We start from the raw sequence: 57,671 nt of genomic DNA, 5'->3' as shown, positions 1-57,671 counted from the left end.
TATTGCACAATAGCGATGGCTTCAACAGTGTGCTCAGTATCGGCTCGGCCAGTGCAGCAGATGCGGTGCTGATGCCGTCCACTTCGGTGAATGCGCAAGATATTTTGCAGGCGTGGCGCGAGTTTGAGGCGAGCTTTTTTGCGGGTGCCTTGCTGTGCCCGAAAGTGCCATTTCGGCAACTGCTTGACCGTCATGGTTACGAGGTCAACGTGCATGAGCGGGCGCAGGTATCGCCTTCGGTGGCAATGCGCCGTATGACGGTGGTGTCGCCTTATCCTCATTGGCACTATTTTGATGCCTACGCGCCGGGCAAATTGAAAGCGGTATATCGTGGCAATGGCATTCCCCTGCCGTGGGGTAATATGCGCACGGTAGCCGACCCTTGTCAGCATTGGTCGGTGTTTCGCATGTTGACTGAGCCACAAAGCGGCAGCGCGGCGCAAATTTCACTGCTGGATACTGCGCAACAAACCCGCATCTATTGCTGTGAGTCGGTCAGCGTGCAAGATCTGGCCGGTAATCAGCGCGTGTTATGTGCCGGGATTGATCTTAATCCTGCTATAGAAGCGCAGGGGGAAGATGCGGCAGAACTCGCTGCGGCGCTGAAACAGGTGTGTGTCGCCAATGGCGGGGAGGTAGCGATTCCGGCGCCGATCAAACGTAAGCTGCACACCATTGCCCGTATTCTCAACATCCATTGGTTGGAGCGCGGCTTAAATCAGCAAGCTCGGCTGATCTGCGCCCGTGGCGGCGTATGTCCGCGGTCACCCAGTTGTTACGCTGAGTGCCACGGAACCTCTGACCGTTAGTGCTGACCTAAACGCGGAACTGCTGCACCAATTGGCTCAGGGATGATGCCAGTTTATTGAGGTGTTCGCTGGCCTGTGCCCCTTCGGCAGCACGGCTTTCGCTGCGGGCGGTGACGTCGCTGATATCGGTCAGGTGATGGTTGATTTCATTCACCACGCTGGACTGCTCTTCGGTGGCGGCGGCCACTTGAATGTTCATCTCAGTGATCACCGAAATCCGCGCAATAATCTGTTCTAATGCTGCGGCGGCTTCATCCGCCGCTTGCACCCCTTGCTCGGAACGTTGTTGGCTGCGTTGCATGGCATTCACTGCGTTACTTGCTTCGGTCTGCAACTTGTTGATCATCTGCTGCACTTCATCGGTTGAGTTGGCGGTGCGTGCCGCCAGATTGCGTACTTCGTCAGCGACCACCGAAAAACCTCGGCCAGCTTCGCCCGCGCGGGCAGCCTCAATCGCCGCATTCAATGCCAGCAAATTGGTTTGTTCGGAGATGCTGCGGATCACGTCCAAAATTGAGCCAATGGCATCGGTATTCTGTGACAAGTTAGCGATGATGGTGGCCATATCGCTGATGTCATTAGAGAGATCACTAATGGTTGCTTTGGCTCGAGAGACGACCACTTGGCCATTGGCCGCATCATCATCTGCTTCTTTGGCGGAATCGGCCGCTTGGGCAGCATTGGCCGCAATCTCATTTACGGTGGCACCCATCTGGTTGACCGCAGTGGCTACGGTCATGGCATGGCCGTGTTGGGTTTCGCTGTCTTGCGCGGTTTGGCGAGCATGGCTCGCAGCTGCTTGCGCCGATTCGGTCAGCGTATGGCTGGTGCTGGCAACGGCCTGCATCGACTGCTGGATTTTATCGACAAAACGATTGAAGCCTTTGGCTAGACGGCCGAGCTCGTCGGCACTATCTTCCGGTAAGCGTTTACGCAGATCACCATCGCCTTGGCCAAGCTCTTCAAACATGGCCGCGGCAGCGCTAATCGGACGGCTGATAGACCCGCCACCGATAACTGCCATAATGATGAAGCTGGCACAGATCACCAGTGTCCACAGCAAAATCTGCCATGTGGCACTATCTAAGGCGGCAAACACTTCGCTTTGTGGCACTTCGGCCACGAGGTACCAGCCGATATCAGGCATGTAGCTACTAGCTAACAGTAAGGTGCCTTTTGGTGTATCAACGCTGGTCAACGCCATCTCTTGCTGTTGCAGCAGTTGCTGCAGATCAATGTTGCCATACATCTGCTGTAATTTGGCTTTACCTGCTAAGGCTTTGTTGCGGTGGATTTCCACCGTACCTGCGGCATCCACCAAATAAACTTGCCCTGTCTGCTCCACTTTAAAACTGCTGACCAGCTGTGCCATGTCATTCAGGCTTTTGCCTAAGCCTACCAAGGCGCGGCCATTCACTTGTTGATAGTTGATAAACAGCTGCACTTCACCGGTATCTTTGGCGGTGTATAGCTTGAGCATTTTTTGGTTGCCGCTATCGCGATAAGCAAAAAACCACGGGTCTTGCTCGCGGGTCAACACCCGCAATAAACCACGTTGCGTGTAATATGCCGCCGTTTGGCGATCTGCATACGAGGCTTGGCTGAGCGAATATTGATCGTACAGCGCTTGTAGACGTTGTTCGACCAGTGGCTCTTGAGCATCAGGGCGGCCGCGTTGTAACCAATCGTTGAGGATTGGATCTTCGCCGAGCTGCTGAGCGGCATCGGCTAGGCCGCCGATTTCACGCTCCAGACGATAGCGGATCTGCAGTAACAGGTTAGGGAGTTCATTGCCGAGCATGCGCTGACTGATCACTTCACGAGCACTGCGCTGGCCTAGGATACCGACCACGAGGCTAGGAATTAGTACGGCAAAAATCATGGTTAAGATAAATTTTTGTTTTATGGAGAGCTTATTCAGCATAGTTACATCAACTTCTAATGTTACTCAGGCGACATGCCTATCAAATGGCGGGCGAAATTATCCACACACCAGCTCGGAGTGCAATGTGTCACATCATGGTAAATGGTAAATGTTACATGCCCGAGTAATTGGGCCCGCTACCACCTTCAGGGGTTATCCAACGAATATTCTGCGCTGGGTCCTTGATATCACAGGTTTTACAGTGGATGCAGTTTTGCGCATTTATCACGAACTTAGGTTTATCGGCCGCGTTGACGATTTCATAAACCCCTGCCGGACAATAACGTTGTGCCGGCTCATCAAACAGCGGTAGGTTGCTGGTGATGGGGATCTGCTGATCGCGCAGCAATAGGTGGCAAGGTTGGTCTTCTTCGTGAGCGATATTACACAAATAGATAGATGATAAACGGTCAAATGTGAGCTTGCCGTCAGGGGCGGGATAATCGATTTTTGGGAAATCTGCCGCTTTGCCTAAGCTACGATAATCCGCCTTATCATCGCGCAACGTCATCGGGAAATGACCGTTAAACCAGTTTTGCTCGATGTAGTTAAACATGCCGCCAACCACAGTACCAAAGCGATGCAGCGCTGGGCCAAAATTGCGGGCGCTGTGCAGCTCATCGTGCAGCCAACTTTGCTCCATGCGGGTGGCAAAGCAGTCGAGATCTTTACCAGCATCGACGCCTTTCATAAACGCTTCTGCGAGGGTTTCTGCGGCCAACATACCGCTCTTCATCGCGGTATGAATGCCTTTAATCTTGGCAAAGTTGAGGGTGCCAGCATCACAGCCGATCAGCAGACCACCGGGAAAACTCATCTTCGGCAGTGAGTTAAAACCGCCTTTGCTGATGGCGCGAGCACCGTAGGCGACACGTTCGCCATCTGTGAGTAACGCCGCCAAGAGTGGATGCGTTTTGTAGCGTTGGAATTCATCAAACGGACTTAGGTGCGGATTACGATAGTTAAGGTCAACAATCAGCCCTACCGCGACTAATTGGTTATCCATATGGTAGATAAAACCGCCGCCAGAGGCTTCGGTAAGTGGCCAACCGCCAGTATGCACGACTTTACCTAGCTGATGTTGTGCCGCGGGAACGCGCCATACCTCCTTGAAACCAAGACCGTAATGTTGCGGGCTTTTACCGTTATCCAGATGGTAATGTTTGACCAGCTTTTTACCTAAGTGGCCGCGACAGCCCTCAGCAAAAATGGTGTATTTGCCGCGTAATTCCATGCCAGGGACAAAGCCGTCTTTTTTGGTGCCATCTTTATCGCGTCCCATGTCACCAATCAAAATGCCAGTGATCGTATTCAACTCTTCGTCAATGAGCAGCTCTTTGGCAGCAAAGCCAGGGAAGATGTCGGCACCGAGCGCCTCGGCTTGCTGCGCCAGCCAACGGCACAGATTGCCAGCGCTGACCATAAAGTTGCCTTCATTCGCCATCGACTTAGGCACGAATCGGTGGGGAATAGTTTTGGCGGCGTCAGCACTGAGCCAATGAAACTCGTCATGGGTGACGGCGGCATCTAGCGGTACGTCCATGTTTTTCCAGTCAGGAAAAAGCTCATCTAAGGCAGTGGTTTCTAATAGGGCGCCAGAGAGAATATGGCTACCAACATCAGCGCCTTTCTCTACCACGCAAACAGAGAGTGGTTGCTCGGTATCGTTAGCAATTTGCATTAAACGACAAGCTGCCGCTAACCCCGCGGGGCCAGCGCCAACGATCACCACATCAAAATCCATTGATTCGCGTTCCATGTTGTTACCTTTGTCGGGGTTAATGTGGGCGATGTAATTATAGTATTCGCGCTGTTCACATTAACTGCAGTTGGTGACTACGCACATTTTTACGACGACAGTGCATGGTGAAACAAGATATTGATAATAGTCACAGAATGCACTTTAAGAAGTAAATAGTGAAGATAAAACAATCTGCTTAGGGGTTTTGTTGCGCTGGGTTTACACCTATAATGAAGGCCTGACGGTTCTCCGAGCTATGATCCCTACGTCATTGAAGATACGGGGTGATAGCCGTGGCAATAACGCCACCGGGGTGAGGGAAGAAATGACCTCACCTCCCGTATTTGGAAAGGTGATCATGTCCCAACTGCAAGACAATTTTGGTCGCAGGTTTCACTATCTGCGCATGTCGGTTACCGACGTATGTAATTTCAAATGTGGCTACTGTTTGCCTGACGGTTATCGTCCAAACGGTAAGCAGTCTTTTATGACGCTCAGCGAAATTGAGCAACTCGTCGGTGCTTTCGCCGAAGTGGGCACGCAAAAAATCCGTATTACTGGTGGCGAACCTACGCTGCGTAAAGATTTTACTGATATCGTCCGTGCTGTTGCCGCTAACGAGCAAGTCAAAACTATTGCCACAACCACCAACGGCTATCGCCTCCAGCAAAATGCGCAAGAGTGGTATGACGCAGGTTTGCGTCGCATTAACGTTTCGGTTGATAGCCTCGACCCGCGTATGTTTTACCAAATCACTGGTGAAAATAAGTTTGATTCAGTGATGCGTGGAATTGATGCGGCGTTAGAGGCTGGCTTTGAGCGCGTGAAGATCAACGCGGTACTGCTCAAAGATCTTAACGACAAAGATCTGCCACGCTTTCTGCATTGGATCAAATCCACACCTATTGATCTGCGTTTTATTGAGCTGATGCAAACCGGTTTGGGCGAAGAATATTTTAATACGCATCACCTCGCCGGTGCCGATATTCAAGCGCGTTTGCAGGCGGAAGGTTGGCAATTGGATCAGTCCGATGTGGATGATGGCCCAGCGCGCAACTTTAGCCATCCGGATTATCAAGGACGCATCGGTTTGATCATGCCGTACTCACCTAATTTCTGCTCGACTTGCAACCGCTTGCGCGTGTCGGCTAACGGTAAATTGCACCTGTGTTTGTTTACTGAACAAGGGCTAGATTTACGTGATTTATTGCAATCACCAGCACAACGTCCAGAGTTGGTTGAACGTTTGCACGCCCAGCTACGCCTGAAAAAGGAAACCCATTTCCTGCATCAAGGCTTTACCGGCGTGACGCAACATCTGGCCTCTATTGGTGGTTAAACGCTGGCGCATCAATGTGCCAGCGCTGGTGTTTTTGTCTTTTTCCCATTTTTATTCGACATAGGTTAACGATATGTCTGACAGTTTTACCCATATCAATGCTGATGGTAATGCACACATGGTGGACGTGACTGAAAAGTTGGTCACCGAACGTGAAGCGCGCGCCGAAGCCTTTATCGAAATGGCCCCCGCCACATTGGAAATGATTATCAGCGGCAGTCATCACAAAGGTGATGTATTCGCTACAGCGCGTATCGCTGGCATTATGGCGGCTAAAAACACCTCGGCGTTAATCCCTTTGTGTCACCCATTGATGTTGACAAAAGTGGAAGTGGATCTGGAAGCCCAACCCGAGCACAACCGTGTGCGTATCACCAGTTTGTGTAAACTGAGTGGTAAAACTGGGGTAGAGATGGAAGCACTGACCGCTGCATCAGTTGCGGCTCTGACCATTTACGATATGTGTAAAGCGGTACAAAAAGATATGCACATTACTGGCGTACGTTTGTTAGAAAAACGTGGCGGTAAGTCTGGCCACTTTAAGGTATAACCCAATGATTAACGTCTTATTTTTTGCACAAGTACGCGAACTGTTAGGTACGGCCTCAATCCAAGTGGCAGCGGATAATATCGCCACTGCGGCTGAGCTGCGTGCGCATCTAGCGGGCCAAAATGACAAATGGGCGCAAGTGCTGGACTCAGACAAACTGCTGGTGGCTATCAACCAAACCATGAGCCAATGGCAAGCTGCTGTAAGCGACGGTGATGAAGTGGCCTTTTTCCCACCGGTAACCGGAGGCTAACCATGCAAGCGGATCGCATCGTCGTGCAGAGTGAGGATTTCCACGTACCGGCTGAGTATCAGCGTATTGCTGGCGACAACAGTGACGGTGCGCTGGTGACCTTTGTTGGTAAAGTGCGTGATTTTAATGATGGCAGTGTCGTGACCGACCTGACCCTAGAACACTATCCCGGCATGACCGAGGCGGTATTGCATAAGATTGTGGCCGAAGCGCGCGAGCGTTGGCCGCTGAACTTTGTCACTATCATTCACCGAGTTGGCACTATGCATCTGGGTGAGCAGATCGTGTTTATTGGCGTTAGCAGCGCGCACCGCAAAGCGGCGTTTGCCGCCTGTGAATTCTTGATCGATTTCCTGAAAACCAAAGCACCGTTCTGGAAATTAGAAGCCAGTCCCGATGGCAAACATTGGGTGGAAGCGCGCGACTCTGATGAGCAAGCCGCGCAAGCTTGGAATAACGGAGAAGATTGATGTGCTACTGGCTATGGTTGTTTAGCTTACTTTTTTGTAGTGCAACCATGGCCGCGCCGTTGCCCAAGGTAGCTGCGGCGGCAAATATCAAGTTTGCCATGGAACAGCTGGTCAGCCAGTATCGCAGCGACACGGGTCGCCAAGTGCAGTTGTCCTATGGTTCTTCCGGTAATTTTGTTACCCAACTCAGCCACGGCGCGCCCTTTGAACTGTTTTTATCTGCTGATGAAAAGTATGTCGAGGCGTTGGTTGATAAGGGCTTAACCCTTGATGCAGGGGTGGTGTATGCCTATGGCAAGCTGGCTTTAGCGGTACCGAATAACTCGCCTATCCAGTTGGATGATCAACTGAACTCCCTCAAGCAGCTCGTGGCTAATAACAAAATCACACGCTTTGCCATCGCCAATCCTGTCCATGCACCGTATGGTGATCGCGCGCGAGAACTGCTGCAACATCACGGCCTATGGCAAGCGCTGCAAGGCAACTTAGTTTATGGCGAAAACGTCTCGCAAGCCGCGCAGTTTGCGCTGAGTGGCTCCACCGATGGCGGTATCGTGGCGTTATCACTGGTGTTGGCACCGCAGTTTCGTCAACGCGGGCGTTATATCGCTCTCGATCACGGTTATACGCCGTTGGCTCAGCGGATGGTGCTAATGAAATCTGCCAGCGCAGAGGCCCAACAGTTTTATCAGTATCTGCAATCCACCAAAGCACAGGCGGTGTTTACTGAGTTTGGCTTTGGTTTGCCGGATAGTCGTTAATGGATTGGGTGGCGCTGTGGCTGTCGGGCAAACTGGCGCTAGTGAGCGTCCTGATTTTATTGCCGTTAGCGTTGTGGCTGGGGCGCACACTCGCTTATCGGCAACTGTTCGGTAAAGCTTGGCTTGAAGCGCTGATCATGATCCCGCTGGTGTTGCCGCCGACTGTCGTTGGCTATTACCTGTTGGTGGGGCTGGGGCGAGAAAGTTGGCTTGGCGCAATGCTTGAGCGCTACCTCGATATCCAATTGGTGTTTCATTTCTCCGGCCTCGTTATCGCCTCCATTATTATCAATATTCCCTTTGCGGTGCAGCCCATTCAACGGGCGTTTGAAGCGATTCCGGCGGAGCTCCGTGATGCCGCTGCTTGCTGTGGCATGAGTCGCTGGCGCATCTTTTGGCGCTTGGAATTACCGCTGGCGTGGCCTGGCATTCTTACGGCGTTTGTGTTGAGTTTCTCCCACGTGTTGGGTGAGTTCGGCGTGGTATTGATGATGGGCGGTGCCATCGCTGGCGAAACAAAAACCCTATCAATTGCCATCTACGACCGAGTACAGGATCTTGATTATGATGCCGCGGGCGTGATGTCGATGCTGCTGGTGTTGTTTGCCATGGTGACCTTAGCTATTACCTCGGCCATGTCGCGGCGGGTGGTGCGCCAATGACAAGCTCAATAGCGCTTCAGCAAGCTGGCGCGTTGCAAGTTCGCATCAATCAACAGCAGGGCATCGCGTTGCAGGCGGAGTTTCACTGCGCTGCGGGAGAACTCTTAGCCGTGGTGGGACCATCTGGTGGTGGCAAAACGACCTTGCTACGAATGATTGCGGGTTTGAGCCAACCGGAGCAGGGCGAAATTCGCTGTGGTGAGCAGGTTTGGGTTAATGAACGGTTATGTTTGACGCCACAACAGCGCCACCTTGGCTATGTGCCGCAGCATTTTGGGCTATTTCCTCATCTGAATGCCGAAGCGAATGTGATGGCGGCGTTAGATCATCTGCCGAAAGCGCAACGGCACCAACAAGCACAGGATTGGTTACGGCGGGTGAATCTACAAGGTTTTCCTGAACGCTTGCCGCACCAACTTTCCGGTGGGCAGAAACAGCGGGTAGCACTGGCGCGTGCTTTAGCGCGTAATCCACAAGTGCTATTGCTCGATGAACCGTTCTCGGCGGTTGATCGGGGGACTCGCGAACGGTTATACATCGAGTTAGCGCAACTGAAACGGCAACTGAATATTCCGGTCATCATGGTTACCCACGACATCAACGAAGCGATATTGTTGGCCGACAAAGTGGCGTTAATCAGCCAAGGCAAGTTGCTACAGCAAGGCGCACCGCTAGCGGTGATGGCTAAACCAAACAATGAAGTGGTGGCGCGCCATATGGGGCTGCGTAATATCTTCAGTGCGGAAGTGGTTGCCTTGGAAAACCAGCAGCAACTGGCGTGGCTACAGTTTGGTGAGCAGCGCATTGCCTGTATCAATCCCGGGCAGTTGCAGTTGGGCATGACGGTGCGTTGGGTGATCCCCAACCAAGGCGTACGGTTTAACTCGATTAGCCAAGGACGTTTACCTCGTAGTTTCAATAAACTATCGGTCACCATCGCATCCATGTTAGTGATGGGCGACTTAGTGCGCGTAGTGTGCTCGGTGGCGGGCGTATCGCAGCAACTGCAAGCGGAAGTGACCGTAAACCTCGCCGACAAGCTCGGTTTTCATGAAGGCATGGTCACGGAGGTTGCCCTTAAATCTGAGATGATCCATCTGTTTGATAGCATCGACGGATAGCCCCATAGCTCACACAAACTTAGATGATCAAAACTTAATCTAGCTTCCATGCTGCTTTAAAGTGGAGTTCGTTATACTGCCGTTAAATAAGTAAATCACGCGATAGCGTCAATACTTAACAACGGAGCCACTGGCCGTTACAAGGTTGAGGCGGTTCGCCAATAGTGGGAGGCTGCATGAGGTTGATTTTAGTCGCGCTGAGTTTGATATCAACGACAGCGCTGGCGACTCCATCCTATTGGCAAGGCTTGAATAATGGTGAATTACTGGCACCACGGCGGCTCATCGCAAAGGTTGAACAGCAATTTCCCGGCGTGGTGACCCAGTTCAGCATCAGCACCAAACAGCAGCAAGTGCAATATGATATCCAACTGATTGAACCAATCACCAAGACCAGCCATCTATTGTTATTAAATGCCCATGACGGCGTGTTGCTCAAACAGCAAGACCAGCGGTTAGACAGTGAAGATACATTGTTACGCGTGGTGCAACACCTGCAGCAACAACAGCTGCAATTCAGTCAAATTCTGAATCAAGCGCTGGCGCATAAACAGGGCAAACTGATCGCCGCTAAACTCGACCGTGGTTTAGGGATCAGTTATGTCGAACTTAAACTGCTAAACGCCGACGGTAGTGAGCGCTTAGCTTATGATATTGACCATCAGCGGCAACTGCCGCTGTTGAAATGGGACTGATGGATGAAAATCTTACTTGTAGAAGACGACAGCACCACCCTTGATTATATCGCCAAAGGCTTTGTTGAGCAGGGCTATGGCATTGAAACCGCTAGCGATGGCCAACACGGCTTAGTGTTAGCGACCAGCGGTAGTTTCGATCTGATTATTTTAGACCGCATGTTGCCGCAACTTGATGGCTTAAAACTGCTCGCGGCGCTGCGTGCCACTGGTAATCAAACACCCGTACTAATTCTTTCGGCGCTGAGCCATGTTGATGAACGGGTCAAAGGGCTACGAGCCGGTGGCGATGACTACATGACCAAGCCATTTGCGTTCTCTGAGCTACTGGTTCGTGCCGAAAAATTGATGCAACGCGGCGGTGGGGCTCCGGCCAAAACCGATATGCAAGTGGGGCCGCTCAGCATGGAACTGCTGACCCGTTCGGTCAAACTTGATGGGCAAGAGTTGTTGCTACAACCTAAAGAGTTTCTGTTACTGAAATACTTGATGGAACATGCCAATCAAGTGGTCAGCCGCACCCTGCTGTTTGAAGCGGTGTGGGACTATCATTTTGATCCACGTACTAACGTTATCGACGTACATATTGCTAAACTGCGGCGTAAGTTTGAAGAGTTAGGTCATGGTGATCTGATTGAGACCGTCCGAGGAGCAGGTTATCGCCTCCGCAAAGGCAATTAAGCCGCACCAAAGCAGTGTGTGGCGCATTGCTATTATCTTTTCGCTACTGGTAACGCTCATTATCGGTAGCTTGTTGTATGTGGTGTACCGTCAGCTGGTGGCCGAGCAAAAACTGCAGGTAGAGCAGCATCTGATTTCAGAAGCGCAACGTTACCAACAACTGGCTCTCACGGTTGATCGGCGAGCGTTTGCGGCGCAGATCCGCACCGCAGATTCACGTACGGCCTTGATTGCGTGGCAAGCGGGGCTAGAGCTGCTCGGCTCACTCAGCATCATGCCTGAAGATATGCCGTTGCTGCCAGACACCAAAGAGTTTCCTATTCTGGTTGGCAGTAGTGAGAAAATTCATATTCTCACAGGGGGCATTGTCATTACTCGCTACGGGCCAGTGCTGATAGCTACGCGTACTGACCAACTCGCCGCGCTGATCACTAAATTTGTTAACGTGGCACTGACGGCAATGGCGCTGACCATTTTGCTCACCTTTGCCATGGGGTATCTGTTTTCCAAAGGCTTACTGCGACGTTTGCTGCACTACAACCGCTTGAGCGAACGGATTGAGCAAGGCTACTACAACACCCGCTTGCCAGTGGGGAAACGCAATGACGAGTTTGATATGTTGGCGGCGCAGTTTAATCGGGTGCTTGACACGCTCGAACACAACTTGCATGCCGTACGCGGGGTGACAGACAACATCGCCCACGATATGCGCACACCGTTGTCGCATTTGCGTATTGGTGTTGAGCAACTGCCTTACTATCCGCCAGAAAAATTAGCCGAACGCTGCGGTGAGTTGACCGATGAGCTCGATCACTGCCTCGCGACCTTTAACGCCATGTTGGCTTTGACGCGTATCGAAGAAGGGCAGCAAGATCTCGAGTTAACCCCTGTGCGGCTCCAAGAGTTGTGTGATGATTTGTTAGAGATGGCAGAAGCATTAGCGGAAGAGCAACAGCAACAACTGGCTTTAACAACCGATGAAGATTGTGTGATTTCTGGCGATAAGCACCTGTTATTTCAAGCGCTGTTTAACTTAGTCGACAATGCCATTAAATATGCCGGGGCAGGGGCGCACATCAGTATTCGCCAGCATTACAACGTGATAACGATTGCTGATAATGGCCCAGGAATTCCGGTCGATGCCCGTGAGCGAGTGTTTGAGCGCTTGGTGCGACTCGATCCTAGCCGTCATGAACAAGGCAATGGTCTTGGGCTTTCGATGGTAAAAGCGATATTATCGCGCCACCATGCCACGATTGAATTAAGCGACAACCAGCCCGGTCTGCTGGTCACGCTCACCTTTAAACCATGAGTTCACCTAATTACCATATCATCGCTGACGAACCCGATTTCTTAGTGGTGGATAAAGCCCCCGGCGTGCACTTTCACAGTCAAGATGGTCACGCTGGCCTAGTGGCGCAAGTTGAGCATGACCTCAGCACTAAGCTATTTGCCGTGCATCGGCTCGATACCATGACCTCGGGCTTGCTGCTGTTGGCGCGCAGTTCGCAGGCGGCGGCGCAATTTACTGAGCTGTTCACTCAACATCAGGTGCAGAAGTTTTATCTCGCCTTAGCCCAAGGCAAGCCGAAGAAGAAACAAGGTTGGGTAGTTGGTGATATGGCTAAGTCACGGCGAGGCATGTACAAGTTGTTGCGTACCACCGAGAATCCCGCAATCACTCAGTTCTTTAGCCAAGCCGTCGGCGATGGCGTACGGTTATATCTTCTCAAGCCGTTGAGCGGCAAAACACACCAACTGCGGGTCGCGCTTAATAGTGTTGGCGTGCCGATATTAGGTGATCCACTTTATTGCGTGGCTGATCATGGCGCTGCGCGTGGTTATCTACATGCCTATGGTCTGCAGTTTAACTGGCAAGGGCAGGCGTTTAACTACTTATGTGCCCCGACTCACGGCGAGCAGTTTGTTGCCGAAGCGGTGACGCAGCAACTAGCCGATTGGGGCGAACCGTGGCAATTAGCTTGGCCGAACAAAAAGTAAGCTGGAGCTAACATTAGCATTACAACAGTAAAATGGTTTGATCTGTGGAGTCTCTCACGGGATAGTGGCGCGTTCATTAGTGACTTCACGGAGGAATTCAGTCCAATGAAGCTTTACCCATATTCCCGCGTTACCACCACTAAACTCGGCTCACTGTTATTTGCCGCACGTGCTTTTACCGTGCTGGCGTATCTTGTGTTACTTGCCACGGTAGGTGGTTTGATCTGGCTATTTGTTGTCACTAACGCTGAGCCGCGTGGCTTTGGCCCCAGTGTCGGTGCCTTGGCGCTAGCAATTGCCCCTTGGGGATTCTGTGCTGGCATTTTGTTATTGGTTGTCGGTGGTATCTCGGCGGCATTTGTGGCCATTGAAGATAACCTCGCAAAACCGCAAGCCTAAGTGCTGTCAGCTTGCGATGACCCGCCAGCCCTAAATCGGGCTGGTCTCGCGTAACTTCTTAATGTCCGTCAGCGGTGGTGCCCCAAAAAGTCGGCTGTACTCTCGGCTAAACTGCGATGGGCTTTCGTAACCCACCTGAAAGCCTGTACTCATCGCATCGAGATTTTCTGTCAGCATCAAGCGGCGTGCTTCGCTCAAACGCAGTTTCTTTTGAAACTGCAGCGGCGTCATTGAGGTAATGGCGCGGAAATGCGTGTAAAACGCCGATTTGCTCATGCCTAACTCGGCCGCTAGTTCCCCCACACTCAGTGGTCGCGCGAAGTGCTGCTTTAGCCAGTTAATCGCGCGAGCAATCTGCTGACTATGGCTCTCTGAGGTCACTATCTGGCTTATCCGAGGTCCCTGATCACTGCTCAGTAATCGAAAGAAGATTTCCTGCTTAATCAACGGTGCTAATACTTTGATATTACTGGGTTCATCCAACAATTTCACCAAGCGAATAAACGCATCCATTAACGTTGGCGACAGTTGGCTCACCGACAGACCAGTATGCGTTTGCTTGTTGTTTAGGTAACTAAACTCACCGGTGGTGATGAGTTGAGATATTTCGGCCAGATCTAAATCAAGCGACAGGCTTAAATAAGGCCGCTGCTCACTGGCTTCTACGATGTTGGCAATCACAGGGAGTTCGATAGACGACACTAAAAAGTGCGTTGGGTCATAGTGATACCGTTGATCGCCCAGCACAATTTGCTTACTGCCCTGAGCGATCAAGCAGATACTGGCACTGTGGCTACAACTGAGCGGCGGTGTCGTGTAACTCCACTGATATAGCTGCAAACCGCTGATATCGGTGTTGACCGTCTGGTTGTCGATACTGTGTTTTGCAATAAGCTGAGCCAATACCTTTGCGTGACAGGTCAAATTGATGTCGGTGTTTAGGACCATAGCTTTACTCATAGATGTCTGGGGATGTTTGCTTGTTGCACTTTACCGGATGAGAAGATTATTAAGCAATGAATAAGCGGTGCTTCATCCTGTTTAATTTATGTTGCAGTGAGGTGGATTTTAGGGTTTGTCGCAGGTGAATAAAATTTAATTGTTAAAAAACATAATATTAGCCCATATTGAATGCAGTGAAAGAGTTCGGTTCCGAGTTTATCCTTACGATTGCATAATATATTGATTTTTTGGAAGATTAGGCAATGATTTGCCATAAATAGGCTAACGTCATAGCCATGGAAGCGCTACAGTGATGTAGTACTCGCTGCAACTGACTCGGCGGCAACTACCCGCCGGTACGCTGTAACAGGATATTTTCAAGATGACTAAATGGGTTAATGCACCCATATGGTTATGTATGGCAGTGTTAGCATAACGGAGGCGCATGCCATTAAATCTGATTTTGATGTAAGACAGCAAGCGCTCATTCCAATTGCTGCCTACACCGCCGCTGGCGAAATTGATCCACTTAACGCAAGTCTCAACGTTGGATTGGCCACAGCTCTAACAGTCAATGAAATCAAAGGAATACAGGTGCAGATGTATGCTTACGCCAGTTTTCCGCGCAGCTTAAACGGGCTGAGCACTTTCGTGAGTGTGCTGCAAGAGCGTAAAAGCAAAGGCATTAAAGATGTTGAAGTCGTAGCAAGCCAATTAGGCGCGCACTTCGCTATCAGCAATCACCTCTGTACAGCTAAAAACTTTTGTCGAATTGCTGAACAAGGCGCGTGGTGATGAAGTAGCAGCAAATGCTGAACAAGTGCTTGAGCAAGTACTGGCTGCGACCAACAAGCGCAGTTAAGCAAGTTGTTATGGTTTGAAATTTATCGGCAGTATGGGTTGTCGCTCAACTGTCGGTATCTCATCGAGTCAAGCGGGCCAGCGTAGGCTGGTACTGTCCTTGACCCATTCGTGTGTGCGATAACGCGCGGTAAAGAATGGTCACTGCGGTATCGCAAATTTGATATTTCGACGTGTTAGCGGGTATGGATTAGCCTAGTAAAACACAATGCTTCGCTACACTCGAAACAAGGAGGTCTGTTTATGAGTTATGCAACAGTAAATCCCTACACCGGCGAACAAGTTAAATCTTTCCCTAATGCCACCGACGCCGAGGTAGAGCAGGCGATCACCGCTGCGCATCAAGCGTTTCTTTCTTGGCGTACAACGAGCTTTGCCAAACGTGCAGAAATTCTGCAAAACGCGGCGAATATCCTGCGAGGCAACAAACGCCAGTATGCTGAAATCCTCACCCTCGAAATGGGTAAAGTGATCGCTGAGGCCGAAGCCGAAGTGGAACTATCAGCGCAGATCCTCGAATACTACGTGAATAATGCCGAAGCCCTGCTGGCACCCGAAAAACTGCCAGTAGCTGACCCTGCCGAAGGCCGTGCTACCTTAGTGCATGAACCACTTGGGGTGATTTTGGCGATTGAGCCTTGGAACTTCCCGTACTATCAGATCGCTCGTATTTTGGCACCACAGCTATCAGCTGGTAACACGCTGCTGCTGAAACACGCTTCCAATGTACCGCAAGCCGCCGCTGCCTTTGAAAGCCTGATGCGTGATGCGGGTTTGCCAAATGGTGCCTTCCAAAACCTCTATGCCACCCGCTCACAGATTGAGATGATCATTAATGACCGCCGTGTTCACGGTGTGGCGCTGACTGGCTCTGAAGGTGCGGGTGCGGTAGTTGCTGCCCAAGCTGGTAAAGCGATGAAGAAATCGACCCTGGAACTCGGTGGTGCTGATGCCTTTGTGGTACTGGAAGATGCCGACATGGGAAAAACCGTGAAATGGGCGGTGTTTGGCCGTCACTGGAACGGTGGTCAGGTATGTGTGTCTTCGAAACGCATGATTATCGTTGATAAGGTGTACGACCAATTCCTGCAACAATACACCGAAGGCGTTGCTGGCTTGCGGGCGGGGGATCCAATGGATCCACTGACCACTTTGGCACCCTTGTCATCACAAGGTGCGGCTGATGAGGTGAAACAGAAGATTAAAGAAGCGGTGGAACATGGCGCAACCGCAACCGAAGTGGGGCCAAAAGTGCCTAGCCAAGGGGCGTTCGTGCAGCCAACGATTCTCACTAATGTGACCCCTGATAACCCAGCTTACTACTGGGAGTTCTTCGGGCCGGTCTCGATGATCCTGCGCGCCAAGGATGAAGCCGATGCGATTGCTATCGCCAACGATTCACCTTTTGGTTTGGGCGGCTCAGTATTCACTAAAGATGAACAACGTGGCGAACGCGTCGCTCATCAAATCTCTACTGGGATGGTGTTTGTGAACCATCCAACCATGGTGAAAGCTGATTTGCCATTTGGCGGTGTCCGCAACTCAGGTTACGGCCGTGAGCTGCTGGGCTTAGGCTTGAAAGAATTTGTGAACCATAAGCTGGTGGATGTGGTCGATATCGACGCACCGTTCTAGCGCAGCTTGCATAGCAAAAAGGCTCCTACGGGAGCCTTTTTTGTGCCTGTCGGGGGTCGACTTAGCGGCGACTGCCCAAAATACGCAGAATACGTAGGAACAGGTTGATGATATCCATATACAGTGCTGCGGCGCTGTCGATAGCGTTATCAACGGTTTTCGGGATCATATTGGCACGACCCCAGTCATAGCCAATGTAGCCACAAAAGATCACCGCGACGGCCCAATCAATAATGCTGTGATGCACTTTAAAGATAAACAGTTCTACCAGCTCTACCACAATCACGACCAGCAATGCGATAGTCAACGCACGGCCGATGCCAATAAAGAAGGCGGGAAACAGGGTGCCAAGGATCATCATACCTAAGGTCACTAAGGTGGTAATGCGCATCGCTTCGACCACCAACATTGGGTCGTAGCCGCTGACGACGACATTAATCACCAAACCAAATGGAATCACCACCAAGTTGTAGCCGATAAAGCTGATCACCGGATTATCGGATTTGCTGAACATGGCAATGCCGAGGAAACAGCAAACAAAGTAGCCACCAAAAAACACCAGTGGATGCAGTGACAAAATAATTTCAGGGTCGATGGTTTGTACCATCACATAGTTGATCGCAAAGCCCCACAGCAGGGTCAGGCCGATGATCAAGTTATACAGCTGGCTACCGATCTGTTTATCAGTTGTTTCGCGGCGGTCAAATACCGTATTTTCCATTGCGGTCATTTCCTTTTTTATTAAACCAATATTAAACCGCGCGCATGATGTCGATTTTTACAGCAAAAGTCTATGACACTTACACAACTTGTGCGGCTGGTAACGGCAATATGTGAACGGGGTTTGATTAAAACAAGGCCGCGAAGGCGGCCTGTGAGAGAGGCTTTGGTACGGCGTTTAGTCAGCGCAGACGCGGCAATGTGGCTGTTTGGGCAGCTTCATCTCGCGAAATTCCATGGTCATGGCATCGACCATCAGTAAGCGACCAAATAGTGGCTTGCCCATGCCAGTAATCACCTTGATGGCTTCAGTGGCTTCAAGGCAGCCCATCATGCCAACCACCGGTGCCAAAATGCCTGCTTCGACACAGCTTAACTGTTGTTCGCCAAATAGGCTGGCAAAGCATTGATAACAGGGTTGCTCAGCTTGATAGTTAAACACCGTGATCAAGCCTTCCATGCGAATAGCGGCGGCAGAAACTAACGGCACTTTGTGGTTAAAACACGCTTGGTTCAGTTGATGGCGCACCATCATATTATCAGTGCAATCCACCACAACGGTGTGGTTAGCCACTAGCGCATCGATGTCTGGGTCATCGAGTACGGCATTAACTGTATCGATGCTGAGCTGCGGATTGTGTGCTAACAGGCTGGCTTTGGCTGAGTCCACCTTGGCCTGACCCACGTTGGCATCGGTATGCAGCACTTGCCGTTGCAGGTTAGATACATCCACCGTGTCGAAGTCGACCAAGGTGAGGTGACCAATCCCCGCTACGGTGAGATACAACGCGGCCGAGCAGCCTAAACCGCCAGCGCCGATCATCAATACTCGCGCCTGTTTTAAGCGCTCTTGGCCGTCAATATCCATCCCTTTAAGGGAGATCTGACGGCTATAACGCATGAGTTCACTGTCGGATAGGATATCTTCTATCACAGCCACATCCTCTTACCGGTTAGCACAGCACTGAATTGAACGGCTCAACGGTCACAATGGTATCCGCCGCCACGCTGCCTTGCATCTGTTCCAACACGATAAAACAGTTGGCGGAGTGCATGGAGCTAAGTTGTGATGAATCTTGTGAGCCGGTGGTGCACACGCTCAGGCTACCATCAGCATTACGACTCAAAATACCGCGTTGATATTCGACGCGGCCAGGCTTTTTGCTAATAGGGCTAGTGAGTGTTGCAGGCAATTGCAGTGGCGTTACCGACTGCATCCCTTGCAGTTTGTGCAGCAGTGGCAACACCAGTTTGTAGAAGGTCACCATAGTGGATACCGGATTGCCCGGTAAGCCACAGAATACCGCTTTGCCGATATGTCCCATCGCAAAGGGTTTGCCGGGTTTCATTGCCAGTTTCCAGAAGGTGATTTCGCCTTCTTCATCCAGTACTTGTTTGGTGAAGTCGGCTTCGCCGACCGATACGCCGCCAGAGGTCAGTACCATGTCTGCCACAGATGCCGCTTCGCGGAAAGCGTGACGAATCGACTCGCGGTCATCTTTGATCACCCCAAGGTCAATCCATTCCACGCCAAGGCGCTCAAGCAATCCTTTGATAGCGTAGCGGTTAGAGTCGTAAATTTGCCCAGGTTGTAACTCGCTGCCCAGTGGACGAAGCTCGTCACCGGTGCTGAAAAACGCGACTTTCACGCGGCGATATACCCGTACCGAGGCGAGGCCGATGGTGGCGATGACGCCCATTTCTGCCGCGCGGATCAAGGTGCCGTTGGTCAAGACTTTCTGGCCGATGGCCAGCTCGCCTGCACGCAAACGTACGTTCTCGCCCCGTTTTTTACAGGGCTCGAGGGTGATGTTATCGCCATCTGCTTGCGCTTGTTCCTGCATCTGAACGGTGTCGTAACCCGCAGGGACTTCGGCGCCAGTCATAATGCGTATGCAGCTACCGGTTTCAAAAGTGCCGTTAAATGGGTGCCCCGCGAATGAGCGGCCAATCAGTTTTAGCGTGCCTGTCTGCGGTAAATCGTCAAAACGGTAGGCGTAGCCATCCATGCCGGAGTTATCAAACGGTGGCATTTCGATGCTGCTACTCAGATCTTCGGCTAGCACCCGTCCTAATGCGTCGGTTAACGCCACGGTTTCGGTGTCTGCTAACGTCGTGATTTGTTGCAGCAGTTTTGGCAGGGCATCATCAGGATGCAATAGTGTCGGTTTAGCACAAGGGTCTTGGGATACAGACATCGACAACCTCGAGATTCTTAGATAAAGAGTTGCCGGCTATTATGCCACGGTGAACATCGGCCGCCTAATAGCAGACAGGTTTTGTTGCTACGGCCCCTTGGGGGGTTATGTTGACGATACCGCGGACGTCATTCACGGTATCGTCATTGTTTAGCTTTAATAACCTATAAAGCTAAAACAGCAATATTAAACTGCTGCAGCTAACAGTGATTCACGATAGGCCACAATATCTTCAATGCTCAATACGGGCATGTGGTGGCGTTCGCCAAATTCGATAATGCCGGGCAAGCGTGCCATGGTGCCATCTTCGTTGGTTACTTCACATAACACGCCGGCGGGCTTAAGGCCTGCAAGCTTCATCAAATCCACGGTCGCTTCAGTATGGCCGCGGCGGCTAAATACGCCATTGGGTTGCGCGCGCAGCGGGAACACGTGGCCAGGGCGCGCCAAGTCTGCAGGTTTAGCATCATCCGCAATCGCCGTTTTAATGGTGGTCACACGGTCAGCCGCCGATACACCGGTAGTGACACCGTGCTTGGCTTCAATGGTTACGGTAAATGGCGTACCAAACTGGCTCGAGTTGTCGGTCACCATTGCTGGCAGTTGCAAGGCATCGGCGGTTTCATTGGTCAAACATAGACACACAATCCCGCTGCCTTCGCGAATAAGCAAAGCCATTTGTTGGCTAGTGAGGCTTTCGGCGGCGAAGATCATATCGCCTTCGTTTTCGCGGTCTTCATCGTCGACCACCAGTACACCTTGGCCGTCACGCAGGGCAGCAAGGGCAGTTTCCACCCGTTCGAGTGGTGTTCCAAAAGGAGTAAGCAGAGACTGATTCATGGTAAAAGTCCTTATAACAAACATGGTTTTTACAGAATCAGGGCAAAAAAGAGATGGCACAGTGCCGCAGCCATAGGCTGTGACACATTGGTTTTAACGAATGCAAAGCCAATGTCATATTCTCTCCCATCCGGACTGAGCCACACATAGTGGCAACACCGTCGGCTCTGGAATGATCAACTGTGGTTGATGGCACCAGATCTGCTGTCCTCGACTAGGCCGAGCGCTCGCGGGCTTTCGTTAACGAAACAACGATTTACCGCCGGTGGGGAATTACACCCCGCCCTGAGAATAACGGCTGATAATTCAGCACGAGCCAAAGGATGCACCTTAACCAGATAAATAACAACATCTTGAATCACAATTATCGGCTGTAATAGCGGCGGCTTATCACTATACTGACAGTCAGCCTGTTGTCTGAATCCAGTGGCTTAAGATGGTGCGATAATTCGCCATAACTGCGGTGCGTGTTTAGCCCGCTTTGATGTGAAATTACGTTAGCTCAGTGGAATGGAACTCATGCTCAGACAACACAATATCTTCACACTATTATTGGCCGCCTTGTGCTGGCTATGCGGATGTACAACCACCATGGAAGCAGCAAAACCGTTAACGCCCCCGATTGCGGCGAAAATTCCGCAGCAACTGACCCAACACGGGGTAACCCGCACCGACAACTATTATTGGCTGCGCGATGACAGCCGCAGTGATGCCAAGATGTTGGATTATCTGCGGCAGGAAAATGCCTACACCGCGCAGCAGTTGCAGCCCTTTGCAGGACTCAAACAAAAGCTGTTTAGCGAGATGACCGCTCGGCTCAATCCGACCGAAAGCTCCACGCCCTACAAATGGCACCAACATTGGTATTCGCGCCGTTACGAGGCGGGTAAAGAGTACCCACTGTTGCAGCGTTCAACCACGCTAGACGGTACGCCACAATTGCTGCTCGATACCAACCAACGGGCGGCGGGCAATGAATTTTACTCGTTGGGAATGATTGATGTTAGCCCGAATGAGCAGTTGTTGGCATTTGCTGAAGATACCTTGAGCCGCCGTATTTACACGGTATATATCAAAGATTTGAACTCAGGGCAGTTGTTGACTGATGTGCTACATAATGTCGATGAAGCGGGTTTGGCGTGGAGTAAAGACAGTCGCTACCTGTTTTATATCTTAAAAGACCCACAAACCTTGTTGGGCTATCAAGTATTCCGCCACAAACTAGGTACTGCGCAAGCAGATGACCAGTTAGTGTATGAAGAACAAGACGATAGCTACTACATCAGCATTGGTACTAGCCTCGATGAATCGCGCATCGTGTTGTATTGCGAAAGTACCACCACCAGTGAAGTTTCAGTGTTAGATAGCAGCGCGCCGCTAGGGCTGTTGCAGGTGGTGACGCCACGAGAAGAGGGTGTGGAATATCACATTGCCAAACGGGGTAACGAATACTTTGTACTGACCAACTGGCAGGCCGAAAACTTTCGCTTGATGAAGGTGGCAATTGCCGATGTGGCGGATAAAACCGCTTGGCAGGAGGTGATTAGCCATAGTCCGGATGTGCTGTTGGAAGATATGTTAGTGCTGGATAACTTTCTGGTGCTGCAAACCCGCGAAAACGGTTTGAGTAATATTGTGGTCTACGCGGATGCCAATCCCAACAACGGTTACCGCTTATCCTTTGATGATCCGGCCTACGTGGTCAGCCTTGGGGTTAACTTAAATCAGCACGCGCGTGAAGTGCAGGTGATTTACTCCAGCCCAACCACGCCGCAGTCCAGCTATGTATATGATTTAGATCAGTTGGGGCAGCGTCGTTTACTGAAACAACGCCAAGTAAAAGGTGGCTTTGAGCAGCAACTTTATCAAAGTGAACGCTTGCGCATTAGTGCCCGTGATGGGGCGTTAGTGCCAGTAACGCTGGTATATCGTAAAGACAAATTCCGCCGTGATGGCACTAATCCGCTCTATATCTACGGTTATGGCTCGTATGGCTATGTAGTTGACCCATCATTTGATGATGCGGTTATCAGTTTACTCGACCGGGGCGTGGTGTATGTCATTGCCCATGTCCGTGGCAGCGAAACTTTGGGGCGCAGTTGGTACGAGAACGGCAAACTGCTGCACAAGCAGAACACCTTTAATGATTTTGAGGACGTGACTCGCGGGTTGCTGGCAGAAAAATATGGCGCAGCTGACAAAGTCGTTGCTGCTGGCGGCAGCGCGGGGGGCTTGTTGATCGGCGCTGTGGCTAACCAAGCGCCTGAGCTATATCTGGCGATGGCGGCGCATGTGCCGTTTGTCGATGTGGTAACCACCATGTTGGATGAATCGATTCCATTAACGACCAATGAGTACGACGAGTGGGGCAACCCTAACCAGCAAAATTACTTTGAATATATGCTGAGCTACTCACCCTATGACAATGTGAAACGCCAAGCGTATCCGCACTTGTTGGTCACTAGCGGTTTGCACGATTCACAAGTTCAGTATTTTGAACCCGCAAAGTGGGTCGCTAAGCTGCGTGATTACAAAACCGATGATCATTTGCTGCTGTTGAACATGGATATGGAAGCTGGTCATGGCGGCAAGAGTGGTCGCTATCGCCGTTACGAAGATACTGTCTTGGAATACGCGTTCTTCTTAAAGTTACTGGGGATAAATGACTGACGTACAACAATGGCACCTGTATATGATCCGCTGCCATGGTGGTGAGTTGTATACCGGTGTGACCACCGATGTGGCGCGACGTTTTAAGGAACATCAATTAGGTGGTGCCAAAGCGGCGAAATATCTACGTGGGCGTGGGCCGTTACAGCTGGTGTATCAGGAGCTGATTGGCGATAAAGGTACGGCTCACCAACGGGAATGGCAGGTTAAGCAACTCACTCGAGCGCAAAAACTCCAGTTAATCGCGAAAAAGGCGCAGGGTTCATATTGAACCCTGCGGTCGGGAAGCCTTGCGCGTTAGCGAACATACTCACTCACGCACAAGTCGACTAGAGAAAGCAGGAAATAGGCCAACAATTAACAATATGATTTACATCGTTATTTGTTGTGTTATGTTGCCATGCAGTGGTCGCGCTAACAAGAAAATGGCCATTTTCACCACAGGTTAAATTGCTTGATTGGGTGTGCCTATCACTGCTTTCTCAACAACAGCGCCAATGGTGCTGTTAACAAGGCAGCCCAATATCAGGCTGCCACACACATCTAAGTTGCGGGACGCAGTTGTTTACTCCGGTGCTTTACAGGTAAAGTTGGTAGCATCTTCTACACTGCCAGTACCGTTGTAAGTGGCTTGTTGTGGGTATGGACACAGCGGACGAGTACGTGATTTTGACCAATCGGCTGGTAGTTCAGCGTTATTGGCACGTACTGAGGCTTCAATTTCCTCTGGTGCTGTACCATCTTCAACCCAGCTAACTAACTTATCCAACGCATCAAATTTATCAGTAGCGGGTCCATTACCACAATGGTTCATACCGGGCACCAAAAATAACCGAGCGAATTGGTCAGCCTCATTAGTGTTTGCTTTTTGTAAGCCGTTGTACCAGTTGATGGTGTCTTGCACAGAGAATACAGGATCAGAAGTGCCATGAATCGCTAAAATTTTTGCACCACGATCACGCAGAGTTCCCATGTCCGTTGGATCCGGCGGCGTCATGAACTCAATCGCTGATTCAGTAAAGCCATTTGCAGCATCGGTGGCATAAATTTTGGGGGCATCGGTATCCATGCTAAAGCTTTGAATAAAGGCTAGAGCATCCGTATCGGTATTACCTACCGAAGTAGGTGGCGTAGTGAAAACGCCGCCGACCGTACCTGAGTCACGCGTTAATGCCATAGTGTATTCCCAACCGAAGTAGTTATCAGTACCCATCCCTGCATCATATGGGAAGCTGGTATAGATTGCTTCGTTAGCACTATTATGGGCACCCGCCATGATATTACTCAGCACATCTTTTTGAGCTTGGGTCAAGCAAGTACCGTCACGGTCATCCGAGCAAGTAGGAACATCGCGGTTTAGGTCGAAGTCTTGCTGACAAGCCTCAAGCGCGTTCACCATGCCGTCAGCAGCACCATCGAGCGCATCACATTGTGCTAAAACGGCTTTAGACACCACACCAAACTCTTGTTCAGTAATCGCACCTTCGATACTGCTCAGAATGTTATCGGGGTCTACAGTCACCAGTGACGAGTACTGTTGAATACCGTACATTTGATCCACAGCGGCTTTAGGTAGATTGAAACCTGGGTTACCAACCAAGAAACCATCATATTGAGTGGCATAACGGGTTGCCGCCACCATGGTATGACGACCGCCATTCGAACAACCACCGAAATAGGAACGGTCTGGCTGTTTACCGTAGGCTGCTTCAATCAGTGATTTCGCCATTGGTGTTAATTCTGCAACCGCGTTATAGCCGTAATCACGACGAGCTTGTGGATCGAAACCAAACGTTGGTGCAGGCGTTGGGTGACCAGCATCCGAGCTAATCACAGCAAAACCTTTAGTCAGTGCCGCTGAATCGGAGCCATTTGAGAACATAAAGCGGCCGACAGCGTTTGCCACAGAACCATCTAAACCACCGTTAGCTTGATAATAAAAACGGCCGTTCCAATCAACTGGTAAACGCATTTCAAACCCAATTTGGTAAGTAGCGGTTTCGCCATTAGGGCCTGCAATGCCCATACGTTGGTTCATGTAGCCAGTGATTAGACAGTGAGCGGGTGCGTTATAAGATTCATCGCTGTTGTAGCTCACGGGACCAGCAGCAAGGGTTTCTGCGTTGGTGATAACGGTGCCACTGTATGAAAATTGAGTAGCTAAATCCTCGCACGAATTGAGTGTGCCGGGAGTGGCTTCCCCCAATATCGGCAATGAATTAGCGGCTTCGATTTGGTCATGATGATTGTGGCCATTACAGCCCCACATAGCTAAGCACAGCGGTGCAATGGCTAATGGAAGCACCAAGTTTCTTTTTTTCATGTAAGACATCTCCCTCCAAATGAACGACGTCATTTAGATACTTGAAATATGTGTATTAAGTCTCAATAGCCCCACCCGGGAGCAGATGGGAGGAGCCATTGAGACTATAGGGACTAGGTTATTTACCTAATTTGAAGTTGTAGTAAACAAAGAAACGTAAGTCATCAATATCTTCTCCGCCGTCTACATCCACCATGGCGTAACGCACTCGAGTGCTAAGACCTTTCAGTACAGGGTCAAGTTTATAGATCACAGAGAAATCGGTTTCGTTGAAGTCATTACCCATGCCATCGGGTACGTCATAATCACCGTAGAAGACGTAAGCGCTCAGGCCGTTCACGCCTACTTTGCCGAAGTCATAGTTCAGACGGGCGGCGTAAACATCTTCTTGACCACGAGTACATTGATATACTTGTTGGATCACCACTTTTTCATCGCCCCATGGTGCTAGCAGACCTTGGTCGCCAGTTTCTGCATAGAACAATGTCAGGTCAGCACCTGCGTATTTCACGCCTAGGTGAGTACCCCATTGATAGGTGTCCAATTCATTGATGGTTTCAGCACCAATAGAATCTTGTTTCAAATAAGAAGGAGTAACATAGAATTCAGCGTCACCGACAGGTACTGACAGGTTCAATTTAACGTAGACTTCGTTAAATACATCCTGCATGCGATAGTCCCACAAGTCGGCAGTCAGTTTTACTCCTGAGTCGCCAGTTGGCACTTTATAGGTTGCACCTAATGCCCATACTGGTTTGTCAGCAACATCCACTTGGATACCTTGACGAGCATATTCAGCGGCGACTGCTTGATTAACTGATACGAAGTCTTCATCGCTCCAACCCATACTGTCGGTGATATACAAACCGGTCAGTTTTAGGTTGTCGATACTGTTGTTCACCACTGATACACCACGGAAAGTACGTGGAATGGCACGAATATCGTGAGGGTTCATCATTGGTGTACGCAATTCTTGAGCGCCCACTTTGATGTCGGTATTAAACCAGTTACCTTCAACAAAGTATTCCTGCATACGGTTAACGCTCGAGTGTTTACCCTCGTCGTTGGCTAACAGGCCGTATACACCGCGATCTTCATTAACCAACATACGGTTAGCAGAAGCGAAGCTACCACCAAATTTGATGCCATTTAGCTCAGCGGTACGGTATTTGAATATGCCGCCGAAAGTTGTGTCGTGGTTGGTTTTAGTGTTGCCATCAAAGCTACGAGTGAAATCAAACATACGGAACTGACCATCTAAGGTCCCGTTAGTAAACATGTCGTTAATAGTGGTAGCTTCTTCTGCCATCGCAGGGATAGAGATCGCTGCAAGCACGGCTAGTGTGAGATATTTTTTGTTCATAGTGTAACTTCCGGTGAAAAGGCTCCAACCCAGCTCGGAGCCTTAATGTTTTGTTACTTTTGAGTGCAAAGTACCGCAGCTCCCGACCCAGTTCGGGGCTGTAGACTTTGGCTTAAGCGCTGACCCAGTTCAGCGCTTAAGCAGTTGTTTGCAACCAAGTGCTAGACCCAGCTCCGGCCTTTGGTTGCCTAGCTACGTTCTATTTCTTCACGTAGTTAGCTACAGCAGTTTCTGCGGCGATACGGCCGGAGTTAACTGCAAAGCCGAGCGTGCCACCACCTAACATCAGGTCGTAGCTGTCGCCGTACATACCACCCGCGTCATTACCAGTCACAAACAGGCCATCAATAGGCTCGCCAGTGGCTTTGCTGATTGCTTGGGTGTGTTCGTTGATTTTTACGCCGCCCAACGTGCCCAGCGCACGAGGTTGTAGACGTGTGGCGTAGTACGGTGGTTTAGCTACTTGACGTAGATAAACCGCTTTCTTGTAATATTCAGGATCTTCGTGAGCCGCAGCCATCTGGTTGTTTTTGTCCACAGAGGCTTGCAGTACTTTTGGATCCATACCCAGTTTTTTGGCTAATTCAGGAATGGTGTTGGCTTTCACCACGTCGCCTTTGGCGATGGCTTTATCCAGCTCTTTCGGCAGTTTGGTTAGCTTGGTGCCAGCGATAACCCACTCACCCAAAGGCATGTGAATACCTTTGTCGATGAACATGTTTTTGGTGGTTTCGTCGTAGATAGAGAAGGCTTTGCCGCCCAGACGTTCCAGCGCGTTACCAGCATATGGCCACAGCACCACAGAAGACTCATCGGTGTAACGGATGCCTTTTGGATCAACCCAGAAGTAAGGTTGCACTGCAGCAGCGATCATTTGGTTATTCGGGGCATAGCCTGGCAAACCTGGACGGTAAGATTGCATCACACCGACACCTTCCTCTGCAGCGCCCGCTTTCCAAGCCATTTGGATACCGTCGCCGTCTTTACCGATCTGACCGATAAAGGCCATGTCTGGATAAGGAGAGTATTTTTCCATCATCTCTTTGTTGTTGGCATAACCACCAGTAGAGATAATCACCGCTTTGGCATGGACAATGATCTCTTCACCGTCTTTGGTTTTGCCTTTCACACCAACAACTTTGCCGTTTTCAGTGATCAGTTCATGACCCGCGGTTTTCAGCAGCAGTTGGCCGCCCATTTTGTCGAACTGTTCAGTAAAGGTTTTGATCATCGCTTTGGAATGACCTTCGATAACGTGCCATGTCAGCACACCACCTGGGCCCCCAGGACCGATGTATTCAAATTTGACGCCCATGTCTTTCAACCAATCGATGGTTGATGCGGACTTATTAACGAAGGCAGAAACCAATGGTGCGTTAGCTTTCCAATGGCTGTAATCCATGATGGTTTTGAAGGCTTCTTCCTTAGTAACGATGATGCCTTGACGGTGTTGCAAGCTACTTTCGCAAGCGAAGATACCTTCGGCAAAATTACCCGTACCGCCATTTTTTGCTTGTTTTTCCAAAGTGACGACTTTAGCGCCAAGCTGTGCGGCTTGTACGCTGGCTGCCATACCTGAAGCACCAGCGCCAACCACCACCACATCAGTGTCCATGTTGATGGTTGCCCAAGCTGGCATGCTGAACATTGTTGCCGCCGTGAGTGCTAGTGCGGTTTTGACAAATGTTCTTGTTTTCATTGTTGTTACCTCTTTGAGGGGTTTATAAGAATTTATGGTGTAATCCAATTGAAGCGGTCGTGAGTCGCACATTGCTGCTAGCGCACTGCCCATAAGTGTCCAAGGCATGAATTTTCAGCGTGGCGTGCAGTGATAAGATTGATGCCAAGTTATGCAGTCGCGTTCTCCAATACCCTATTAGATTGGCCTTGGCGGTCTGCTCCAGCACCGACAAGGGCCAAGCGCTGCGGCTGATAAAACGCTGACGTCTTTTCATCAATACTTAGCTTTGTTAACTAAACGACATATATCAAACGTATGACATATGAAATTTGCGGTAAATTCTTTGTGATGGAATCTGAACAGACAGTCACAAAAAACTTGAATAGTGAAAAATGGATCACTTTAAATAAAAGATTTATTAGTAAATCATTGTTTTTGTATTTTTTTTGAGGTTAAGAAATGTGAGTTAACTTAATGAACTCATTGATATTGTGATGCGGATTACTACTTATTTCGGGATAACTGATGGTATACTAGAGCGGAATTTTCTGTCGTTGAGATGCCTCCTTGGAAAACTTTAAGCCGATTAAGCAGATCAAAGCCTCCGATGAGGTTGCTCAGCAATTGCGCACTGCCATTTTTGACGGCACCTATCCTGCGGGGAGCAAACTGCCATCCGAACGGGAGTTGATTGAATCTTTTATGGTCAGCCGCACAGTGGTGCGCGAAGCGATTAAAGGATTGGAAGCGAGTGGTTTAGTCGAGGTACGTCAAGGCGCCACCGGTGGGGCATTTGTTAAAGCTATCACCTTTGAACGTATGAGTTCTGCCTGTAATGATCTGTTCTTTATGGGGAAATTATCATTTACCGAACTATGTGAAGCACGTTTGTTGATTGAGCCGATGATTGCTCGAATGGCCGCGAGAAACTGCACGCCAGCAGATGCTGAAGCGTTGCTACAGGCGCACAACTGTGAGAGCGACACCCTAGTTTATCCAGAAACCGTGGTACTGCGGCAGAAGGTGCATTACTTGCTAGCGGATATGACCGATAATCGCTTCTTGGCAGGCATTACTAAGTCGTTATTACAAGTGCTGGCTAACATCACCAATCAGTTTGAACCGGATACCAATACAATCCATCCACCAGGATTACATTTATCACTGATTAACGCAGTAATTGCGAACGATGAAGATGCTGCCGCGCAAGCGATGTACAGCCACCTAAAAGGGTTCCTCGATCGATTACAGCGTATTGAGGCTGATTTCCGTAGTCAAACGGATAAATAGCGAGTAATGGCAGGATAAAATGGCGCATTAGGTGCCATTTTTTGTTGGCATTCCATCATACTAATCTGCTGAATTTACATGAATTAATTGTTAAAGGTTTGTGAGTTGTAGTATTAATCTAACCTTAATAATTTGCCGTGAGTAACGACTAGCAAACATTCGCAATCTCAGGTTCATTTTGTTGGTAACCGCGCCTAGTCAGATATCCTGTAGTTTACCCTTTTGAAAGTTTTCTATCGGCAGAACATGGCGTTAGCTATTTTGTTCTGTATAAAAAACAGTCAAAAATTGAAACATTTTTATTTCATCTCATCCACGAGACAGTTAAAATGCCGCCTGTTAATCCAAGCGTTACCTATAACAAGAAATTACCTAGCAATAAGCGTTAGTCAAACAAGAGTACCTTACAATGATGAACAATTTTTCTAAGCTGTTCCTGAGCGTTCAGGCGGCTTTGCTGGCGAGTTCTTCGCTAGCTTATGCTGCGGATGATGCCCCCGATGATAGTCAAAAAAATGATGGCAAGCTTGAGCGTATTATGGTGACCGCGCAGAAGCGCGTGCAAAATGCTCAAGAAGTGCCAATGGCTATTTCTGCACTGAAAAGCGGTGAACTGGAAAACCTAGGCGCTGCAGGTAACGACCTGCGCTTTATGGCTTCTCGTATCCCTAGCTTAAACATCGAATCTTCTTTCGGCCGTACCTTCCCACGTTTCTATATCCGTGGCATGGGTAACACCGACTTCGATTTGAACTCATCCCAGCCAGTATCACTGGTGGTTGACGACGTTGTACAAGAAAACGCCATTTTGAAAGGTTATCCAATCTTCGATATGGAGCGTGTTGAAGTGCTGCGTGGCCCACAGGGAACCCTGTTTGGTCGTAACACCACCGCAGGTATCATTAAACTGGATACCAAAAAACCTACGCAAGAATTTAGCGCATACGCTAAAGCGTCATACGGTACTTATAACACCACTAACTTAGAAGGTGCTGTAGGTGGTGGTTTGGCGGACACTGTTTCTGCACGTTTGTCGGTGTTAGATCAACAACGTGATGACTGGGTTGATAACAAAGCCCCTGGTTTTGAACAGAAAGATCAACTGGAAGGCTATCACGATAAAGCGGCACGTCTGCAAGTATTGTGGGAACCAACCAGCAACTTTAGCGCGTTGTTTAATGGTCATTACCGTGACTTAGATGGTACCCCACGTGTGAACCACGCTAACGCTATCCAAAAAGGTAGTAACGCTCTGGTACCTGGTTTTGACCGTGACACCGTATACCAAAACGCGGCTAGCCGCGCTGAGCAAGATGTGACGACCAAAGGCGGTAGCGCCAAGTTGGAATACAACTTTGGTGATTACACACTGACGTCTATCACTGCTTATGAAAAAGCCGAAGCATACTCACGCGCTGACGTAGACGGTGGCTATACCTCAGCAACGCCAGGCATCTCTGTGGTTGGTTATAACTCAGAATCTGCTGATGGTTTGCCAAAACATCATCAATTGACGCAAGAGCTGCGTATTGCCAGCAATGAATTGGGCCGTTTGGATTGGCAAGCAGGTCTGTTCTACTTTGATGAAGAGTTGAACATCGACAGTTACGACTTCGACAACAACGGTGTTGTTGACGGTTACGCGTGGCAGAAACAAGACACCAAAGCTTGGGCAGTATTCGGTTCTGTTGATTACGATTTGACTGACGACTTCAAAGTGACGGCTGGTTTACGTTACTCGCACGATAAGAAAGACTTCCAAGCACAACGTGAACTGTCTCCTATCGGCGCTGGCGTAACTGATGTGCTGAATGAAAACCCATCAGACGGTCAAGTGAGCTGGGATCTGAGCGGTGTGTACACCATCAACCCTGACATGAACGTGTATGGTCGTATCGCTCGTGGTTTCCGCGCGCCTTCTATCCAAGGCCGTCTGCTGTTTGGTGATGAAGTGACTGTGGCTGATTCAGAAACCATGACCAGTGCTGAATTGGGTATTAAATCTGACATTCTGGACAACCGTGGCCGTGTAAACTTTGACATCTACTACTATCAATTGGATGACCAAGAGCTGACAGCTGTAGGTGGTGGTGCAAACTACAACCGTTTGATCAACGCTGATAAGTCAGTGGGTTATGGTGCTGAGTTGGATTCACAATTTGCTATCACCAATAACTTCATGGTGACTGCTGGCGTGAGCTACAACCACACTGAAATCAAAGATGACCAACTAGCAGTAGGCGTATGTGGCAGTGGCTGTACTGTGAACGATCCGTTGGATGCTAACGGTAACGCGTACATTGATGGCAACCCATTGCCACAAGCACCTAAATGGACAGTTAACATGACCGCTAGCTACACCTACCCACTGGCGGATGGTGATCTGTTTGCGACCACTGACTGGGCATACCGATCTTCAGTTAACTTCTTCCTGTACGAATCTACTGAGTTCGAGAGCCGTTACCTGCTGGAAGGTGGCGCGCGTGCCGGTTACCGTTGGACTGCGAGCAGCACCGACTATGAAGTTGCTGCATATGTACGTAACCTCACCGACACCACTCGTGTGACGGGTGCTATCGACTTTAACAACCTGACCGGTTTCGTGAACGATCCGCGCGTTATGGGTGTTGAGTTTAAAGTAAGCTTCTTCTAAGACGCTGATAAATGATGAAAAAGCCTCGTGTTTGCGAGGCTTTTTTTATGGTTCAACATCATGCTTGATGTGTCAGCATCGTCTCATCGATTTGCTGTTGGCTCGCTCGTAGCGTACCGATAATGGATTGCAGCGCCGCAGGGGGCAATTGCCGTAATAGAGCCTCCTGCACCACGCTGTTTAGTTGCGCTAACGCTGTTTGCGTTGATTCATTCAATGCCAAAGCGGGCGGAGGACTCATGGCAAACGCAATGGGTTTGGCTGCGGCACTGTTGTCGCTTGGCTGATTATGCTGAATATACTCTCTGCCTGCGCTGGTTAATCGATAAGGTTTGCAATCATTGCTGGCATTGAGTTGGGTGCTGGATTCGATATAACCGGCCGCTTCTAATGAGGCGAGCAGTGGGTAGATTTCGGCGGGACAGAGTTGATATTGACCATGTTTAATCGCCTTGAGGGTATGCAGTAATTCGTGTCCAGCGGCCGGCGCATCTCGCAGTAGATGCAATAATATGCCTTTCATTTCTCCACGTTGAAAACCACTTGAGCGTGTCATTATTCATACTCCCTGAAACGAGGCCGACGGCTATTAACGTTTTGGCATTGGCGCTAGTGGCGCGCCAATGCAAGGTTTAACCTGTGGTGTTGCTATTTATTTAACTAATTAATAATAAACAGGTTTATCACACTTTTGTTAATGGTTGTCAGCGAGAACTAATACTCAATTTAGTTAATCCTCGCCGTGGAGTAAGTCAACCGCGTTGTGGCAAATCTGCCACAACTGTCGAATTTAACGTAGGTTGAATGGCGGCTATTGACGACTACGGTAGACCGGATAACGCAGATACTGTTGGTCATAGTAGGGGCTACGTTGATAGAACCAGCGTAAACGCGCCTGTGGGTCAGCTGCAAATTTTGGATCTTGCAGCGCTTTGTCAAAGTCCGCTTGCAGCTGTGGGTCTTGCGCTAGCATCTGCTGTGCCATCGGTTCAATGGCGTAGGTTTCCATATACTCAGTGCGGCTGAAAATGGTATTGAAAAAGCCCCATTGCAGCAAAGAATCTGGCGACTGTGGTTCGAGCAGCAGCATCGCTAAGTCGCCCAGCGGTTGATCGGTGGGGACCACCACAGTGCCAGCTGGCAAGGTCAGTGTAAGATTCACCAGTTTTGTTTGAGCACTCACGCGCTGACGGCCTTCGTACGGTGTAGGGTTGAATTGCGGATCACTAAATAGATACTGCTGAACGCGAATACTGCGCGGCGCTTTGAGCACACTGGTGCGAATACCTTGCTGTTGTAAGCGGTGCAGCACCGATTGCCATTGCGGTGGAATATAGTAATTGGCTGGGCGGCTGACTTGGATATCAGGCTTGATTGGGCCAACTTGCGGCAGGGCTGGATAATCGGTGGCTTGGCCATTCCAACGCACTACGTCAGCACCGCTGATATCGCTGTGTTCGACACTGTAGCCAATGCCTTTGAAATCGCGCGGCTGGGTCAGCGGCTGATCAAGCCAGGTCAGCGTCACCAATTGGGGATAGCGGAAACGGTCCATCTCAATGGCGGCTTGCAGCTTAGTATGTTCTTTGGCGACGGTTTTTAACGCTTGTTCCAGTAGCACATAGGTGCCCAACACACGGCGCTTGAAGGGCTTGAGACTATGATTTTCAATCAATACGGTCGGTAGGTGACGTGCATCGCCATAGCCATCAGAAAATCTAGGGCCAGCATGCCAGTAGGCTAACCCTTGCTTGAGATCGGTATTATCTAGCGCAAATACCAACGGCCCCGGCACATGGCCTGCATCGGTCAGTGCTTGGTCTACTTGTGGCCGAAAATATTGGCTAAACCAGCGGTAGATACTTGGGCTAAGGCCTTGCTCAGTGTTGTAGCCGTAGGTCACGTCATATTGATAGTCGATGCCATCAGTAACGTGTACGTCAATATACAGTTGTGGCTGCCATTGATTGATGGCTGCCAGCATTGCTTGCATTTCTGGCGTGTCAGCCTTGGCATAATCACGGTTTAAGTTGAGGTTCTGGCTGTTGTTGCGCCAGCCCATGAGTTTCGGGCCACGTTGATTTACACGGCTATACTCGCTACTCCGTTCATGACCATCGACATTGAAGATCGGCACAAACAGTAGGTTAACACCATCAAGCAGTTGCAGCTTATCGCCGAGTAAGATGTCACGCAGCAACATCATGCCCGCATCTTTGCCATCAATTTCACCCGCGTGAATACCAGCTTGCACCAGTACGGTGGGTTTATGGTTTTGCGCAAGACGCTCAGGCGTATTGCTGCCATCGCTGCTGGCGATATACATCCAGATATCGCGCCCTTGCGGACTTTTCTCCAAACTGACTTTTTGTAATTGCTCGCTGTTGTTGGCTAGCTTATCCAACCAAGCATAAGTGTCGCTATAACTGGGGCTTTCCATTCCACCACTCTGTTCAAAGGGCGTCGCCCATGGTGTATCGGCGGCTTGCATGAGTTGTTCACTGGCGCCGTGCCACTGGGCGGTAGGCGGTAGAATAGTGTCATTGACGTAAGTTGTGGTGGATAACTCTTCTGAGGCTGCCCACAAAGGTAATGAGCAACACACTGCTGGCAATAACCCCAGCAAAGACCGCAAGCGCATAGGAACTCCCGTATCATTATTATGAGAGTATGGTTAACTAGATAGCGTTAGGATTCAAGCGGCTTGGAGGGGGATATCGGCTGGCTTTGTAACAAAATTCGCGCAATCGGTGTGGTTAACATCGGTAGTATAAAAAACACCGGCACAGTGGCCGGTGTTTTGCGCAAATCTACTACGAAATTATTGGGCGCGATCCGGTGCAGGCTCGGCATCGTTAAATAGCGCTTCAATATCAACGCTGTCGAAACGGTACTGGCTATTACAGAATTCACAGCCCATCTCTACCGCACCGTGTTCAGCGATGATCTGATCCACTTCCTCTTTAGGCAGCGTATGAATCGCTGCGGCACTGCGTTCGCGCGAGCAGGTACACTTGAAGCTCACGCCGATAGGATCAAACAAGCGTACTTGCTCTTGGTGATACAGGCGGTGCAACACTTGCTCAGCGGGTAGCTCGAACAACTCTTCGGCTTTGATGGTGGCCGTTAACTGCATCAGGTGGTCAAACTCACCGTTTTCGGCGGCTTGTCCTGGCAGCACTTGCAGCAACATGCCGGCGGCCTGTTGACCGTTGGCAAATAACCAGATACCAGTAGGTAACTGCTCTGATTGGGCAAAGTAGCTTTCCAAACACGCGGCAATAGAGTCTTTATCCAGTGCCACCACCCCTTGATAGCGTTCGCCAACTACTGGCGTTAGCGTAATGACCATATAGCCGTTAGGGAACATATCGCTAAGCGTGGCATCATCGGCGATCTCACCTTGATAACGCGCTACGCCACGCAGTTGCTGCTGATTATTGCCGTTGATAACCGCGAGCGATACTGGGCCTTGGCTCTGCAGTTGCACGCTAATATCACCGTTAAACTTTAACGTAGCGGTAAGCAATGAGGTTGCTGCCAGCAATTCACCCAATAGTAGTTTGATTCTATTTGGGTAGTCGTGGGCACTCATAATCGCTTGATAGCTATCTTGCAGTTGTACCAGCTCGCCACGTACGTCAACGTTGTCGAACAGATAGCGGTATAGGGAATCTTGGTTCATCTAAGTCTCACATCAATACTCTTTGATACGCAGTAGCTGACGGCGTTGTTTCTTATCCGGTTTACCTTCTGGGGAAGGGTTATTGAGGATATTCAAGCGTCTGGCTTCAGCGTTGGTTTCGCGTTTGCTAATGCTTTCGGGGGTTTCCTCATAAAGCGTTTGCGCAACCGTTGCACTTTGGCGAATACCCGAAATTTTTTTGATCACTATCTCTTTTTCGTCATATCCCTGACGTAATTTAATGCGAGCACCCATTTCAACTGTTTTACTGCACTTAATCCGTTGTCCGTTGTAGTGTACTTTGCCACCGTTGACCATCTCTTTAGCAAGGGCGCGAGTTTTGTAAAAACGTGCTGCCCACAACCATTTATCGATGCGGACGGCTTCTTCGCTTTGGTGGGGTTGAGTCACCATGATGGCACTCCTTGCATTAGTCAAAAATGGTATAAGTTCACATAGTTGTCAAAAGCTACGGAACTTACGTGTGAACGCCAGTCAAACAGTGGGGCGCATCACAGCCTTTTTAGGCGCGCAACGGTAGCATATTTGACCGAATTTGGCCAACTTCAGGCAAGTTATAGACTTGTTGCCGCTGCACTCGTGGGGTAGCATGACGCAGGTTTATTTGTAAAACACTAAAATAACGATAACGCCCAGATATAGGGCCGCGGGAAATAATGGACTTACTCGATAAAGCAATTGCGCAAACCAGCAAGATCCCTTCACGGCAAGCGAGTCAGCTAGTGTTTTGGCTATTGTTGATCTTAGTGCTCTATCTGGCAGCCCAGGTGACGTGGAAAGCGGTACCGGCCTCGACCAGTTCAACCCATTGGCAACCAACGCCAAGCAGCACCGCCTCCGGTACGCGTATCAACATTGATACTATTCAAAAAATTGGCTTGTTTGGTCAGTCTGACAAAGCAGCACTAGCTGCTGCACAACAAACGCCTGAAATGATTACTGATGCTCCCAAAACCTCATTGTCGATTCTGTTGACGGGTGTCGTCGCGTCAACAGCAGAGCAACGGGGCGTTGCGGTGATTGAGTCGCGAGGTAGCCAAAACACCTATAGCTTAGGTGACAAAATTGACGGTACCTCGGCCTCGCTGAAAGATGTGTACGCCGACCGCATTATTATTACCAACAACGGCCGTTACGAAACGCTGATGTTGGATGGCTTAGAATTTAAAACCAACAGCGCAGCAAACGAGCATCTGCAACAGGCCAAGATGCAGAGCAGTGGCGCGGTTGATAACGCCGCCGATATTCGCGACGACGTGATGGCCAATCCGGATAAACTCAGTGACTACATTGCTATTTCGCCAGTGCAGCAGGATGGTGAACTGGTGGGGTATCGGCTGAATCCGGGGAAAGACACAGGTGTTTTCACTGGTGCAGGTTTTAAACCAAATGATCTGGCCAAATCTATCAATGGCTATGATTTGACCGACGGTGCGCAGGCATTAGAAATTATGGGGCAATTATCCGAGCTTACCGATATTTCGGTGATGGTTGAGCGGGATAATCAGCTCGTAGAAATATCACTCAGTTTGCCACAATGACGCAGAATTTAGGGGAAGTAGCATAATGAACAACAAGCGCATTCGTTCCAAGCTGATAGCTGGTTTGGTCGCGTCAGCCGCCATGCTGATCCAACCGCCACTGTGGGCGGAACAGTACGCCGCCAACTTTAAAGGCACAGAGATCCAAGAATTTATCAACATTGTGGGCAAAAACCTCAATAAGACCATCATTGTTGATCCCACCATTCGCGGCAAGATTAACGTCCGCAGTTATGACATGCTCAACGACGAGCAGTATTACCAGTTCTTTTTGAACGTGCTGCAAGTCTATGGTTATGCCGTGGTTGAGATGGAAAATAACGTCATCAAAGTGGTGAAAGACAAAGACGCCAAAGTGGCTAACATTCGTGTGGCGGATGATAAGCAACCAGGGTTGGGCGATGAACTGGTGACTCGCATAGTGGCGTTATACAACACCGAAGCGAAACAGTTAGCGCCACTGCTGCGCCAACTGAACGACAATGCTGGTGGTGGTAACGTGGTCAACTACGACCCATCGAACGTATTGATGATCACTGGTCGCGCTGCGGTGGTAAATAAGCTGGTTGAGATCGTCAAGCAAGTCGATAAGCAAGGCGATGTGGATGTCACTGTTGTCAAACTAGACTTTGCCTCCGCCGGTGAGATTGTGCGGATTGTGGAAACGCTCTACCGCAGCGGTGGCGTGAACCAACCACAAACACCAGGACAAGCACCAAAAGTAGTGGCCGATGAGCGTACCAACTCGGTAGTGGTTAGCGGTGATCCCCGTAGCCGTGAGCGTGCCGTGGAACTGATTAAGCGCCTCGATGCTGAGCAAGCCAGCAGCGGCAACACCAAAGTGCGTTATCTCAAGTACGCCAAAGCGAAGGACTTGGTGGAAGTGCTGACTGGTTTTGCAAAACAGTTAGAAGATAAAGCGAACGCGGGCAGCAATGCCGCGGCGGGGGGCAGTGCAGCCAAGCGCCGTAATGAGATCACCATCATGGCACACGAAGAAACCAACGCCTTGGTGATTAACGCCGAACCCGATCAAATGCGCACCATCGAAGACGTTATTAACCAATTAGATATCCGTCGTGCGCAAGTCTTAGTGGAAGCGATCATCGTTGAGTTATCTGAAGGCGATAGTATTGGTCTCGGAGTGCAGTTGGGCTCTCTTTCAGGAGGTTTAACTCAGTTTAATAACGTAGGTAGTACTATCGGGCAGATTGGTGCGGGTGTATGGGACGCTCGTGATACACAACCTGCGCAGGTTACTACTATTGACGGTAATGGTAATCCTGTAACTTCTAATAACCCAACTGTAGATGGTGACATTACGACTTTGGCATCCGCATTAAATAATGTCAGTGGCGCTGCTTTAGGTGTGGTTTCTGGTGATTTTGCGGCGCTGTTGCAAGCGGTTGCGACCGATACCAACTCCAACGTGTTGGCAACGCCTTCGATTACCACTTTAGATAACCAAGAAGCCTCCTTTATTGTCGGTGATGAAGTGCCAGTCATCACTGGTGCGCAAAACTCAGAAAACGGTAACAGCAATCCATTCCAAACCGTTGAGCGCAAAGAAGTGGGCGTTAAGCTGAAAGTGGTGCCGCAGATCAACGAAGGCAACGCCGTTAAACTCACCATTGAGCAAGAGGTGTCCAACGTTAACGGTAACACCAGCGTCGACGTCACCTTTGCTACTCGTCGTTTGACCACTACCGTGATGGCCGACTCAGGTCAAATTGTGGTGCTCGGTGGTTTGATTAACGAAGAAACGCAAGAAAGTGTCCAGAAAGTGCCTTTGCTGGGGGATATCCCCTTTATTGGGCAACTGTTCCGCTCCTCTAACAGCCGTAAAACTAAACGTAACCTGATGGTGTTTATCAAGCCGACGATTGTGCGTGACGGTGTCACCATGGAAGGCATTGCTGGTCGTAAATATAACTACTTCCGCGCGCTGCAACTGGATCAACAAACTCGTGGTGTTAACTTAATGCCTGATGCACAAGTGCCAGTGCTAGAAGAGATGACGCCAAGTAACGTTAGCCCAGAGATAAATGAGATTTTGGAACGTTATAAGCGCGGTGAAGGGTTAGAAACCAAAAAACGCGAAACTGAGCCAGCGTTGAAAGCTATCTCTGAAAGTAAACAAAACGACAATGACTGAACCTATGACTGAGCACGACAATCACAACGATGCTTTGGCGCAGGTGAATGAGGAGTTGGCCTTGGTGGCAGAAGCCGAGGCTGACGAACTCTACAGTGGCAGCCGTGAGCGGTTACCGTTTACCTTCGCCCATCGCCAAGGGGTATTGGTGAGTGATATCGACGGTACGCTCACCCTGTACTACACCGCAAAAGCAGGCATGGATGCGCTATTAGAAGCGCGCCGCTATGTGGGTGAAGAACTGCCATTGGTGAAGTTAGATGATACCACTTTTGAAGCTAAGCTGACCCAAACCTATCAAAGCAACTCCTCGCAAGCCCAACAGTTGATGGAAGATATTGGCAACGAGATGGACTTGTTCACGCTCGCTGAAGAACTACCACAAACCGAAGACTTGCTAGAAGGGGATGACGACGCGCCTATCATTCGCTTGATCAACGCCTTGTTGTCAGAAGCGATCAAAGAAGAAGCGTCGGATATCCATATCGAAACCTACGAGAAGCAGCTGGTGGTGCGTTTTCGCGTTGATGGCGTGTTGCGTGAGGTGTTGAAACCCAACCGCAAGCTGTCGTCGTTACTGGTGTCTCGTATCAAAGTTATGGCACGGCTAGATATTGCGGAAAAGCGCGTACCGCAAGATGGTCGTATCTCGTTGCGTATTGGTGGCCGAGCTGTGGATGTGCGGGTATCTACCATGCCATCAAGCCACGGTGAACGCGTGGTGCTACGTTTGTTGGATAAAAACGCCGGTAATCTGGACTTGATCCAACTGGGGATGACTCCCGAAATCCAGGTACAGTTTGAAGCGCTGATCCGTAAACCGCACGGCATTATTTTGGTAACCGGTCCCACCGGCTCCGGTAAAAGTACCACCTTGTATGCTGGCTTGACTGACATCAATCACAAAGATATCAACATCCTCACAGTGGAAGACCCGATCGAATATGAGATCGAGGGGATTGGGCAAACCCAAGTAAACACCAAAGTGGATATGACCTTTGCCCGTGGTTTACGCGCCATTTTGCGTCAAGACCCAGACGTAGTCATGATTGGTGAGATCCGTGACCTTGAAACCGCGCATATTGCGGTGCAAGCCTCGCTGACTGGGCACTTAGTATTATCGACATTGCACACCAACACCGCTTCAGGTGCTATCACCCGTTTGCAAGATATGGGTATTGAGCCCTTCTTGGTGTCCTCAAGTTTGCTCGGTGTATTGGCACAACGTCTGGTGCGCACGCTGTGTGATGATTGCAAAGAACCGCATGAACCAACCCCGCGCGAACGCGAGTTGTTGGGGATTAGTGCAGACTCTCCAACGCCTATCTATCGTCCAAAAGGCTGTAAAAGCTGTGGTTACAACGGCTATCGCGGCCGTACTGGTATTCACGAATTACTGCTGGTGGATGAGAAAGTGCGTGAGTTGATCCACAGCGGTCACGGCGAGTTGGCGATTGAAAAGTATATTCGTGGTATCGCGCCAAGTATTCGTCATGACGGTATTGCCAAAGTGCTGGCGGGGATGACGACCTTGGAAGAGGTATTGCGGGTCACCCGCGAGGAGTAATCTATGGCAGCATTTGACTATAAAGCCCTCAATAGCGCGGGCAAACAGGTCAAAGGGGTCATCGAAGCCGATACTCCACGGCATGCGCGTAGCCAGTTACGTGAACAGCGGTTAATGCCGCTGGACATCAAGCAAGTGACCGAGAAAGAGAAAAAAGCCGCCGCTGGCAATTTTCTTACCCGCAAACGTGGCATCTCAGTGGCTGAGTTGGCGCTGATAACCCGTCAGCTATCCACGCTGATTGCCGCCGGTTTACCGGTGGAAGAGGCGTTGAAAGCGGTGGGACAGCAGTGCGAGAAAGATCGGCTTGCATCCATGGTGATGGCGGTGCGTTCGCGGGTGGTAGAAGGTTACTCCTTAGCGGATTCTATGGCCGAGTTCCCCCATGTGTTTGATGACTTATATCGCGCCATGGTGGCCTCAGGTGAAAAGTCTGGTCACTTGGAAGTGGTGCTGAACCGCTTAGCTGATTACACGGAACGACGTCAGCAACTCAAAAGCAAAATGATGCAGGCGATGATCTACCCGATTGTGCTGACCTTAGTAGCGATAGGTGTGGTATCTGTCTTGCTAACGGCGGTTGTGCCCAAAGTGGTCGATCAATTTCAGCATATGGGGCAAGAGCTGCCGGGTTCAACCCGCATGCTGATTGCCATTTCTGAATTCCTTCAAGATTACGGTTTACTGGTGTTGGGCGTGATTGTCATCGCCGCTGTGGTGTTTCAACGCTTGCTACTGAAGCCCGATTTTTTGATGAAATATCACACCATACTGCTGCGGGTACCCGTGATTGGACGTGTGAGTCGTGGGTTAAACACCGCCCGCTTTGCGCGCACCTTAAGTATTTTGACGGCGAGTGCCGTGCCGCTGCTCGAAGGCATGCGCATTGCCAGTGAGGTGATGCTTAATGTTAAAGTGCGCGAAGCGGTGGCTGATGCTACGGCACGTGTCCGTGAAGGGACAAGCCTTGGAGCCGCGTTAACCAACACCAAACTGTTTCCGCCGATGATGCTGTATATGATCGCTTCGGGTGAGAAAAGTGGCGAGTTGGAACAGATGTTGGAACGGGCGGCCGATAACCAGGACCGCGAATTTGAATCGAACGTTAACCTCGCGTTGGGGGTATTTGAACCGGCGTTGGTGGTCAGTATGGCGGTCATCGTACTGTTTATCGTCATGTCGATTCTGCAACCTATTTTGGCACTTAATAATATGGTCAGTGGCTAAGCGCATTCATACCACTGATATTTGTTTTCTGGAGGAAATCAATGCAACGCAATAACAGACAACGAGGTTTTACCCTGCTGGAAATCATGGTGGTTATCGTGATCCTCGGTATGTTGGCCGCTATGGTGGTGCCTAACATCATGGGTAACAAGGAAAAAGCCGACCAACAAAAAGCGATCTCCGATATTGTGTCGTTGGAAAACATGCTGGATATGTACAAGTTGGATAACAGCAAATACCCAACTACTGAACAAGGGCTAGAAGCGTTAGTGACTAAGCCATCGGCCTCGCCAGAACCGCGCAACTACCGCGATGGTGGTTACATCAAACGTCTGCCAAAAGATCCGTGGGGCAATGACTATCTGATGATGAGCCCAGGCGAACACGGCAAAGTCGACGTATTTACTGCAGGGCCTGATGGCCAAGCGGGTACTGAAGACGATATCGGTAACTGGAACTTGCAGAACTTCCAGTAATGACTAAGCGCATGCGGCAGCAGGGCTTTACCCTGCTTGAAGTGATGTTGGTGGTGTTGCTGATGGGGCTAATGGCAGCTGCTGTTACCTTATCTATGGGCAATGGTGGTCAGCAACAGGCACTCAGCCGCGAAGTGCAGCGTTTTATGGCCACCACTGAAGCGCTGCAAGATGAAGCCGTGCTGAGTGGCGGCTTTTACGGCATCGTCGTTGATAAGCAAAAGTACCATTATGTCATGTTAAAAGATGACAAATGGCAGCCTATCGAACAAGACAACTTGTTAGCCGAGCGCGAACTGCCAGTCGGTATCGAAACCGATCTGGAAGTTGAAGGATTACCGCTGGAGCAAGATGAAGGGCAGCAGTCTTGGTTCGATGAGCCATTTATTGACGATGATGCGCAAAAGAAGAAATTTCCTGAACCGCAAATCATGTTACTGCCAAGTGGTGAGATGACGGGGTTCAAGCTGCGGTTTATTACCTTAGATGATAATGGGCAGCCGCTAGAAAAATTGGTCAGTGGCGATGCGCTAGGGCGCATAGTGCTGGGAGAGTTTGATGAACTCAGCTAAAGGCATGACCTTGCTCGAAGTGATGGTAGCCATGGCGGTATTCGCCATTGCTGCTGTCGCGGTGACCAAAAGCCTCGGCGACCAAATGGCTAATATGCCGATTTTGGAAGAGCGCACGTTGGCGCAATGGGTGGCCGACAACGAGATGGTGGATGCACGTTTAGCGGAAGGTTTTCCACCGCTCGGCACCGCCAGTGGCCAAGAGGAAATGGCTGGGAAAACATGGTATTGGAAGCGTGAAGTGGTCAAAACCACTGACGATAACTTCCGCATGATCCGTATCAGCATTAGCGATACCGACAAATTTACGCGAGTGATCGCCAAGGTGAGCAGTTATGTTTTCAAACAAGACTAACGGCTTCACCTTGCTAGAGATGCTGATCGCCATCGCGATCTTCGCCATGCTTGGCTTGGCGGCGAATGCGGTGCTGCAAACTGTCTTGCGTGACGATGAAGTTACCCAAGACTTTGCTAAACAGCTGAAAGGGTTACAGCAAGGGTTTGGCACAATTGAACGTGATTTGGGCCAGATTGTGGCGCGTACTGCGCGCATCGACCAAGGTGGCCGCACTAGCACAGTGATCCAATCTGGCAAAGATATGTTGGATTCCGAGTCAGAAGCCCTAGTGTTTTATCGTCTTGGTTGGCTCAACCCCGGCGGCATTTTACCGCGTGGCAGCGTGCAGTACGTGGCTTACGTGGTGCAAAATGGTCAGCTACAGCGTTGGTATTATCCCTATCCTGAACCTGAGGTGGGGGCAGAACCGATAAAAACCGTACTGATGGATAAAGTGCTGTCAGTGAAATATGCCTTTTTCGAACAGGAAAAATGGCAGCATGGTGGCTCCTACAACCAATTGCCGAAAGCGATTGGCATTGAGATTGAATTAGAAGATCGCGGCATTATTAGCCGCAAATTTTTACTGCCGGATGGCGCGCCTGATACCAGTTCGGAATCAGAGGCCGACGGCAACAATAATAACGATGATGATAAATCATCTGACGCTAATAACGGCGATGAAGCCGAGCAACCCGATAATAACGAAGGTGACCGATGATGGGCGGTGCTAAGCAACGCGGCGTAGCACTGATCATGGTGTTATTGATTGTTGCCATCATTGCGGTGTTAGCTACCAGTATCAGCAGCCGCAATCAGATAGCGGTGCGGCGTACCATCAACATCGCAATGTATGACCAAGCCTATTGGTACGCCTTATCGGCCGAAGAGTTAGCGCGGCGGGTATTAAAACAAGATTTGGATGACTCCGAAGGACGAGTGCACTTACAGCAATACTGGGCGTTGTCCGATGTCGTGCTACCTGCGGATGTCGGTGAAATCGGTGGTCGCATTAGTGATATGCGTAGTTGCTTTAATCTCAATGCCTTGAGTCAAGATCCGCCCAAGCAGCAACAGGGGCAAGCACAGAAAATGTCGCTAGCGGCGCAGCAATTTGTCGCCCTGTTAGAAAACGTTGGGGTGGATGATTTTTCCGCTGAGCAGTTGGCTTATCGAGTGAAGGATTACCTTGATGCCGATATCGATACCAGCGCATTAGGCGCAGAAGATGCGGAATATGAATCGCGCAAAGTACCGTACCGAGCGGCTAACACGTTAATGAATGATCGCAGTGAACTGCGAGCCGTGTTAGGCGTACCAAAAGAGCTGTACCAAAAATTGCAACCCTATGTGTGCGTCATTCCCGGTAATGACAGCCAGGTGCTTAACGTCAATACGGTTAAGCCGGAGCAAGCGGCGTTACTGGCAGCCATGTTGCTCAACAAGGTATCGGTCAGCGAAGCAGAAAGTTTGATTGAACAGCGTAACCATGATGGTTACGACAAAATAGACGATTTCTGGCAGCAAGGGTCATTGACCAATATTGCCAACCAAGACGATCAGATGAAGTCCAGCATGGCGATCAGCAGCAAGTTCTTTCGCTTGCAGGCCATGGCGAAAGTCGATGATGCGGTGTTCCGCATGGACAGCGTGCTACATGTCATTGGTGGAAATAAATTAGAAGTGTTGACCCGTCAGTATGGCGGTCAAGATTAACCACAGGCGCGGTTTTCATTGAAAACCGGTGGAGAGAAACAGTGAGTGAACGCTTATTTATCCGTTTGGGGGTCACCGACAGCGAACCGTGTAGCTGGTTGGTGTGGTCCGAGCAGGAACAGGAGATCATTGCCTCTGGCGAGTTGGCCGATGCCAGCGCCCTGCAGACGCTGAGTGAGCGTGCTGGTAATCGTCCAGTTGACGTGTTGGTGCCCAGTGATGTGGTGCGACTGATGCAGGTCGACCTGCCGGAAAAAGGCCAGCGGCAAGCATTAAAAGCGCTGCCATTTTTGCTCGAAGAATCCTTGGCGCAAAACGTGGATGAGTTGCATTTTGTGCCCGGCGCCCGTGAAGGCGATACGCTGCATGTGGCCGTGGTTGCCCATGAGCAGATGCAACAGTGGCAATGTTGGCTGGATGATGCCGGTTTGAAAGCGCGTAAACTGGTGCCCGATTGTTTGGCATTACCCTTGGCCGATTGCCAATGGGCCTTGGTGCAAGTGGGTGAACAGTACCTACTGCGCACTGGCGTTGGCTCTGGTGTTGCGGTGGGTAAAAATTGGTTAGCGTTACTGCTGCCGCAATTATTGGCAGGTACAGAGCAAGCCCCGACCGTGGCGTGTTATACCGAATACCAAGATGAACGGCTCGATTGTCAGCTACAACCGCTGGAACTGCCAATGCTAGTCCTTGCCAAGGGGCACCTGCAATCACCAGTGAATCTACTTACCGGCCCATATACACCGCGTAAAGAATATAACGCCCAATGGCAGCCGTGGAAGAAAGTCGCCGTAGTTGCTGGCGTTGCCTTCGTGCTGGCGTTGGTGAATAAAGGCATGGGCATTTATCAATACAATCAACAAGCCGAACAGTTGCAGGCAGAAAGCGAAGCGATTTATCGCCAAGTGGCCGGTAGCACCCGCATCGTCAATCTGCGCTCGCAGTTAGGCAAAACCCTAAGCATGATGCAAGGTGGCGGCGTGGGTGGTGAGCTATTTGCCATGCTGCAGAAGTTGCAGTCTAGCTTCAGCCAAGTACCTGAGCTTAAACCGCAATCGCTGCGCTTTGATGGCGGCCGAGGTGAACTGCGGATGCAAGTGGCAGCGAAGTCGTACGAGCAGATTGATAAATTCCGTCAGTTAGCCGCACAGCAATTCACCATTGATGCCGGCGCCATGAACAATAACGATGGTGCGGTAACCAGTACCTTAACGCTGAGGAGCAAATAAGATGGAAAATTTGCGCACCTGGTGGACGCAACTCGCCCAGCGCGAACAGCAACTGGTGGCCGTGATGGCCGTGGTTGTTGCCATTAGCATTTTGTATTGGGGCATCTGGTCGCCCATTAGCAACGCCGAACAACGGGCGCTGACCGCACGTGACGCACAAGCCAGCACCTTATCTTACGTAAAAGAAACCGCCAATAAGATTGCCGCGCTTAAGCAAAGTAATACACGTAAAACGGCGGCGACTGGCAGTTTGGGCAGTATTGTTACCCAAAGCGCTGGTCGCTTCGGGCTGACGATTACTCGTATGCAACCGCAAGGCAATAAGATCCAAGTATGGATGGACGAAGTACCGTTTGAGGCGTTATTAAACTGCTTGGATGATTTGGTGCAGCAACAGGGTTTATCGTTAGAGAACCTCGATATCGCTGCGAGCGACAAGGTCGGCATGGTTCAGGTTAGACGGATTCAACTCTCTCAGTAGTAAAGGTGTCATTTTGAAGATTTTTGTAAAAGTCCTGATTGCCGTGCTGCTTTATCTGGCATTTTTGGTAGCACTGCTTCCCGCTAGAGTGGTGGTGGCGTTAGCCCCATTGCCGAATGGCGTCGCGTTGGCGGGCGTATCAGGTACGCTATGGCAGGGCAGTGCTGACACATTGGTGGCCGACGGCCGTCAGATCGAGCAACTGCAATGGCAACTTAGCCCGTGGCAGCTACTCACCGCCACGGTAAAAATGGACCTGACTTTTGGCAGTCGCGCCAGTGCCGTCAGTGGTAAAGGCCAACTGCGTTATAGCCCAAGTGGCGTGAAGCTCGAAAACGTGAAATTTGACGCGCCAGTGAGCTTCTTGGTGGGCCGCAAACAATTGCCGTTCCAAACTAAAGCCAGTGGTGACATCAGTTTATTCGTGCAGCAGTTTGACCAAGGTGAACCTTGGTGTGAGCAACTGACGGGTAAAGCGTTTCTCAATAACATCGGCATCACTAACCGCTTTGGTCAGTATCCGCTCGGTGATATTGAATTAGCGATGCAGTGCGTGAATGGGCAGATTCAATTAGCCACCGACGATGAGAAAAACAAGTTAGGTATTGCTGGCACTTTGCTACTGCAAGACGGCATGAAATACCAATTGAATGGCCGCATGAAAGTGACGGCGGACCAACCCGCGGATCTGCAAAAAGCCTTACCTATGTTAGGTAAAGCTGACGCCAATGGTTTTTATCCACTGACGTTTAATGGCCGCTTTTAACGTGGCTTAAGCTCACTCCCTGCTAAGGCGGGGAGTAGCTGCAAATAATCTGCGGTGGCCACAAAGTGTTGAAATTGTTTATGCGGCCGCTGACTATCTGGATTATTCACACCTAACAGATATCCCACACCAGCATCTTTCGCTGCCTGCAGAATCACTTCATTGTCATCCACAAACAAACAGCGCTCAGGCGTTAACTGACATTGGTGAAACACCTGCTGCCAAAACAGCGGCGTCTCTTTCGGCACGCCAAACTGGTGGCTGGAGAGCATCAGGTCGAGATGCTCGCCCAGTGCTGTATGCTCCAGCTTTAACGCCAAACTTGCTGGATGAGCGTTGGTCAGCAAAATGCGGCGTTTACCTGCGGTCTTTAGCGCCTGCAGAAACGGGATAGTGTCTTGCCGCAGGCGGATTTTATCCACAATGCGATGGTGTAGCGCCATGATGTCGAGTTGCAATTCGCTGGCCCAATAATCTAAACAATACCAATTGAGGGTGCCTTCGACCCGTTGATACGCGCTGGTGACCAGTTCGTTGGCGGCACGGGTGCTGATGCCACGTTGTTGGCTCAAGACTTGTGGTACCAAGGTTTGCCAGAAATGATTATCAAAGTGCAGATCGAGCAGCGTGCCATCCATGTCGAGTAAAACGGCTTCGATTTGTGTCCAAGGGAACATGCTTGCCTCTGTCATTTCTTGGTGGTTGGTATAACATTGTAACCTTAGTCACATTTTTCAGCTTGCCTATTCGAGGACGCAATGCATAAGCGGCAACAAAAGCCTGATATTTTGCACCGCGAGGTCGTGGCCAAAAGTCGGTTATTTCAAATCGAACAAGTGCATCTACGTTTTGCTAACCAGCAGGAGCGGGTTTATGAACGTATGAAAGGCCATAACCGCGGCGCGGTTATGGTGGTGCCAGTGCATAACGACCAGTTATTACTCGGCAGCGAATATGCCGCTGGCACTGATAACTATGAACTTGGCTTTCCTAAAGGCTTGATTGACCCCGGTGAAACCGCGCTAGAAGCGGCCAATCGTGAGTTGCAGGAAGAGATTGGCTACGGCAGCCGTAAGTTGACCCATCTAAAAGAACTCAGTCTCGCGCCCGGTTATTTTGCCAGCAAGATGCAGATCTTTTTAGCGCAAGATCTCTACGAGAGTCGGCTAGAGGGTGATGAACCTGAGCCGATCCAACTGGTGCATTGGGAGTTGTCCCGCTGGCAGGAGCTACTGAGCGAGCCAGACTTTTCCGAATCACGCAGTGTGAGCGCCTTGTTTTTAGCCATGAAACAACTCACACTTAATTGATATGTTGCTGACACCACAGGCTCTGCGCCAACGGCAGGGTATATGACCGGGAGACTGGAGTATTTATGAATCCAGAAGCGTTGCTAGATCAAGTTGTTTCCATCGCCACCAGTGCGGGACAAGTGATTAGGGAGATCTACCAACAGGGCAGTTTCGAACGTGAAATCAAAGCTGATGATACCCCAGTAACGTCCGCCGATATGGCGTCGCACGAGCTGATAGTTGCCCAACTACAAGCTTTAACCCCAGATATTCCTGTGCTGTCTGAAGAAGACGCCGACATTCCGTTGTCAGAACGGCAACAATGGTCACGCTACTGGTTGGTTGATCCATTGGATGGCACTGGCGAGTTTATCGCTGGCAGTGGTGATTTCTCGGTGATCATCGCCTTAGTGGATAACCATCGTCCGGTGATGGGCGTGGTATATGTACCGATGACAGAAGTGTGTTACTTCGCGATGACTGGCCTTGGGGCGTATAAAAAAGCGCAAGGCGCGGTTAAACAGATCCACAGTAAACAATTGAGCCTCAACGATGCGCAGCCGCTGCGAATTGCTGTTAGCCGTCGCCAAGATCCGCAAAAAGTATTGGGTTTATTTACTGATGCTAGCCAGTGTGAATTGGTGGTGCTTGGTGGCGCGGCACTCAAAAGCTGTTTAGTTGCCGAGGGACACGCTGACTGCTACGTGCGAGTGGGGCCAACCGGAGAGTGGGATACTGGTGCGGCTCAAATCATCATTGAAGAGGCCGGTGGGCAACTGTGCGATATCCACTTGCAACCGCTCAGCTATAACCGCAGAGAAACGCTGATTAACCCAGACTTTATTGTCATGGGTACACCAGCGTTACCTTGGCAGCAAATTCTAAAAGCGAGTTGAATTGGCTGATACGCTGTACTGATCAAGCCATTGATTGAGCGCAGCGTGATCGCCACGAAACACAATCCGCTCGGCCTTTTTACTGAGTTGATATTGATACATCGGGTCATAGTATTTGGTGAGCAACTCGGCAATCCAAATGAGATGTGCCTCGGTGTTATTACGTTGCTGCTGTTCCGCCAAAGCGTTATCAATCAGCTGTAATAGTTCATCGGCATTCTTATGGCCCAAACGCTTACGAATCGCATTAATACTCTGATGTAGATAGCCGCGCAGACTTGCCATTCCTTGTTGTTCGCCATCGCGCGCAATAAAACTCTGTAGCATCTGTTCTACATACTCACGGCGTAGCCGTTGAAGTCGCTGCTCAAAACGGGTTTCCAATACGATGACTGGCGCTTGCTGCATGGCAAAGTAAAACGTTTGCGGTAGCGCATTGCGGCCGATGAGATAACTCTCATCTTCCAGTAGTAAGGTGTGCTCGGAGGCGTGTTGCTGTTTCAGTAGCGCGATAGCTAATTGGTTTTCAAAGTTAATCTGCGTAGGTTGCGGAGATACCCTCTTGCCAAAGCTTGAGCCGCGATGATTGGCAATGCCTTCTAAATCCACCGCCTCGTGGCGCTGTTTGAGGAAGTCGGTTTTGCCCGACCCCGTAATTCCCGACAACATCAGTAGCGTTTGTTGCTGCGGCGCTTGTTCTATGGTGCCAATGAGAAACTGGCGCAGCGCTTTATAGCCCCCGGCCACATAGGTCGCATCCAGTCCCGCTTCCTGTAACCACTGCTGCGTAATCTGCGAACGTTGACCACCCCGAAAGCAATATATTAATGCGTTAGGGTGTTGGGCAAATAAGCTTAACCAAGCATCGATACGTTGTTGCTTGGTGGCGCCATGTACTAACTGATGGCCTAAGGCTAAAGCGGCGGCTGAACCTTGCTGCTTATAGCAGGTGCCGACTAACTCACGTTCGCGGTCAGTCATTAACGGCAGGTTGTGACTCTGAGGAAACGCGCCCTTACTGAATTCTATCGGGGCGCGTAAATCGACTAACGGACGATCGCTGACAAACAGCGCCGCATATTCGCTGGCTGGCAGCGTTTGACTTGGCATTTACAGGACAATCCACTCAGCTTGGTTCTCACGGCGGGCTTGCAACTCACCAATGGCGACGGGGGCAATACCCGCACTGCTCAGTAGATCAATCAGGGCTGCTTCGCTCTCAGGTGCCACGGCAATCATCAAACCGCCACTGGTTTGTGGATCGCACAGCAAGGCTTTTTGTTCATCGGTCAATGGGGGTAAATGCTCACCATAGCTATCAAAGTTACGCTGGGTTCCGCCGGGGATACAGCCTTGAGCTAGATAATCATAGGCCTTTGGCAACAGCGGCAGTTTTTCGATAGCGATGTTGGCCGTCAGGTTTGCGCCTTGGCACATCTCTAACAGATGACCCGCGAGACCAAATCCAGTGACATCGGTCATGGCATGCACGCCGGCAATTTTGGCAACCTCGAAACCAACAGTATTTAATTGGCACATCGCATTTGGCGCGATCAGCAGATCTTCATCGGCTAATTTTTTCTGTTTCTGAGCGGTGGTGAGAATACCAATACCCAAGGGTTTGGTGAGGTAGAGCTTGTCACCCGCTTTGGCGGTGTCGTTCTGCTTAAGATTACTCAGTGCAACGGTGCCGGTAACTGCCAAGCCAAAGATCGGCTCTGGTGCATCAATACTGTGACCTCCGGCCAACATAATGCCTGCATCCGCGCAAGCTTGACGTCCACCATCAACCACTTGCTGAGCCACTTCTGCTGGCAGCTTACTCACTGGCCAACCCAAAATGGCAATCCCCATGATCGGTTTACCGCCCATGGCATAGATGTCGCTGATCGCGTTAGTGGCAGCGATACGGCCGAAGGTGAAAGGGTCGTCAACGATCGGCATAAAGAAGTCGGTGGTGCTGATAATGCCTGTGTGGTCGTCGAGTTTATAAACGGCGGCGTCGTCACGGCTCTTGTTGCCCACCAATAGGTTCTCATCAACAAACTCAGGCAGCTGTGACGCTAAAATAGTGGTCAGTACTTTGGGAGAAATTTTACAACCGCAACCAGCGCCATGGCTGTATTCGGTTAGCTTGATAGGATCTTGAGACATAAAAAATGGGTCCTGAAGCTATAACAGAACCCATGATGATAAACCGATTGCGCCACACTACAAGGTGGCGCCGTCATGTTCTGAACGATTAGTTAAGCAAATTATGCAATACGTGCGGTGTACTGCTGCCAACGGCGTAACTGTTGGTAAAACGCTTGGCGTAAATGTGCCACCTGCGCGTGCAAATCTTGCTCTTTCAACTGGTGTCCCTTAGCTTCCAAAATCGTTTTTTTCGCTAAGTAGTAATCGGTGAGATGCTGTTTTAGTAGCTCATACTCTTGTTGCAGTTGCGCAAGCAGTTGGTCGGCATTCGGTAACCGTGACACTTTTTTCTGCGTGTGCTTCAACTGCATTTGCAGTTTAGCTGTCTCGATTTTCTCATCGGGTACTTGGCGCAAATCGGTAGCCAGCTTGGACCACGACAAGGCTTTAATCATCCATTTGGTTGGGTCGTAATGCCACCAACGAATGCCGTTACGGTAATCGTGTTCAAAGATATGGTGGAAGTTGTGGTAACCCTCACCATAGGTGAGTACAGCCAAAATGGCATTATCACGGGCGGTGTTACGATCTGTGTATGGCTGCGAGCCCCACACGTGCGCCAATGAGTTAATAAAAAAGGTGCAGTGATGCACTATCACTAGCCGCAACAAGCCAGCCAGTAGCAGCATCGACAATATGTCACAGTTGAACCAACCCAATAAGGTAGGTAAGCCGATGTTCATCAATAGCGCTAACCATAAATAGTTGCGGTGCTGCCACATGACAATACGGTCATTTTGTAGGTCACGAGCATTTTGGTAGTCGTTATAACGTTCGGGTTGATACTCACGTAACATCCAACCAATATGACTAAACCAGAAACCCTTGTTCGCTGAATAAGGGTCTTTATCATTTACATCAACATGTTTGTGATGCACGCGGTGGTCTGATGCCCAGTGTAATGCACTGTTTTGAAAAGCAAGCGCGCCGCCCAATGCATAGGCAAACTTTACTACGGGGTGCGCTTTGTACGCTTTGTGTGACCAAAGACGGTGATAGCCGCCAGTAATCGACATGCCAGAGGCAAACACTAATACCACAAAGGTCAGCCATTCTACGCCATCAAATCCATTGACTATGCCGTGCCATGGTACCCAAACTAGTGCGCCAACAAGAGTAACTGTGAAGAAAATGACATTAAGCCAAAGAATTCGCGGTTTGTTCATAAATCTATTTCCAAGCATACTTAACACTTTAGCTTACAAGTGTAAGCTAAAAAGGAATAAAAGCCTAATCACAGCTTAGTAGGTTTACACTTTGTTTATTGCGGAAAGTCGGTATTATTTCGCTAACTAATTCAACACAAGGAAAAAAAATGGGCGTAAGAGCACAGCAAAAAGAGAAAACACGTCGTGCATTGGTGGATGCTGCCTTTAATCAGCTAAGTGCCGAACGTAGTTTTTCCAGCCTGAGCCTACGTGAAGTTGCCCGTGAGGCGAATATTGCGCCGACCTCTTTTTATCGTCATTTCAAAGATATGAACGAGCTGGGTATGACCATGGTTGACGAAGGTGGTTTGGCGCTGCGGCAGATGATGCGTAAAGGGCGCCAACGTGCTGATGCGGGTGGCAGTGTGATCCGCATTTCGGTGGAAACTTTTATGGAAGTGTTGGATTCCAATCCCAATGTGTTTCGCATTTTATTGCACGAACGTTCCGGCACCTCGGCGCCATTTCGTGCGGCGGTAGAGCGAGAGATTGACCACTTTATCTCTGAGTTGGCGCACTTTATTGAAGAGAGTGCCAATCGCAATATTGAGCTGGCACGGGTACAGGCTGAAGCATTAGTGATCTTAGTGTTTAATGCGGGAGCAGCAGCGCTCGATATGAAACGGGCGGATCGTAAGGTGTTAGCAGAGCGCTTGATTACGCAACTGCGCATGGTAGTGAAGGGGGCTGATACGTTGCAGCAGCGTTTAGACAATACTGAGCATCATCGACCCCATGTGCATGCATAAGGGCAGTGCATGATCAAGCCGACCTTAGGTTGGCTTTTTTGTTAGTAATACGCCAGCTTCCACGTGCTCTGTGTAGGGAAACTGATCAAACATGGCAAAGCGAGCAATTTGGTGAGTGTTGCTTAACTGTTCCAAGTTGTCAGCTAACGTCGTGGGATTACATGAGATATAGAGAATATACTCATACTCTTGAACCATATTCAGCGTGGCTTGATCTAATCCTGCCCGAGGTGGATCCACAAAAATAGTGTTGCATTGGTAGCTGCTTAAATCGATATCACCCAGACGTTTAAAATCGCGCTTGCCTGTCAACGCATCGCTAAAGTCTTCGGCCGACATGCGGATGACTTGCAGGTTATTAATCTCGTTAACCGCGATGTTGTACTGCGCTGACTCGACCGATGGCTTCGCAAGTTCAGTTGCCAGCACCTTATTGAAGTTCTGCGCCAAGGCGATCGAGAAGTTGCCGTTACCGCAATACAGTTCCAGCAGATCACCTTCGCTGTTGTTGGTGCAGTCCAAGGCCCACTCCAGCATCTTCTCCGCCACCTTAGCGTTGGGTTGCGTAAAACTGTTTTCCACCTGTTGGTATTTGTATTGGCGCCCGTTGACATTGAGCTGCTCGACCACAAACTCGCGATCAAGCACAAACTTCTGCTTACGTGCTCGACCGATAATGTCGACTTTGAACTGAGAGGATAGGCGTTGCTTCAATGCGGCCGCTTCGGTTTGCCACTTATCGTTCAATTGGCGATGGTACAGCAGCGATACCAAGATCTCGCCAGATAGCGTTGACAGAAAGTCTACTTGGAACAAACGATGACGTAGCACAGGGTTGGGTTTTAACTCCTCAACTAGGGCGGTCATCATCTCATTGATCAACATACTGGCTGGCAGAAATTGATCACAGCGTTGCACCGCTTGCAACTCTTGATCAAAGACGCAGTAATATAAGTCATCACCGTCATGCCATACTCGAAACTCGGCACGCATACGATAATGGGCTGGCTCAGATGCAAACACCTCCAACTCAGGTGCAGAAAAACGGCTAAAGACCGATGCCAGTGCGTGCTGTTTTTCGGCTAATTGTTGTGGATACTGAGTAGGATCCATCGCGGATAATTTCATGAAGGTGTTCTCCAGCGCTAAAACGGGCGCAAATAGTAAACATATCGTTGCTGTAGCTCAAGCAAAGTGGCAAATTGATGCGCGGCATTTTGCAGTTTAATCACCGCTATGAAAAAATAGTCCGCCCTATCGCGAAAGCCACTCTCTATAAATAGTGGTTCTTATCAGTTCATGCAGAGGTTGAGTGTGTCACGGTCAATATTGGTGTTTGACTCAGGTGTCGGCGGTTTGTCGATCCTGACAGAAATGCAAAAGCTATTACCGCAACATCACTATCATTATCTGTTTGATCATGCGCGCTTGCCGTACGGCGAGCTCGACGAACAAGTGCTGATTGATGGCTGTGTCGCGTTAATCCTCCCCGTTGCCCAGCGGATAAAAGCCGATATTGTGGTGATTGCGTGCAATAGCGCCAGTACCTTAGTGCTGCCAGCACTGCGTGCTGTATTAGCTATCCCAGTAGTGGGAGTGGTACCGGCCATTAAACCTGCAGCCCATATTTCTGCCTCTAAACACATCGGTTTGTTAGCCACCCCAGGCACTATCAAACGCCACTATACCCATCAATTGATTGCCGAATACGCCAGTGACTGTCGTGTGGAACTGTTCGGCAGTTCTGAGTTGGTGCTATTAGCGGAACAAAAGTGCGCGGGCTTACCAGTATCATCACAACGTATAGAACAACTGCTCGCGCCTATTCGGCAGACAACTATTGATGTCTTGGTATTAGGCTGCACTCACTTTCCGATGCTGAAAGAGGAGATCGCCGGTGTCTTAGGTGATGGTGTGACTTTACTTGATTCCGGTGAAGCTGTCGCTCGCCGTGTTCAGCAACTGCTTCTTGATGATGTAAGCATTGATACTGATGATATGTCTGCTGCAGACGCCTACTACACTGGCACCATTACTGACGGACTAACCCATTTGCTACATACCAAAGGTTTTGGGACAATAAAAAAGCTGACCGCGAACGGCCAGCTTGATATATAGATATAGTCGCTACTATTACTTATCAGCTTCAGTATCTTGCGACTTAGCTTCACGAACTTTCAAGGTACGTTCTAGGAAGGTGGCATCATTCAATTTGGCTAACGCCTGCTGTGCGCCTACCTCACTAATCTCCACAAAGCCAAAACCTTTACGGCGACCAGTCTTACGATCTCGTACTAAACGTACAGAATTAACCGCACCATATTGTTCAAACAAGGTTTTGACTTCGGCTTCGTTGGCACGATAAGGCAAGTTACCTACATATAGTGTTGTCATTGGGCCAGCGGCCTCATCGGCAGCACTAACACTGCTCGGGCTAATAATGAACACTAACGCAGCTAATAAAGTACCAAGAATAAAAGCAACGTAACTCGGCAGTGCAGGTACTAAGAAGAAAATGGCTAACGCCCCAACCACCGCCAGCAGGGCGACAAACAGCAAAGATTTTTGCATAAACACAGGATCTCAAAAAATAACTAATTGGCAATATACTTTTAACAAACACTGCTATGGTAATGAATTATTTAGTTTTAAACCAGTGCTATGCTGAAAAAACGAACTTAAATGATATTTTCGTCCAAAATTTGCCGATTTTTTTACCAAAAAACGCATGAAAGACCGCAAAATGCTGCCAAAAACAGCGCTATGAGCAAAAGATCGGCAAGCGATCTTTTTTCTTTAAAAAAGGGGTTGCGCAGTTTTTTGATGTCCCTATAATGCGCACCCACTGACACGGCAAAGCGCGAAAGCAAAGGTCGTTGAGGTGGTGATGAGGTAACGCATCACACGGCGAAAAATAAGTTTGAAATCAAGCTTGACGCCGATTGAGGGAAGTGTAGAATACGCAGCCCTGACCT

General features: G+C 49.9%; 55 protein-coding genes and 2 riboswitches (1 of these 57 running past the window's edge). Of the genes, 35 read left to right on the top strand and 20 right to left on the bottom strand.

From position 1 onward, the window contains the following. On the top strand, positions 1-809 hold the 3' portion of the coding sequence (locus ACN0TT_RS11865) for a DUF3612 domain-containing protein (RefSeq protein ID WP_417762367.1). It extends 715 nt beyond the left edge of the window; the window shows 809 of its 1,524 coding nt (coding positions 716-1,524); the start codon falls outside the window, past its left edge; it ends in the stop codon at positions 807-809. Between the two features lie 7 nt (positions 810-816). On the opposite strand, the gene ACN0TT_RS11860 is transcribed toward ACN0TT_RS11865, so the two are convergent. Then, on the bottom strand, positions 817-2,733 hold the full coding sequence (locus tag ACN0TT_RS11860) for a methyl-accepting chemotaxis protein (RefSeq protein ID WP_417762366.1): 1,917 nt from the start codon (positions 2,731-2,733) through the stop codon (positions 817-819). A gap of 112 nt (positions 2,734-2,845) precedes the next feature. Further along, the gene (locus ACN0TT_RS11855; protein ID WP_417762365.1) at positions 2,846-4,492 is read right to left on the bottom strand and encodes an electron transfer flavoprotein-ubiquinone oxidoreductase; all 1,647 of its coding nucleotides are present in this window, start codon (positions 4,490-4,492) and stop codon (positions 2,846-2,848) included. A 217-nt stretch (positions 4,493-4,709) separates the two neighbouring features. After that, positions 4,710-4,845, top strand: a riboswitch (molybdenum cofactor riboswitch). On the opposite strand from ACN0TT_RS11855, the gene moaA reads away from it, so the two are divergent. From moaA to ACN0TT_RS11795, 12 genes are all read left to right on the top strand, one after another. Further along, positions 4,833-5,813 (top strand): GTP 3',8-cyclase MoaA, encoded by a 981-nt coding sequence (moaA, locus tag ACN0TT_RS11850; protein ID WP_417762364.1) that lies wholly within the window; start codon positions 4,833-4,835, stop codon positions 5,811-5,813. It overlaps the preceding riboswitch by 13 nt. A 73-nt stretch (positions 5,814-5,886) precedes the next feature. Then, positions 5,887-6,363, top strand: coding sequence for a cyclic pyranopterin monophosphate synthase MoaC (gene moaC / locus ACN0TT_RS11845; RefSeq protein ID WP_417762363.1), 477 nt, complete (start codon positions 5,887-5,889; stop codon positions 6,361-6,363). Positions 6,364-6,367: 4 nt separating this feature from the next. Further along, complete coding sequence (gene moaD, locus ACN0TT_RS11840) at positions 6,368-6,616, top strand: molybdopterin synthase sulfur carrier subunit (protein WP_238896914.1); 249 nt, start codon at positions 6,368-6,370, stop codon at positions 6,614-6,616. 2 nt (positions 6,617-6,618) lie between these two features. Further along, on the top strand, positions 6,619-7,086 hold the full coding sequence (gene moaE, locus ACN0TT_RS11835; RefSeq protein ID WP_417762362.1) for a molybdopterin synthase catalytic subunit MoaE: 468 nt from the start codon (positions 6,619-6,621) through the stop codon (positions 7,084-7,086). A 47-nt stretch (positions 7,087-7,133) separates the two neighbouring features. Next, entirely contained in the window at positions 7,134-7,847 is a 714-nt protein-coding gene (gene modA / locus ACN0TT_RS11830; protein ID WP_417762361.1) for a molybdate ABC transporter substrate-binding protein, read from the top strand. Continuing rightward, the gene (gene modB, locus ACN0TT_RS11825) at positions 7,847-8,509 is read left to right on the top strand and encodes a molybdate ABC transporter permease subunit (protein ID WP_417762360.1); all 663 of its coding nucleotides are present in this window, start codon (positions 7,847-7,849) and stop codon (positions 8,507-8,509) included. Before modA ends, modB begins: the two co-directional genes overlap by 1 nt. Next, on the top strand, positions 8,506-9,630 hold the full coding sequence (locus tag ACN0TT_RS11820; RefSeq protein ID WP_417762359.1) for an ABC transporter ATP-binding protein: 1,125 nt from the start codon (positions 8,506-8,508) through the stop codon (positions 9,628-9,630). The genes modB and ACN0TT_RS11820 overlap by 4 nt, the downstream gene beginning before the upstream one ends. A 176-nt stretch (positions 9,631-9,806) precedes the next feature. Further along, positions 9,807-10,325: a hypothetical protein gene (locus tag ACN0TT_RS11815; protein ID WP_417762358.1), complete on the top strand. Its 519-nt coding sequence runs from the start codon at positions 9,807-9,809 to the stop codon at positions 10,323-10,325. A 3-nt stretch (positions 10,326-10,328) separates the two neighbouring features. Next, on the top strand, positions 10,329-11,006 hold the full coding sequence (locus ACN0TT_RS11810) for a response regulator transcription factor (protein ID WP_417762357.1): 678 nt from the start codon (positions 10,329-10,331) through the stop codon (positions 11,004-11,006). A gap of 34 nt (positions 11,007-11,040) precedes the next feature. Beyond that, complete coding sequence (locus ACN0TT_RS11805) at positions 11,041-12,318, top strand: ATP-binding protein (protein WP_417762411.1); 1,278 nt, start codon at positions 11,041-11,043, stop codon at positions 12,316-12,318. Further along, positions 12,315-13,007: a TIGR01621 family pseudouridine synthase gene (locus ACN0TT_RS11800; RefSeq protein ID WP_417762356.1), complete on the top strand. Its 693-nt coding sequence runs from the start codon at positions 12,315-12,317 to the stop codon at positions 13,005-13,007. Before ACN0TT_RS11805 ends, ACN0TT_RS11800 begins: the two co-directional genes overlap by 4 nt. Before the next feature lie 105 nt (positions 13,008-13,112). After that, positions 13,113-13,406: a hypothetical protein gene (locus ACN0TT_RS11795; protein WP_417762355.1), complete on the top strand. Its 294-nt coding sequence runs from the start codon at positions 13,113-13,115 to the stop codon at positions 13,404-13,406. 30 nt (positions 13,407-13,436) lie between these two features. On the opposite strand, the gene ACN0TT_RS11790 is transcribed toward ACN0TT_RS11795, so the two are convergent. Continuing rightward, a complete protein-coding gene (locus ACN0TT_RS11790) occupies positions 13,437-14,354 on the bottom strand; it encodes an AraC family transcriptional regulator N-terminal domain-containing protein (RefSeq protein WP_417762354.1) in 918 nt (305 codons plus the stop codon). A gap of 408 nt (positions 14,355-14,762) precedes the next feature. On the opposite strand from ACN0TT_RS11790, the gene ACN0TT_RS11785 reads away from it, so the two are divergent. Together ACN0TT_RS11785 and ACN0TT_RS11780 are read left to right on the top strand one after the other, a co-directional pair. Next, a complete protein-coding gene (locus ACN0TT_RS11785; RefSeq protein ID WP_417762353.1) occupies positions 14,763-15,143 on the top strand; it encodes a carboxymuconolactone decarboxylase family protein in 381 nt (126 codons plus the stop codon). 309 nt (positions 15,144-15,452) lie between these two features. Further along, positions 15,453-16,844 carry an NAD-dependent succinate-semialdehyde dehydrogenase gene (locus ACN0TT_RS11780; RefSeq protein ID WP_417762352.1) on the top strand — a complete coding sequence of 464 codons (1,392 nt, stop codon included), beginning with the start codon at positions 15,453-15,455 and terminating at the stop codon, positions 16,842-16,844. Between the two features lie 61 nt (positions 16,845-16,905). On the opposite strand, the gene ACN0TT_RS11775 is transcribed toward ACN0TT_RS11780, so the two are convergent. From ACN0TT_RS11775 to ribB, 4 genes are all read right to left on the bottom strand, one after another. Continuing rightward, positions 16,906-17,565, bottom strand: coding sequence for a Bax inhibitor-1 family protein (locus tag ACN0TT_RS11775; protein ID WP_417762351.1), 660 nt, complete (start codon positions 17,563-17,565; stop codon positions 16,906-16,908). A gap of 177 nt (positions 17,566-17,742) precedes the next feature. Continuing rightward, the gene (gene moeB / locus ACN0TT_RS11770) at positions 17,743-18,504 is read right to left on the bottom strand and encodes a molybdopterin-synthase adenylyltransferase MoeB (protein WP_417762350.1); all 762 of its coding nucleotides are present in this window, start codon (positions 18,502-18,504) and stop codon (positions 17,743-17,745) included. Between the two features lie 13 nt (positions 18,505-18,517). Then, complete coding sequence (gene moeA / locus ACN0TT_RS11765; protein WP_417762349.1) at positions 18,518-19,762, bottom strand: molybdopterin molybdotransferase MoeA; 1,245 nt, start codon at positions 19,760-19,762, stop codon at positions 18,518-18,520. A gap of 186 nt (positions 19,763-19,948) precedes the next feature. After that, the gene (gene ribB / locus ACN0TT_RS11760; RefSeq protein WP_417762348.1) at positions 19,949-20,602 is read right to left on the bottom strand and encodes a 3,4-dihydroxy-2-butanone-4-phosphate synthase; all 654 of its coding nucleotides are present in this window, start codon (positions 20,600-20,602) and stop codon (positions 19,949-19,951) included. Between the two features lie 114 nt (positions 20,603-20,716). Continuing rightward, positions 20,717-20,899, bottom strand: a riboswitch (FMN riboswitch). A 294-nt stretch (positions 20,900-21,193) separates the two neighbouring features. Here ribB and ACN0TT_RS11755 point away from each other — a divergent pair. Together ACN0TT_RS11755 and ACN0TT_RS11750 are read left to right on the top strand one after the other, a co-directional pair. Beyond that, entirely contained in the window at positions 21,194-23,272 is a 2,079-nt protein-coding gene (locus tag ACN0TT_RS11755; RefSeq protein WP_417762347.1) for a S9 family peptidase, read from the top strand. Next, complete coding sequence (locus tag ACN0TT_RS11750) at positions 23,265-23,543, top strand: GIY-YIG nuclease family protein (RefSeq protein WP_417762346.1); 279 nt, start codon at positions 23,265-23,267, stop codon at positions 23,541-23,543. Before ACN0TT_RS11755 ends, ACN0TT_RS11750 begins: the two co-directional genes overlap by 8 nt. A gap of 294 nt (positions 23,544-23,837) precedes the next feature. On the opposite strand, the gene ACN0TT_RS11745 is transcribed toward ACN0TT_RS11750, so the two are convergent. The 3 genes from ACN0TT_RS11745 to ACN0TT_RS11735 all read right to left on the bottom strand — a co-directional run bounded on the left by ACN0TT_RS11745 (position 23,838) and on the right by ACN0TT_RS11735 (position 28,657). Further along, complete coding sequence (locus ACN0TT_RS11745) at positions 23,838-25,595, bottom strand: tannase/feruloyl esterase family alpha/beta hydrolase (RefSeq protein ID WP_417762345.1); 1,758 nt, start codon at positions 25,593-25,595, stop codon at positions 23,838-23,840. A gap of 118 nt (positions 25,596-25,713) precedes the next feature. After that, positions 25,714-26,958 carry an OprD family outer membrane porin gene (locus tag ACN0TT_RS11740; RefSeq protein WP_417762344.1) on the bottom strand — a complete coding sequence of 415 codons (1,245 nt, stop codon included), beginning with the start codon at positions 26,956-26,958 and terminating at the stop codon, positions 25,714-25,716. A gap of 199 nt (positions 26,959-27,157) precedes the next feature. Then, positions 27,158-28,657, bottom strand: coding sequence for an FAD-dependent oxidoreductase (locus tag ACN0TT_RS11735; protein WP_417762343.1), 1,500 nt, complete (start codon positions 28,655-28,657; stop codon positions 27,158-27,160). A gap of 549 nt (positions 28,658-29,206) precedes the next feature. Here ACN0TT_RS11735 and ACN0TT_RS11730 point away from each other — a divergent pair. Beyond that, the gene (locus tag ACN0TT_RS11730; protein WP_417762342.1) at positions 29,207-29,929 is read left to right on the top strand and encodes a FadR/GntR family transcriptional regulator; all 723 of its coding nucleotides are present in this window, start codon (positions 29,207-29,209) and stop codon (positions 29,927-29,929) included. A 409-nt stretch (positions 29,930-30,338) separates the two neighbouring features. Next, positions 30,339-32,582 carry a TonB-dependent receptor gene (locus ACN0TT_RS11725; RefSeq protein WP_417762341.1) on the top strand — a complete coding sequence of 748 codons (2,244 nt, stop codon included), beginning with the start codon at positions 30,339-30,341 and terminating at the stop codon, positions 32,580-32,582. Positions 32,583-32,640: 58 nt separating this feature from the next. On the opposite strand, the gene ACN0TT_RS11720 is transcribed toward ACN0TT_RS11725, so the two are convergent. The 4 genes from ACN0TT_RS11720 to hslR form a co-directional block, all read right to left on the bottom strand. Continuing rightward, positions 32,641-33,138, bottom strand: coding sequence for a PadR family transcriptional regulator (locus ACN0TT_RS11720; RefSeq protein WP_417762340.1), 498 nt, complete (start codon positions 33,136-33,138; stop codon positions 32,641-32,643). Between the two features lie 255 nt (positions 33,139-33,393). After that, positions 33,394-35,223, bottom strand: a complete 1,830-nt coding sequence (locus ACN0TT_RS11715) for a M14 family metallopeptidase (protein ID WP_417762339.1) — start codon at positions 35,221-35,223, stop codon at positions 33,394-33,396. A 180-nt stretch (positions 35,224-35,403) separates the two neighbouring features. Further along, positions 35,404-36,267, bottom strand: coding sequence for an Hsp33 family molecular chaperone HslO (gene hslO, locus ACN0TT_RS11710; protein WP_417762338.1), 864 nt, complete (start codon positions 36,265-36,267; stop codon positions 35,404-35,406). A gap of 12 nt (positions 36,268-36,279) precedes the next feature. Further along, a complete protein-coding gene (gene hslR / locus ACN0TT_RS11705) occupies positions 36,280-36,681 on the bottom strand; it encodes a ribosome-associated heat shock protein Hsp15 (protein ID WP_417762337.1) in 402 nt (133 codons plus the stop codon). Between the two features lie 263 nt (positions 36,682-36,944). Between hslR and gspC the strand changes: the two genes are divergently transcribed. The 12 genes from gspC to ACN0TT_RS11645 are packed head-to-tail and all read left to right on the top strand — an operon-like array spanning position 36,945 to position 48,355. After that, entirely contained in the window at positions 36,945-37,829 is an 885-nt protein-coding gene (gene gspC, locus ACN0TT_RS11700) for a type II secretion system protein GspC (protein WP_417762336.1), read from the top strand. Between the two features lie 25 nt (positions 37,830-37,854). Continuing rightward, on the top strand, positions 37,855-39,984 hold the full coding sequence (gene gspD / locus ACN0TT_RS11695; protein WP_417762335.1) for a type II secretion system secretin GspD: 2,130 nt from the start codon (positions 37,855-37,857) through the stop codon (positions 39,982-39,984). Then, positions 39,977-41,551: a type II secretion system ATPase GspE gene (gspE, locus tag ACN0TT_RS11690; protein WP_417762334.1), complete on the top strand. Its 1,575-nt coding sequence runs from the start codon at positions 39,977-39,979 to the stop codon at positions 41,549-41,551. The genes gspD and gspE overlap by 8 nt, the downstream gene beginning before the upstream one ends. A gap of 3 nt (positions 41,552-41,554) precedes the next feature. Next, the gene (gene gspF, locus ACN0TT_RS11685; protein WP_417762333.1) at positions 41,555-42,778 is read left to right on the top strand and encodes a type II secretion system inner membrane protein GspF; all 1,224 of its coding nucleotides are present in this window, start codon (positions 41,555-41,557) and stop codon (positions 42,776-42,778) included. Between the two features lie 41 nt (positions 42,779-42,819). Then, positions 42,820-43,254 carry a type II secretion system major pseudopilin GspG gene (gene gspG / locus ACN0TT_RS11680; protein WP_417762332.1) on the top strand — a complete coding sequence of 145 codons (435 nt, stop codon included), beginning with the start codon at positions 42,820-42,822 and terminating at the stop codon, positions 43,252-43,254. Further along, positions 43,254-43,826 (top strand): type II secretion system minor pseudopilin GspH, encoded by a 573-nt coding sequence (gene gspH / locus ACN0TT_RS11675; RefSeq protein ID WP_417762331.1) that lies wholly within the window; start codon positions 43,254-43,256, stop codon positions 43,824-43,826. Before gspG ends, gspH begins: the two co-directional genes overlap by 1 nt. Further along, positions 43,813-44,181, top strand: a complete 369-nt coding sequence (gspI, locus tag ACN0TT_RS11670) for a type II secretion system minor pseudopilin GspI (RefSeq protein ID WP_417762330.1) — start codon at positions 43,813-43,815, stop codon at positions 44,179-44,181. Before gspH ends, gspI begins: the two co-directional genes overlap by 14 nt. Then, a complete protein-coding gene (gene gspJ, locus ACN0TT_RS11665; RefSeq protein ID WP_417762329.1) occupies positions 44,162-44,884 on the top strand; it encodes a type II secretion system minor pseudopilin GspJ in 723 nt (240 codons plus the stop codon). The genes gspI and gspJ overlap by 20 nt, the downstream gene beginning before the upstream one ends. Further along, positions 44,884-45,879: a type II secretion system minor pseudopilin GspK gene (gene gspK / locus ACN0TT_RS11660; protein WP_417762410.1), complete on the top strand. Its 996-nt coding sequence runs from the start codon at positions 44,884-44,886 to the stop codon at positions 45,877-45,879. Before gspJ ends, gspK begins: the two co-directional genes overlap by 1 nt. Positions 45,880-45,920: 41 nt before the next feature. Beyond that, positions 45,921-47,108, top strand: a complete 1,188-nt coding sequence (gene gspL, locus ACN0TT_RS11655; RefSeq protein WP_417762328.1) for a type II secretion system protein GspL — start codon at positions 45,921-45,923, stop codon at positions 47,106-47,108. 1 nt (position 47,109) lies between these two features. Further along, the gene (locus ACN0TT_RS11650; protein WP_417762327.1) at positions 47,110-47,589 is read left to right on the top strand and encodes a type II secretion system protein M; all 480 of its coding nucleotides are present in this window, start codon (positions 47,110-47,112) and stop codon (positions 47,587-47,589) included. 13 nt (positions 47,590-47,602) lie between these two features. Then, on the top strand, positions 47,603-48,355 hold the full coding sequence (locus ACN0TT_RS11645; RefSeq protein ID WP_417762326.1) for a type II secretion system protein N: 753 nt from the start codon (positions 47,603-47,605) through the stop codon (positions 48,353-48,355). Here the strand turns inward: ACN0TT_RS11645 and yrfG are convergent. Continuing rightward, a complete protein-coding gene (gene yrfG, locus ACN0TT_RS11640; RefSeq protein ID WP_417762325.1) occupies positions 48,352-49,032 on the bottom strand; it encodes a GMP/IMP nucleotidase in 681 nt (226 codons plus the stop codon). The two genes, ACN0TT_RS11645 and yrfG, sit on opposite strands and share 4 nt — an antisense overlap. Before the next feature lie 81 nt (positions 49,033-49,113). On the opposite strand from yrfG, the gene nudE reads away from it, so the two are divergent. Both nudE and cysQ read left to right on the top strand, forming a co-directional pair. Further along, positions 49,114-49,665 (top strand): ADP compounds hydrolase NudE, encoded by a 552-nt coding sequence (nudE, locus tag ACN0TT_RS11635; protein WP_417762324.1) that lies wholly within the window; start codon positions 49,114-49,116, stop codon positions 49,663-49,665. Positions 49,666-49,730: 65 nt separating this feature from the next. Continuing rightward, positions 49,731-50,543: a 3'(2'),5'-bisphosphate nucleotidase CysQ gene (cysQ, locus tag ACN0TT_RS11630; RefSeq protein WP_417762323.1), complete on the top strand. Its 813-nt coding sequence runs from the start codon at positions 49,731-49,733 to the stop codon at positions 50,541-50,543. Here cysQ and mnmH read toward each other — a convergent pair. From mnmH to ACN0TT_RS11615, 3 genes are all read right to left on the bottom strand, one after another. Then, positions 50,529-51,653 carry a tRNA 2-selenouridine(34) synthase MnmH gene (mnmH, locus tag ACN0TT_RS11625; RefSeq protein ID WP_417762322.1) on the bottom strand — a complete coding sequence of 375 codons (1,125 nt, stop codon included), beginning with the start codon at positions 51,651-51,653 and terminating at the stop codon, positions 50,529-50,531. The genes cysQ and mnmH overlap by 15 nt on opposite strands. Next, a complete protein-coding gene (gene selD / locus ACN0TT_RS11620) occupies positions 51,654-52,697 on the bottom strand; it encodes a selenide, water dikinase SelD (RefSeq protein ID WP_417762321.1) in 1,044 nt (347 codons plus the stop codon). A gap of 101 nt (positions 52,698-52,798) precedes the next feature. Continuing rightward, positions 52,799-53,905 carry a fatty acid desaturase gene (locus ACN0TT_RS11615; protein WP_417762320.1) on the bottom strand — a complete coding sequence of 369 codons (1,107 nt, stop codon included), beginning with the start codon at positions 53,903-53,905 and terminating at the stop codon, positions 52,799-52,801. A gap of 149 nt (positions 53,906-54,054) precedes the next feature. Between ACN0TT_RS11615 and fabR the strand changes: the two genes are divergently transcribed. Further along, positions 54,055-54,696 (top strand): HTH-type transcriptional repressor FabR, encoded by a 642-nt coding sequence (fabR, locus tag ACN0TT_RS11610; protein ID WP_417762319.1) that lies wholly within the window; start codon positions 54,055-54,057, stop codon positions 54,694-54,696. 24 nt (positions 54,697-54,720) lie between these two features. Here the strand turns inward: fabR and trmA are convergent, their stop codons facing one another. Next, on the bottom strand, positions 54,721-55,824 hold the full coding sequence (gene trmA, locus ACN0TT_RS11605) for a tRNA (uridine(54)-C5)-methyltransferase TrmA (protein ID WP_417762318.1): 1,104 nt from the start codon (positions 55,822-55,824) through the stop codon (positions 54,721-54,723). 186 nt (positions 55,825-56,010) lie between these two features. Here trmA and murI point away from each other — a divergent pair, with 186 nt between their 5' ends. Beyond that, positions 56,011-56,814: a glutamate racemase gene (gene murI / locus ACN0TT_RS11600; RefSeq protein WP_417762317.1), complete on the top strand. Its 804-nt coding sequence runs from the start codon at positions 56,011-56,013 to the stop codon at positions 56,812-56,814. 15 nt (positions 56,815-56,829) lie between these two features. Here the strand turns inward: murI and ACN0TT_RS11595 are convergent, their stop codons facing one another. Continuing rightward, positions 56,830-57,267, bottom strand: a complete 438-nt coding sequence (locus ACN0TT_RS11595; RefSeq protein WP_417762316.1) for an RNA recognition motif domain-containing protein — start codon at positions 57,265-57,267, stop codon at positions 56,830-56,832. Between the last annotated feature and the right edge of the window lie 404 nt (positions 57,268-57,671).

It is taken from the genome of Shewanella sp. (assembly GCF_048265805.1).
Classification (GTDB): Bacteria; Pseudomonadota; Gammaproteobacteria; order Enterobacterales; family Shewanellaceae; genus Shewanella.
This window is presented reverse-complemented; position numbering and strand designations above follow the sequence as displayed.

What these genes read in the sequence shown, in the direction of transcription:
- hslO (WP_417762338.1), bottom strand. Translation starts at nt 36,267, where the DNA reads ATGAACCAAGATTCCCTATACCGCTATCTGTTCGACAACGTTGACGTA.
- ACN0TT_RS11785 (WP_417762353.1), top strand. Translation starts at nt 14,763, where the DNA reads ATGTATGGCAGTGTTAGCATAACGGAGGCGCATGCCATTAAATCTGAT.
- gspC (WP_417762336.1), top strand. Translation starts at nt 36,945, where the DNA reads ATGGACTTACTCGATAAAGCAATTGCGCAAACCAGCAAGATCCCTTCA.
- ACN0TT_RS11855 (WP_417762365.1), bottom strand. Translation starts at nt 4,492, where the DNA reads ATGGAACGCGAATCAATGGATTTTGATGTGGTGATCGTTGGCGCTGGC.
- gspI (WP_417762330.1), top strand. Translation starts at nt 43,813, where the DNA reads ATGAACTCAGCTAAAGGCATGACCTTGCTCGAAGTGATGGTAGCCATG.
- gspF (WP_417762333.1), top strand. Translation starts at nt 41,555, where the DNA reads ATGGCAGCATTTGACTATAAAGCCCTCAATAGCGCGGGCAAACAGGTC.
- ACN0TT_RS11740 (WP_417762344.1), bottom strand. Translation starts at nt 26,958, where the DNA reads ATGAACAAAAAATATCTCACACTAGCCGTGCTTGCAGCGATCTCTATC.
- ACN0TT_RS11715 (WP_417762339.1), bottom strand. Translation starts at nt 35,223, where the DNA reads ATGCGCTTGCGGTCTTTGCTGGGGTTATTGCCAGCAGTGTGTTGCTCA.
- ACN0TT_RS11790 (WP_417762354.1), bottom strand. Translation starts at nt 14,354, where the DNA reads ATGGTCCTAAACACCGACATCAATTTGACCTGTCACGCAAAGGTATTG.
- ACN0TT_RS11720 (WP_417762340.1), bottom strand. Translation starts at nt 33,138, where the DNA reads ATGACACGCTCAAGTGGTTTTCAACGTGGAGAAATGAAAGGCATATTA.
- ribB (WP_417762348.1), bottom strand. Translation starts at nt 20,602, where the DNA reads ATGAATCAGTCTCTGCTTACTCCTTTTGGAACACCACTCGAACGGGTG.
- ACN0TT_RS11810 (WP_417762357.1), top strand. Translation starts at nt 10,329, where the DNA reads ATGAAAATCTTACTTGTAGAAGACGACAGCACCACCCTTGATTATATC.
- gspG (WP_417762332.1), top strand. Translation starts at nt 42,820, where the DNA reads ATGCAACGCAATAACAGACAACGAGGTTTTACCCTGCTGGAAATCATG.
- gspK (WP_417762410.1), top strand. Translation starts at nt 44,884, where the DNA reads ATGGGCGGTGCTAAGCAACGCGGCGTAGCACTGATCATGGTGTTATTG.
- ACN0TT_RS11800 (WP_417762356.1), top strand. Translation starts at nt 12,315, where the DNA reads ATGAGTTCACCTAATTACCATATCATCGCTGACGAACCCGATTTCTTA.
- fabR (WP_417762319.1), top strand. Translation starts at nt 54,055, where the DNA reads ATGGGCGTAAGAGCACAGCAAAAAGAGAAAACACGTCGTGCATTGGTG.
- moaD (WP_238896914.1), top strand. Translation starts at nt 6,368, where the DNA reads ATGATTAACGTCTTATTTTTTGCACAAGTACGCGAACTGTTAGGTACG.
- moeA (WP_417762349.1), bottom strand. Translation starts at nt 19,762, where the DNA reads ATGTCTGTATCCCAAGACCCTTGTGCTAAACCGACACTATTGCATCCT.
- ACN0TT_RS11595 (WP_417762316.1), bottom strand. Translation starts at nt 57,267, where the DNA reads ATGCAAAAATCTTTGCTGTTTGTCGCCCTGCTGGCGGTGGTTGGGGCG.
- selD (WP_417762321.1), bottom strand. Translation starts at nt 52,697, where the DNA reads ATGTCTCAAGATCCTATCAAGCTAACCGAATACAGCCATGGCGCTGGT.
- trmA (WP_417762318.1), bottom strand. Translation starts at nt 55,824, where the DNA reads ATGAAATTATCCGCGATGGATCCTACTCAGTATCCACAACAATTAGCC.
- ACN0TT_RS11650 (WP_417762327.1), top strand. Translation starts at nt 47,110, where the DNA reads ATGGAAAATTTGCGCACCTGGTGGACGCAACTCGCCCAGCGCGAACAG.
- gspJ (WP_417762329.1), top strand. Translation starts at nt 44,162, where the DNA reads ATGTTTTCAAACAAGACTAACGGCTTCACCTTGCTAGAGATGCTGATC.
- ACN0TT_RS11820 (WP_417762359.1), top strand. Translation starts at nt 8,506, where the DNA reads ATGACAAGCTCAATAGCGCTTCAGCAAGCTGGCGCGTTGCAAGTTCGC.
- ACN0TT_RS11615 (WP_417762320.1), bottom strand. Translation starts at nt 53,905, where the DNA reads ATGAACAAACCGCGAATTCTTTGGCTTAATGTCATTTTCTTCACAGTT.
- ACN0TT_RS11750 (WP_417762346.1), top strand. Translation starts at nt 23,265, where the DNA reads ATGACTGACGTACAACAATGGCACCTGTATATGATCCGCTGCCATGGT.
- moaA (WP_417762364.1), top strand. Translation starts at nt 4,833, where the DNA reads ATGTCCCAACTGCAAGACAATTTTGGTCGCAGGTTTCACTATCTGCGC.
- gspH (WP_417762331.1), top strand. Translation starts at nt 43,254, where the DNA reads ATGACTAAGCGCATGCGGCAGCAGGGCTTTACCCTGCTTGAAGTGATG.
- ACN0TT_RS11815 (WP_417762358.1), top strand. Translation starts at nt 9,807, where the DNA reads ATGAGGTTGATTTTAGTCGCGCTGAGTTTGATATCAACGACAGCGCTG.
- ACN0TT_RS11780 (WP_417762352.1), top strand. Translation starts at nt 15,453, where the DNA reads ATGAGTTATGCAACAGTAAATCCCTACACCGGCGAACAAGTTAAATCT.
- ACN0TT_RS11725 (WP_417762341.1), top strand. Translation starts at nt 30,339, where the DNA reads ATGATGAACAATTTTTCTAAGCTGTTCCTGAGCGTTCAGGCGGCTTTG.
- mnmH (WP_417762322.1), bottom strand. Translation starts at nt 51,653, where the DNA reads ATGCCAAGTCAAACGCTGCCAGCCAGCGAATATGCGGCGCTGTTTGTC.
- modA (WP_417762361.1), top strand. Translation starts at nt 7,134, where the DNA reads ATGGCCGCGCCGTTGCCCAAGGTAGCTGCGGCGGCAAATATCAAGTTT.
- ACN0TT_RS11755 (WP_417762347.1), top strand. Translation starts at nt 21,194, where the DNA reads ATGGAAGCAGCAAAACCGTTAACGCCCCCGATTGCGGCGAAAATTCCG.
- ACN0TT_RS11795 (WP_417762355.1), top strand. Translation starts at nt 13,113, where the DNA reads ATGAAGCTTTACCCATATTCCCGCGTTACCACCACTAAACTCGGCTCA.
- gspE (WP_417762334.1), top strand. Translation starts at nt 39,977, where the DNA reads ATGACTGAACCTATGACTGAGCACGACAATCACAACGATGCTTTGGCG.
- cysQ (WP_417762323.1), top strand. Translation starts at nt 49,731, where the DNA reads ATGAATCCAGAAGCGTTGCTAGATCAAGTTGTTTCCATCGCCACCAGT.
- hslR (WP_417762337.1), bottom strand. Translation starts at nt 36,681, where the DNA reads ATGGTGACTCAACCCCACCAAAGCGAAGAAGCCGTCCGCATCGATAAA.
- moaC (WP_417762363.1), top strand. Translation starts at nt 5,887, where the DNA reads ATGTCTGACAGTTTTACCCATATCAATGCTGATGGTAATGCACACATG.
- modB (WP_417762360.1), top strand. Translation starts at nt 7,847, where the DNA reads ATGGATTGGGTGGCGCTGTGGCTGTCGGGCAAACTGGCGCTAGTGAGC.
- ACN0TT_RS11735 (WP_417762343.1), bottom strand. Translation starts at nt 28,657, where the DNA reads ATGAAAACAAGAACATTTGTCAAAACCGCACTAGCACTCACGGCGGCA.
- ACN0TT_RS11860 (WP_417762366.1), bottom strand. Translation starts at nt 2,733, where the DNA reads ATGCTGAATAAGCTCTCCATAAAACAAAAATTTATCTTAACCATGATT.
- ACN0TT_RS11775 (WP_417762351.1), bottom strand. Translation starts at nt 17,565, where the DNA reads ATGGAAAATACGGTATTTGACCGCCGCGAAACAACTGATAAACAGATC.
- moaE (WP_417762362.1), top strand. Translation starts at nt 6,619, where the DNA reads ATGCAAGCGGATCGCATCGTCGTGCAGAGTGAGGATTTCCACGTACCG.
- yrfG (WP_417762325.1), bottom strand. Translation starts at nt 49,032, where the DNA reads ATGTTCCCTTGGACACAAATCGAAGCCGTTTTACTCGACATGGATGGC.
- gspD (WP_417762335.1), top strand. Translation starts at nt 37,855, where the DNA reads ATGAACAACAAGCGCATTCGTTCCAAGCTGATAGCTGGTTTGGTCGCG.
- ACN0TT_RS11745 (WP_417762345.1), bottom strand. Translation starts at nt 25,595, where the DNA reads ATGAAAAAAAGAAACTTGGTGCTTCCATTAGCCATTGCACCGCTGTGC.
- nudE (WP_417762324.1), top strand. Translation starts at nt 49,114, where the DNA reads ATGCATAAGCGGCAACAAAAGCCTGATATTTTGCACCGCGAGGTCGTG.